This window comes from Rhizobium sp. BK379 (assembly GCF_014193955.1).
Lineage (GTDB): Bacteria > Pseudomonadota > Alphaproteobacteria > Rhizobiales > Rhizobiaceae > Rhizobium.
On record NZ_JACIAD010000006.1, the window covers coordinates 1 to 57,671 of the forward strand.

48 protein-coding genes and 1 pseudogene (1 of these 49 running past the window's edge) are annotated in these 57,671 nt (G+C 60.5%); 15 read left to right on the forward strand and 34 right to left on the reverse strand.

Features of this window, described 5'->3' with window-relative positions; translation table 11 throughout:
- Positions 1 to 345: 345 nt before the first annotated feature.
- The 5 genes from FHT93_RS24045 to FHT93_RS24065 form a co-directional block, all read right to left on the reverse strand.
- On the reverse strand, positions 346 to 1,158 hold the full coding sequence (locus FHT93_RS24045; protein WP_113015662.1) for an aldo/keto reductase: 813 nt from the start codon (positions 1,156 to 1,158) through the stop codon (positions 346 to 348).
- A 215-nt stretch (positions 1,159 to 1,373) separates the two neighbouring features.
- A complete protein-coding gene (gene nadC, locus FHT93_RS24050) occupies positions 1,374 to 2,273 on the reverse strand; it encodes a carboxylating nicotinate-nucleotide diphosphorylase (protein WP_113015661.1) in 900 nt (299 codons plus the stop codon).
- A gap of 1 nt (position 2,274) precedes the next feature.
- The gene (locus FHT93_RS24055) at positions 2,275 to 3,819 is read right to left on the reverse strand and encodes an L-aspartate oxidase (protein ID WP_113015660.1); all 1,545 of its coding nucleotides are present in this window, start codon (positions 3,817 to 3,819) and stop codon (positions 2,275 to 2,277) included.
- A complete protein-coding gene (gene nadA, locus FHT93_RS24060; protein WP_112971581.1) occupies positions 3,816 to 4,787 on the reverse strand; it encodes a quinolinate synthase NadA in 972 nt (323 codons plus the stop codon). Before nadA ends, FHT93_RS24055 begins: the two co-directional genes overlap by 4 nt.
- 71 nt (positions 4,788 to 4,858) lie before the next feature.
- Positions 4,859 to 5,749 carry a hypothetical protein gene (locus FHT93_RS24065; protein ID WP_183849763.1) on the reverse strand — a complete coding sequence of 297 codons (891 nt, stop codon included), beginning with the start codon at positions 5,747 to 5,749 and terminating at the stop codon, positions 4,859 to 4,861.
- A 154-nt stretch (positions 5,750 to 5,903) separates the two neighbouring features.
- On the opposite strand from FHT93_RS24065, the gene FHT93_RS24070 reads away from it, so the two are divergent.
- Positions 5,904 to 6,149 carry a type II toxin-antitoxin system ParD family antitoxin gene (locus FHT93_RS24070; protein WP_113015659.1) on the forward strand — a complete coding sequence of 82 codons (246 nt, stop codon included), beginning with the start codon at positions 5,904 to 5,906 and terminating at the stop codon, positions 6,147 to 6,149.
- Positions 6,146 to 6,457 carry a type II toxin-antitoxin system RelE/ParE family toxin gene (locus FHT93_RS24075; protein ID WP_113015658.1) on the forward strand — a complete coding sequence of 104 codons (312 nt, stop codon included), beginning with the start codon at positions 6,146 to 6,148 and terminating at the stop codon, positions 6,455 to 6,457. The genes FHT93_RS24070 and FHT93_RS24075 overlap by 4 nt, the downstream gene beginning before the upstream one ends.
- A 9-nt stretch (positions 6,458 to 6,466) precedes the next feature.
- Here FHT93_RS24075 and FHT93_RS24080 read toward each other — a convergent pair whose 3' ends face one another.
- The 4 genes from FHT93_RS24080 to FHT93_RS24095 are packed head-to-tail and all read right to left on the reverse strand — an operon-like array spanning position 6,467 to position 9,954.
- Positions 6,467 to 7,270, reverse strand: a complete 804-nt coding sequence (locus FHT93_RS24080) for a 3-methyl-2-oxobutanoate hydroxymethyltransferase (protein WP_113015657.1) — start codon at positions 7,268 to 7,270, stop codon at positions 6,467 to 6,469.
- A 21-nt stretch (positions 7,271 to 7,291) separates the two neighbouring features.
- Positions 7,292 to 8,518, reverse strand: a complete 1,227-nt coding sequence (locus FHT93_RS24085; RefSeq protein WP_113015656.1) for an FAD-dependent oxidoreductase — start codon at positions 8,516 to 8,518, stop codon at positions 7,292 to 7,294.
- An 8-nt stretch (positions 8,519 to 8,526) separates the two neighbouring features.
- Positions 8,527 to 8,841, reverse strand: a complete 315-nt coding sequence (locus FHT93_RS24090; RefSeq protein WP_113015655.1) for a MocE family 2Fe-2S type ferredoxin — start codon at positions 8,839 to 8,841, stop codon at positions 8,527 to 8,529.
- A gap of 24 nt (positions 8,842 to 8,865) precedes the next feature.
- Entirely contained in the window at positions 8,866 to 9,954 is a 1,089-nt protein-coding gene (locus FHT93_RS24095) for a fatty acid desaturase family protein (RefSeq protein ID WP_113015654.1), read from the reverse strand.
- A 133-nt stretch (positions 9,955 to 10,087) separates the two neighbouring features.
- On the opposite strand from FHT93_RS24095, the gene FHT93_RS24100 reads away from it, so the two are divergent.
- Both FHT93_RS24100 and FHT93_RS24105 read left to right on the forward strand, forming a co-directional pair.
- A complete protein-coding gene (locus tag FHT93_RS24100) occupies positions 10,088 to 11,116 on the forward strand; it encodes a LacI family DNA-binding transcriptional regulator (protein ID WP_113015653.1) in 1,029 nt (342 codons plus the stop codon).
- Between the two features lie 152 nt (positions 11,117 to 11,268).
- A complete protein-coding gene (locus FHT93_RS24105; RefSeq protein ID WP_113015652.1) occupies positions 11,269 to 12,081 on the forward strand; it encodes a TIM barrel protein in 813 nt (270 codons plus the stop codon).
- A gap of 2 nt (positions 12,082 to 12,083) precedes the next feature.
- Here the strand turns inward: FHT93_RS24105 and cobM are convergent, their stop codons facing one another.
- Together cobM and cbiE are read right to left on the reverse strand one after the other, a co-directional pair.
- Entirely contained in the window at positions 12,084 to 12,842 is a 759-nt protein-coding gene (cobM, locus tag FHT93_RS24110) for a precorrin-4 C(11)-methyltransferase (protein WP_113015651.1), read from the reverse strand.
- Positions 12,843 to 12,846: 4 nt separating this feature from the next.
- Positions 12,847 to 14,076, reverse strand: coding sequence for a precorrin-6y C5,15-methyltransferase (decarboxylating) subunit CbiE (gene cbiE, locus FHT93_RS24115; protein WP_183849765.1), 1,230 nt, complete (start codon positions 14,074 to 14,076; stop codon positions 12,847 to 12,849).
- On the opposite strand from cbiE, the gene FHT93_RS24120 reads away from it, so the two are divergent.
- Complete coding sequence (locus FHT93_RS24120) at positions 14,075 to 14,845, forward strand: cobalt-precorrin-6A reductase (protein WP_113015649.1); 771 nt, start codon at positions 14,075 to 14,077, stop codon at positions 14,843 to 14,845. The two genes, cbiE and FHT93_RS24120, sit on opposite strands and share 2 nt — an antisense overlap.
- On the opposite strand, the gene FHT93_RS24125 is transcribed toward FHT93_RS24120, so the two are convergent.
- The 5 genes from FHT93_RS24125 to cobF form a co-directional block, all read right to left on the reverse strand.
- On the reverse strand, positions 14,809 to 15,573 hold the full coding sequence (locus FHT93_RS24125) for a precorrin-3B C(17)-methyltransferase (protein WP_113015648.1): 765 nt from the start codon (positions 15,571 to 15,573) through the stop codon (positions 14,809 to 14,811). The genes FHT93_RS24120 and FHT93_RS24125 overlap by 37 nt on opposite strands.
- Positions 15,570 to 16,295: a precorrin-2 C(20)-methyltransferase gene (locus FHT93_RS24130; protein WP_113015647.1), complete on the reverse strand. Its 726-nt coding sequence runs from the start codon at positions 16,293 to 16,295 to the stop codon at positions 15,570 to 15,572. The genes FHT93_RS24125 and FHT93_RS24130 overlap by 4 nt, the downstream gene beginning before the upstream one ends.
- The gene (locus FHT93_RS24135; RefSeq protein WP_113015646.1) at positions 16,292 to 16,924 is read right to left on the reverse strand and encodes a precorrin-8X methylmutase; all 633 of its coding nucleotides are present in this window, start codon (positions 16,922 to 16,924) and stop codon (positions 16,292 to 16,294) included. Before FHT93_RS24135 ends, FHT93_RS24130 begins: the two co-directional genes overlap by 4 nt.
- 2 nt (positions 16,925 to 16,926) lie before the next feature.
- On the reverse strand, positions 16,927 to 18,288 hold the full coding sequence (cobG, locus tag FHT93_RS24140) for a precorrin-3B synthase (RefSeq protein ID WP_113015645.1): 1,362 nt from the start codon (positions 18,286 to 18,288) through the stop codon (positions 16,927 to 16,929).
- A gap of 77 nt (positions 18,289 to 18,365) precedes the next feature.
- Entirely contained in the window at positions 18,366 to 19,130 is a 765-nt protein-coding gene (cobF, locus tag FHT93_RS24145) for a precorrin-6A synthase (deacetylating) (protein WP_113015644.1), read from the reverse strand.
- Between the two features lie 200 nt (positions 19,131 to 19,330).
- Here cobF and repA point away from each other — a divergent pair, with 200 nt between their 5' ends.
- The 3 genes from repA (at position 19,331) to FHT93_RS24160 (ending at position 22,840) form a co-directional block, all read left to right on the forward strand.
- Positions 19,331 to 20,527 (forward strand): plasmid partitioning protein RepA, encoded by a 1,197-nt coding sequence (gene repA / locus FHT93_RS24150; protein WP_183849768.1) that lies wholly within the window; start codon positions 19,331 to 19,333, stop codon positions 20,525 to 20,527.
- Positions 20,524 to 21,513, forward strand: coding sequence for a plasmid partitioning protein RepB (gene repB / locus FHT93_RS24155; protein WP_113015667.1), 990 nt, complete (start codon positions 20,524 to 20,526; stop codon positions 21,511 to 21,513). The genes repA and repB overlap by 4 nt, the downstream gene beginning before the upstream one ends.
- A gap of 196 nt (positions 21,514 to 21,709) precedes the next feature.
- Positions 21,710 to 22,840 (forward strand): RHE_PE00001 family protein, encoded by a 1,131-nt coding sequence (locus tag FHT93_RS24160; protein ID WP_113015642.1) that lies wholly within the window; start codon positions 21,710 to 21,712, stop codon positions 22,838 to 22,840.
- 152 nt (positions 22,841 to 22,992) lie between these two features.
- Here the strand turns inward: FHT93_RS24160 and FHT93_RS24165 are convergent, their stop codons facing one another.
- From FHT93_RS24165 to FHT93_RS24210, 10 genes and pseudogenes are all read right to left on the reverse strand, one after another.
- Positions 22,993 to 23,709, reverse strand: coding sequence for a Bax inhibitor-1/YccA family protein (locus FHT93_RS24165; RefSeq protein WP_112541345.1), 717 nt, complete (start codon positions 23,707 to 23,709; stop codon positions 22,993 to 22,995).
- A gap of 20 nt (positions 23,710 to 23,729) precedes the next feature.
- Positions 23,730 to 24,497 (reverse strand): anti-sigma factor, encoded by a 768-nt coding sequence (locus FHT93_RS24170; protein ID WP_113212145.1) that lies wholly within the window; start codon positions 24,495 to 24,497, stop codon positions 23,730 to 23,732.
- Entirely contained in the window at positions 24,484 to 25,023 is a 540-nt protein-coding gene (locus FHT93_RS24175; protein WP_112541371.1) for a sigma-70 family RNA polymerase sigma factor, read from the reverse strand. The genes FHT93_RS24170 and FHT93_RS24175 overlap by 14 nt, the downstream gene beginning before the upstream one ends.
- A gap of 181 nt (positions 25,024 to 25,204) precedes the next feature.
- Positions 25,205 to 26,455 carry a cupin domain-containing protein gene (locus FHT93_RS24180; protein WP_183849770.1) on the reverse strand — a complete coding sequence of 417 codons (1,251 nt, stop codon included), beginning with the start codon at positions 26,453 to 26,455 and terminating at the stop codon, positions 25,205 to 25,207.
- Positions 26,456 to 26,485: 30 nt separating this feature from the next.
- Positions 26,486 to 29,602, reverse strand: a complete 3,117-nt coding sequence (locus FHT93_RS24185; protein ID WP_112541348.1) for an efflux RND transporter permease subunit — start codon at positions 29,600 to 29,602, stop codon at positions 26,486 to 26,488.
- Positions 29,603 to 29,605: 3 nt separating this feature from the next.
- Positions 29,606 to 30,793: an efflux RND transporter periplasmic adaptor subunit gene (locus tag FHT93_RS24190; protein ID WP_113209541.1), complete on the reverse strand. Its 1,188-nt coding sequence runs from the start codon at positions 30,791 to 30,793 to the stop codon at positions 29,606 to 29,608.
- 341 nt (positions 30,794 to 31,134) lie between these two features.
- On the reverse strand, positions 31,135 to 32,751 hold the full coding sequence (locus FHT93_RS24195; RefSeq protein ID WP_183849772.1) for an MFS transporter: 1,617 nt from the start codon (positions 32,749 to 32,751) through the stop codon (positions 31,135 to 31,137).
- Positions 32,751 to 33,899 (reverse strand): annotated as a pseudogene (locus tag FHT93_RS24200) (HlyD family secretion protein); the annotation flags it as partial. The pseudogene FHT93_RS24200 and the gene FHT93_RS24195, both read right to left, overlap by 1 nt.
- A gap of 8 nt (positions 33,900 to 33,907) precedes the next feature.
- Positions 33,908 to 34,741, reverse strand: coding sequence for a formate/nitrite transporter family protein (locus tag FHT93_RS24205; RefSeq protein WP_112971552.1), 834 nt, complete (start codon positions 34,739 to 34,741; stop codon positions 33,908 to 33,910).
- Between the two features lie 56 nt (positions 34,742 to 34,797).
- Complete coding sequence (locus tag FHT93_RS24210; RefSeq protein ID WP_162732812.1) at positions 34,798 to 34,953, reverse strand: hypothetical protein; 156 nt, start codon at positions 34,951 to 34,953, stop codon at positions 34,798 to 34,800.
- 307 nt (positions 34,954 to 35,260) lie between these two features.
- On the opposite strand from FHT93_RS24210, the gene FHT93_RS24215 reads away from it, so the two are divergent.
- The gene (locus FHT93_RS24215) at positions 35,261 to 35,734 is read left to right on the forward strand and encodes a DUF992 domain-containing protein (protein WP_183849775.1); all 474 of its coding nucleotides are present in this window, start codon (positions 35,261 to 35,263) and stop codon (positions 35,732 to 35,734) included.
- Between the two features lie 193 nt (positions 35,735 to 35,927).
- Entirely contained in the window at positions 35,928 to 36,233 is a 306-nt protein-coding gene (locus FHT93_RS24220) for a hypothetical protein (RefSeq protein WP_018114125.1), read from the forward strand.
- 47 nt (positions 36,234 to 36,280) lie between these two features.
- On the opposite strand, the gene cueR is transcribed toward FHT93_RS24220, so the two are convergent.
- The 5 genes from cueR to FHT93_RS24245 form a co-directional block, all read right to left on the reverse strand.
- The gene (gene cueR / locus FHT93_RS24225) at positions 36,281 to 36,673 is read right to left on the reverse strand and encodes a Cu(I)-responsive transcriptional regulator (RefSeq protein ID WP_112541353.1); all 393 of its coding nucleotides are present in this window, start codon (positions 36,671 to 36,673) and stop codon (positions 36,281 to 36,283) included.
- An 11-nt stretch (positions 36,674 to 36,684) separates the two neighbouring features.
- On the reverse strand, positions 36,685 to 39,231 hold the full coding sequence (locus FHT93_RS24230; protein ID WP_183849777.1) for a heavy metal translocating P-type ATPase: 2,547 nt from the start codon (positions 39,229 to 39,231) through the stop codon (positions 36,685 to 36,687).
- A 108-nt stretch (positions 39,232 to 39,339) separates the two neighbouring features.
- A complete protein-coding gene (gene treY, locus FHT93_RS24235; protein ID WP_183849779.1) occupies positions 39,340 to 41,949 on the reverse strand; it encodes a malto-oligosyltrehalose synthase in 2,610 nt (869 codons plus the stop codon).
- Between the two features lie 62 nt (positions 41,950 to 42,011).
- Positions 42,012 to 44,093 carry a penicillin-binding protein 1C gene (gene pbpC, locus FHT93_RS24240; protein ID WP_183849781.1) on the reverse strand — a complete coding sequence of 694 codons (2,082 nt, stop codon included), beginning with the start codon at positions 44,091 to 44,093 and terminating at the stop codon, positions 42,012 to 42,014.
- On the reverse strand, positions 44,090 to 49,570 hold the full coding sequence (locus FHT93_RS24245; protein WP_183849783.1) for an alpha-2-macroglobulin family protein: 5,481 nt from the start codon (positions 49,568 to 49,570) through the stop codon (positions 44,090 to 44,092). Before FHT93_RS24245 ends, pbpC begins: the two co-directional genes overlap by 4 nt.
- A gap of 202 nt (positions 49,571 to 49,772) precedes the next feature.
- On the opposite strand from FHT93_RS24245, the gene msrA reads away from it, so the two are divergent.
- The 5 genes from msrA (at position 49,773) to FHT93_RS24270 (ending at position 54,959) form a co-directional block, all read left to right on the forward strand.
- On the forward strand, positions 49,773 to 50,483 hold the full coding sequence (msrA, locus tag FHT93_RS24250) for a peptide-methionine (S)-S-oxide reductase MsrA (protein WP_183849785.1): 711 nt from the start codon (positions 49,773 to 49,775) through the stop codon (positions 50,481 to 50,483).
- Between the two features lie 226 nt (positions 50,484 to 50,709).
- Positions 50,710 to 51,153, forward strand: coding sequence for a response regulator (locus tag FHT93_RS24255; protein WP_183849787.1), 444 nt, complete (start codon positions 50,710 to 50,712; stop codon positions 51,151 to 51,153).
- Between the two features lie 280 nt (positions 51,154 to 51,433).
- Complete coding sequence (locus FHT93_RS24260) at positions 51,434 to 52,513, forward strand: nucleotidyltransferase family protein (RefSeq protein WP_113015630.1); 1,080 nt, start codon at positions 51,434 to 51,436, stop codon at positions 52,511 to 52,513.
- 20 nt (positions 52,514 to 52,533) lie between these two features.
- Positions 52,534 to 53,799 (forward strand): polysaccharide biosynthesis protein, encoded by a 1,266-nt coding sequence (locus tag FHT93_RS24265; RefSeq protein WP_113015629.1) that lies wholly within the window; start codon positions 52,534 to 52,536, stop codon positions 53,797 to 53,799.
- A 5-nt stretch (positions 53,800 to 53,804) separates the two neighbouring features.
- Entirely contained in the window at positions 53,805 to 54,959 is a 1,155-nt protein-coding gene (locus tag FHT93_RS24270) for an aminotransferase class I/II-fold pyridoxal phosphate-dependent enzyme (RefSeq protein WP_113015628.1), read from the forward strand.
- Positions 54,960 to 54,982: 23 nt separating this feature from the next.
- Here FHT93_RS24270 and FHT93_RS24275 read toward each other — a convergent pair whose 3' ends face one another.
- The 3 genes from FHT93_RS24275 to FHT93_RS24285 form a co-directional block, all read right to left on the reverse strand.
- Complete coding sequence (locus tag FHT93_RS24275) at positions 54,983 to 56,341, reverse strand: hypothetical protein (RefSeq protein WP_162728564.1); 1,359 nt, start codon at positions 56,339 to 56,341, stop codon at positions 54,983 to 54,985.
- Positions 56,342 to 56,520: 179 nt separating this feature from the next.
- On the reverse strand, positions 56,521 to 57,537 hold the full coding sequence (locus tag FHT93_RS24280; RefSeq protein ID WP_113015626.1) for a Gfo/Idh/MocA family oxidoreductase: 1,017 nt from the start codon (positions 57,535 to 57,537) through the stop codon (positions 56,521 to 56,523).
- Between the two features lie 85 nt (positions 57,538 to 57,622).
- Positions 57,623 to 57,671 carry the 3' portion of an acylneuraminate cytidylyltransferase family protein gene (locus FHT93_RS24285; protein WP_162728563.1) on the reverse strand. It continues 752 nt past the right edge of the window, so the window shows 49 of its 801 coding nt (coding positions 753-801); the start codon falls outside the window, past its right edge; its stop codon occupies positions 57,623 to 57,625.

Here is a 57,671-nt window from a genome sequence, read left to right on the forward strand (position 1 = left end):
TCCGCAAGCGCCACCGTATAACCACGACCCACGGCATCGCGCGCTATCCCGCAGCCGTTGATCCCGCCACCAATGACGAAAATATCGTGGATTCGATCGCTCACACCCAATCTCCAAACCGTCGCCCAATGAGGGCACTCTCGCGTTCCGGTACCGGGGAGGCACCGGGCGTTTTCATATCGCCCCCGAAGCCTCAAGCAATCGCAATTCCGCCGCTGCCGCAGCAGCGGTTCATTACTCTGTCAGACCGACTATCGTGCACGTTACCGCGCGCAAACTACGACGCGATTGAGACAATGATGTAACGGTCGAGATCCCGCCGCGCGCACCTCGATCCGGGCAAGATCAGTCCCACTTCGGACCCCAGTCCGGGTCGACGACGCGGTGATTGCGGTCGATCGTCTCGATGCGGGCGATTTCCTCGGGAGAAAGCCTGATCGAACTTGCATTGAAGTTCGAGCGAATGCGCTCCGGCCGACCCGATGTCGGGATGGTGCAATAGCCCTTGGCAAGTTCGAAGGCGATCGCCACCTGTTCCGGTGTGGCATCATATTGTTCACCGATTGCGCGCAGCACCGGTTCGTCGGATAGAAGGCCACGGGCGATCGGCAGATAGCATGTAACGAGGATTTCCTTTTCCCGGCAATAGTTTGCGAGCTTCTTGTTCTGCAGGATTGGGTTTAGCTCGAACTGGTTGTTGGCGACCTTTCCCTTGCCGAGCAGGGCTTCGGTTTCTTCGAGAAGGCCGATCGTGAAATTCGAGACGCCGATCAGCTTCGTCAGGCCCCGGGCCTCCGCCTCGGCGATCTGGGTTATGTAGACCTCGAGCGGAATGCGGCCGTTAGGCGATGGCCAGTGGATCAGCGTCAGGTCCACCTGATCGACCTTGAGCGCTTCAAGGCTCTTTTCAAGCGACGGGACGAGGGCGCCGGGGCCGAAATTATCGGTTGAAATCTTCGTCGTCAGGAAGACCTCGTCTCGATCAAGGCCCGAACGGCGCAGCGCTTCGCCGACTTCGAATTCGGTGTCATAGGTCTGCGCAGTATCCAAGTGCCGATAGCCGCTTTCGAGCGCACACAGGATTGCATCGATACCCTCCTTGCCGTTGCGCCCAAACGTGCCAAATCCCATCAACGGAATAACATCATGTTTTTGCAAATCTATTTCCTCCAATTCGCCTCACTCCTCCAGTGGGCACACGGAGCTTTGCAATAGCCCGGGGCTGTGTCCAGCGAAAAACACTGATGGATTTCGGGCAAGTCCTGATGATCGTTTGGAGACAATGCGAGCGTGAATTCGGACCTGATGGCAGCCGGCCGGAACCGGCTACCAGATCATCCTCGCGGTTTGAGATCCCGGAAAGTTGAGCGCTCCTAGAATGCCTGGGCAACACGGCGCAGTGGCGTCACGCTCTCTGCAGCGGCCTCGACAAAATCGAGACCGATGTCGAGAACCGGGGCGCTGTGCGTCAGCCAGCCGACCGAGATCAGGTCGACGCCAGAGGCGGCAATGGCCGGTGCCGTTGCCGGTGTGACGCGGCCGGAGGCCTCGGTGATCGCCCGACCGGCGACGATCCTGACGGCCTCGCGCAGCTGATCAGGCGTCATATTGTCGAGGAGGACGGCATCGACCCCCTGGCCCATTGCCTCGTGCAGCTGCTCGAGCGTATCGACCTCCACTTCGATCTTGACCATATGGCCGACGCCGGCCTTGGCGCGGCGAATGGCTTCCGAAACGCTGCCGGCAATGGCGACGTGATTGTCCTTGATCAGCACGGCGTCGTGGAGCGCAAAGCGATGGTTCATGCCGCCGCCGGCCCGCACGGCATATTTCTCGAGCGCTCTCAGACCTGGTGTCGTCTTGCGGGTGCAGACGACCGAGGCTTTCGTGTCGCGGATCGCTGTGACGATGCCGGCCGTCACCGAGGCGATGCCCGAGAGATGGCCGAGGAAATTCAGGGCAGTGCGTTCGCCCGTCAAAAGGCCGCGCGACGGCCCTTCAATGGTGGCAATCACACTGCCCGGTTCCACCGCTGCTCCATCTGGCAGATGCCGGCGAAGCATAATGGCGGGATCAACGAGCTGGAAGGCAAGCTCTGCGGCATCGAGGCCGGCGACCACACCCGGCTGGCGGGCGGCCATGACAACTGTCGAGCGATGATCCCAGGGGATGACGGCCGCAGAGGTGATATCGCCGGCAAGGCCGAGGTCTTCTGCGAGGGCTGCGCGCACGAGCGGCTCGACAATGACGCGCGGAAGGGAAGCGAGGTTCATCTCAGGCACTCCTTGCAAGGGGATGGGAGGCGGTCGCCCGGGCAATTTCCAGGGCATCAGCCAGTGTCATCTTGTGCCGCACGGCTTCCGCCCGTTTCAGCGGGAAATCCGTGCGGGCATGCGCCCCGCGCGATTCCGCCCGAAGGCTGGCGAAGACGGCAATCAGCAGTGCGACGACCGCCGGATCCGAGGCCGGCCCGTCGTTTTCTGCGAGCGGCAGCAGGCTTGCGACGGCGCCATGGATGGCGCCCGCATTGCGCAGTACGCCGAGATGGCGTGAGACGATTGGCCTGACACGCGAAGGGTCGGTTGCCGCAGGCAGCATCCCTGCAATCTCGGCTGTCGAGGATTTTGCAACCGGGGTCGCAAGAATGTCGCGCGCTGCCCGCATGCCCATAACCGCTGCTTCCAGCAGGGAATTGCTGGCGAGCCGGTTTGCCCCGTGCAGGCCGGTGGAGGCGGCTTCGCCCACAACCCAGAGCCCGGCGACTGAGCTGCGACCGACGGCATCGGTTGCTACTCCGCCCATGTGATAATGGACGGCAGGCCGCACCGGGATCGGCTGGGACGCGGCATCGATGCCAGCCTCCCGGCAGAGTGCGTCGATAACCGGAAAACGCGTGGCGAAACGATCGCCAAGGGCTCTACGCGCGTCGAGAAACACTTTGCCGCCACGGGCGAGTTCGGCACTGATGGCGCGGGCCACGACATCGCGCGGCGCAAGTTCCGCACCGGCAATGCCGGCCATGAAGCGTTCGCCATGCTCATTGACGAGTACCGCACCTTCGCCGCGGACTGCTTCGCTGACGAGCGCCAGCGGCCGGCGGCGGGAATCGAGCGCCGTCGGATGGAATTGCACGAATTCCATGTCGGCAAGCTCAGCCCCGGCGCGTGCTGCAAGCATGATGCCCTGCCCGAAATTGCCGATCGGATTGGTTGTCGCTTCATAGAGACCGCCAATGCCGCCGGTGGCGAGTACGATGCGCCGTGTCGGCAGAATAGTGGCGCCATTTTCGCCGACGCAGAGGAGGCCGATGACGCCGTCCTCATCCGTCAGGATGCGGCGCGCCTCCAACCCTTCGAGCACTGTGATGGAGGGTGTGGAGATGACGGCTTCGACCAGCGCACGAACAATCGCCGCACCCGAGCCGTCACCTTGTGCATGCACGATCCGGCGGCGGCTATGGGCAGCCTCCAGCCCGAGCGAAAAGCTGCCATCTGTCGTCTTGTCAAAACGGACCCCCGCCCGTTCCAGTGCGGTGATCGCAGCCGGCGCCTCAGCGACGATGCCGGCAGCAATGCTGGGGTCGCAGAGCCCGTCACCGGCAGCAAGCGTATCGGCCAGATGCAGTTCGGCATTGTCCTCGGCGCCGAGCGCGGCGGCTATGCCGCCCTGGGCCCAGGCGCTCGATGTCTCGGCCCCAAGGGTGGCGCGGGTGACGATGACAACAGGTTCGGGCGCGAGTGTCAGGGCCGTCATCAGCCCGGCAAGGCCGCTGCCGACGATGACGGGGCGGCCGGCAAGTTGGTCGGCAATATCGCTCATATCGACAGCATCCTCTCGACAGCGCGGCGAGCTGCGACGGCAATCGCCGGATCGACCGTCACTTCATGGCGGTTCTCTTCGAGAGCCGCGCGAATGTTGGAGAGCGTGATGCGCTTCATATGCGGGCAGAGATTGCAGGGCCGGATGAACTCGACATCAGGGTGATGCACGGCGACATTGTCGCTCATCGAGCATTCGGTCAGCAGCACGACGCGGGCGGGCTTCTTCTGGCCGACATAATCGGACATGACGGCGGTAGAACCGGCAAAATCGGCCTCCGCAACGACATCAGGCGGGCATTCGGGATGGGCAAGCACCGTCACGCCAGGGTGGTTTTCGCGAAGCTGGCGCACATCGTCGGCGGTGAAGAGCTCATGCACTTCGCAATGCCCGTGCCAGGCGATGATCTCGACATCGGTTTCCCTGGCGACATTGCGGGCAAGATATTCATCCGGGATCATCAGCACGCGCGGTACGCCAAGGGATTCGACTACCTGCTTGGCATTGCCCGAGGTGCAGCAGATATCCGAGGCGGCTTTGACAGCCGCCGAGGTGTTGACATAGGTAATGACAGGCACGCCCGGATGGGCCTGGCGCAACAGCGCGATATCCTCGGGCGTGATCGAATCCGCCAGCGAACAGCCGGCGCCGAGATCGGGGATCAGCACCGTCTTTTCCGGGTTCAGAAGCTTTGCCGTCTCGGCCATGAAATGCACGCCGGCAAGCACGATCACGTCGGCATCCACCTCGATCGCCTTGCGCGCCAGGGCCAGGCTGTCGCCGACAATATCGGCCACGCCATGGAAGATTTCCGGCGTCTGGTAGTTATGCGCGAGGATAACGGCATTGCGCCTGCGCTTCAGTTCCAGGATCGCGTCGACATCGTCCTGGAACATCATCCATTCGGCTTTGGGAATGACGCGGCTGACGCGATCATAGAGGGAAGACGCGGATACAAGATGGTTCATGGCCGGCTCCATTAATTATGCTCGATTTGAGCATATAATGTGCAAAGAGATATTCTCACTGTGAGCATATGTCAATTGCGGGAGAGCGGTAATTTCGTTCCGGCGAGCGCGCGCTCTTCGAGAATGGTCTGGCGGAAGCGGAAAAGCTTGGCCGGCCGGCCGCCGGTTTCGCTTGTCGCCCCGCCGGTTTCCTCCACCAGTTCCTGCTGTTCGATCAGGCGGCGGAAGTTCTGCTTGTGCAGGGTCAGGCCGGCGAGCGCCTCGACGGCGCGCTGCAATTGCAGAAGCGTGAAGCTTTCGGGCATGAGTTCGAAGACGACGGGGCGGTATTTGATCTTGGCGCGAAGTCTTGCAATGCCGGTCGCCAGAATCCGGCGATGATCGGCAAACATCGGCCGGCCGAGATTGTCGTCCTTGCTGGCGCCGGCTTCTGCGACGAGTCCGGCCTCATAGAGCAGTTCATAACGCTGCAGCGTCAGATCCTCGTTCCAGCCGCCGCCGTCGAGCCCGAACGTAAAGTCGGCGCGGCGATGCCGATATTCACGCCGGACAGGATCGGCATCGGCCCACAGGCGCAGGCGCGCGATCAGGTCATCGAGAATGTCTGGACGCCCGTCGCGATGGTCCTCCCAGGGGAAATATTCATACCAGCCGTGCCAGCCCGGACGTCCGGCGCCTGATTGCTCGTTGACGAGACCGAGATAGCTGATCGAGATGGTACGACCGCCCTGGATATCGTTGTTCCGGTCTCGATCGGCAAAGGTGTAAAGCTGCTCGAGGAAGCCGACGGGATGGGCAGTCTGTTCCTGGATCCATTCGCGCAGGCCCGATTGCAGCGTGCGATGGCCCATTTCGAAAGGGCCAGACGGCAGCGCATTGCGGATCGTCATGACGCGCGGCTCATCCCCCGTCACAGCGACGAGAACTGCGATCAGTTCCGCATGTGCAAAGCCTATCGTCACCAGCTACCGAGAATTTACTCCAATTGGAATATTCTCTGACACAGCGCACAAAAGATGCCAATGACGGGCCGGCACCCTCCCCAACAAAGAAACACGCGCAGAATTGGGCATTACCAAATTTTGGTATATATTGGTACCAACTCAGGAGGTTCTCATGTCCAAGAACACGTCCATCGCCTTGGGCGATCATTTTGCTGGCTTCGTCGAACGGCAAGTCGTCGAAGGCCGATACGGTTCGGCAAGCGAAGTCATCCGGGCAGGCCTGCGGCTTCTGGAAGAGCATGAGGCGAAAGTAAAAGCGCTGCGCGATGCGATCGGCGCCGGCATCGATAGCGGCGAGGCCGAAGATTTCGATTTCGATAGATTCCTTGACGGTAAGCGCCGGACCCGGACGAAATGAAAGGCTACCTCCTTTCCAGGGCCGCCGTCGCAGATCTCGACATGATTTGGGATTACACCTTCGAAAACTGGGGTCAGGAGCAGGCGGATCGCTATATCGACGATATCCGCAAGGCCTGTGAAGCGCTGGGGATAGGCGCGCGGAGCGGAAGGCCCGTCGATGATATCTGGCCGGGTATCTTCAAGCTCGCCGTCAACGCGCACTTCCTGTTCTATCGCAGGCTCGAGGATGGCCGGACAGGTATCGTCCGTATCCTGCACAAGCGCATGGATGTGGAAGCACGGCTTCGCGATACGCCTCTGAATTGAAAGCGGGCGCTAGCCCTCCGCCTCCAGCCGATGCAGGAAATTGCGCAACTCGGCTTCGTCGATGTCGACAAGATGGCGCTTTTCCGGATAGGCGCCGGAGCGGACATCCTCGGCAAATTCGTTGAAGGCGGCGATGCGTTCGCGTTGCAACCGGTCATGTTCGGCTGCGAAGTTGCGATAGACCTTGGCGTGGCGCGGCGTGTGGTCTCTGGTCGTGCCGAGCACATCATCTGCAAAGAGATATTGCGCGTCGCAGCCGCGCCCGGCGCCCATGGAGATCATTAGCATCGAGGTGCGGTTGGAAATCGCTGCCGCGACATCGCCGGGGACGACCTCGATCTCGGCTGCGAAGGCGCCGGCATCCTGAAGCGCCTTCGTCTGGCGCCAGACATCGAGAGCGCTGGCAGCCGTCTTGCCCACGGCGCGAAAACCGCCGGTCCAGGTCGCCTTTGAGGGGATGAGGCCGACATGGCCGCAGACGGGAATGCCTTCATCGCGCATACGGCGGATGGTCTGCAGGCTGGCGGCGCAATAGACGGCATCGCCGCCTGCCTTCAGCGCCTTGAAGGCCTCGCGCATGTATTCTTCAGCCGAGACATGATCGCCATATTCCAGACCGGGAACGGCAAAGGGCGTCGGTGCCGCCTCGCGAAAGACCGGCCCGAGCAGGAACGGTGGCACCGAGACCATGTCGATGCCGGCCTTTTCTGCTGCTTCCGCCTCCTCAAGCGTGGTGACGCGCAGCATTGTGAGCTGGCGTTTTCCCTTGAGCGCCAAGAGGTCGGCGACCGTGGCGCGATTATGTTTCTTCATCGCATTATCCTTTGAAAACTATCAGGCAGCGAGCAGCGACTTAAGCTTGACATTGGTGGCGGTCAGTGCGGCCGGGTCGGGATGTGCGCGTGCGGCAATCAGCATTTCCGCAAGCCTTATGTCGCGGGCGACCGCATTGCCCGGCCCGATGCCGCTTGCGGCGATCAGCCGGCCCTCGGCATCGAGATGAAAGAGGATGATTGCCCCTTCACCGATATCGCGGCGCAGATGGATGACCGCGCCATCGGCAAGTCCCGCGATCTGCAATGTCATGTCGTATTGATCCGACCAGAACCACGGCACAGCGGAGATCGACGCATTGGCGCCGAGCATATTGGCGGCGGCAAGCGTGCCCTGCTCCTGCGCATTGCGCCAGGATTCCAGCCGCACGCGCCGGCCGCCATAGAGGGCGAGCGGAAAGGAGCAGCAGTCGCCGGCCGCGAAAATGTCGGGGGCGGAGGTACGCAGTCGGTCATCGACTGCGATGCCGTTGTCGATCGCAAGTCCGGCAACCTCGGCAAGCTCGATATTCGGCCGGGCGCCGATGCCGACAAGCGCCAGATCGGCTTCGATCGTCTCGTCGTTGCAAAGCCGGATGACGGCTTTGCCGTTCTGCTCCGTCAGGGTTTCGATCGAGACACCGCAGCGCAGATCGACGCCTTCCGCGCGGTGACGCTCGGCAACGAGGTGGGCGATGTCTTCGGGAACGCCGCGCTTCAGCACCCGCTCCAGCCCTTCGACGAGGATGACATCGGCGCCGAGTTGGCGCGCGGTTGCCGCGACCTCCAGGCCGATGAAGCCGCCGCCGATGACTGCAAGCCGTTTGCCAGGCTGCAGCACCGCGCGCAGTGTCACCGCATCATGATGTGTGCGGAGCGACCGGATATAGCTGTTTTCACTGGGCGCATTGGGAAAGGCACGCGCACTGGCGCCTGTCGCAAGCAGCAGCCGGTCATAGGCAAGCAGACTGCTGTCGGACAGGGCGACGGTATGAGCTGCGGCATCGAGACCGGTTGCCGTCACACCGGTCAGGAGGCGAATAGTGCCAGCCTCATAGGTTTCCCGTGCGGCGATGAATTTCGGGTCGACAGTGCCGGCAAGGCCGGCCTTGGAGAGCGGCGGGCGCTCATAGGGCGTGTGCGGCTCGGAACCCACAAGCGTGATGTCGCCGTCAAATCCCTTGTCCCGGAGTGCGAAGGCGGCACGCGCCCCGCATTCCCCTGCGCCAATGATGACGAAATGGGCCATGGCGCACCTCAGATCGCAATGAAGACGGCGCCGTCTTCGATCTTGACGGGATAGGTCTTCAGGTCGACGCAGACAGGAGCCCCCTTGGCCTCGCCCGTCTTGTAGTTGAAACGGCCATTATGCTTGGGACATTCGATGATCTCTTCCATGACGAGGCCGTCGGCGAGATGGACCTGCTCATGGGTACAGAGCCCGTCGGTGGCAAAGAACTCATCGTCCGGGCTGCGATAGATAGCGAATGTGCGCCCGCCATGGTCGAAGCGGATGACATCCTCCTCGTCGATTTCGTCCTTGCCGCAAACTTCGATCCAGTTACCGCTCATCTCTATTCCTCCCTCGATCTTGTTCTATTGGGCTGCGGGTGCCAGTTCGGCGTGGAATTCCTCGCGATAGGGCCGCGCCGTTGCCGGCAGTTCCCGCTTCAGAAAATAGTCTTCGTTGCGAAGCTGGCGTAGGAAGGCCGGGATCATTTCCCGGTAGCCGGACCAGATCGATGGATTGGGCGCCGGCAGGTCGTGCTTGATCATCGCATGCAGCTTCGGCAGCGCGTGGTAGGGCACCATCGGGAACATGTGGTGTTCCACGTGATAGTTCATGTTCCAGTAGATGAAGCGGCTGATCGGGTTCATATAGACCGTGCGGCTGTTCAGCCGGTGGTCGATGACATTATCGGCAAGCCCGCCATGCTGCAGCAGGCCGGTCAGCACATGATGCCAGGCGCCATAGAGGCGCGGCAGGCCGACCAGCATCAGCGGCAGGATCGAACCCATATAGATGGCGAGCGCGATGGTGACGACGTAGATCGCAAGCCAGATACGGGCAATGCGGATCGCCTTCGGCTGCTCCATCTCGGGGATGAAGGTCTTTTCCGCCCCACTGATGACGCCGGCCGAATTTCTGATCATGTCGATCACGGCATGCCAGGCATCGAGGATGCCGAAGAAATTGAGAACCAGACGGAAGAGATCCGGCGGGCGCATGACGGCAATCTCGGGGTCGCGGCCGACAATGACGGTGTCGGTGTGGTGGCGGGCATGGCTCCAGCGCCAGGTCACCGGATTGCGCATGATCATGAAGCAGGCGATCTGGTAGACGGCATCGTTCATCCAGCGCGTCTTGAAGGCGGTGCCGTGGCCGCATTCGTGCCAGCGGCTGTCGGAGGCCGAGCCGTAGAGCACGCCATAGGCGAGGAAGAAGGGCACGGCGATCCACGAGCCCCAGAAATAAATGCCAAGAGTGGCAAAGATCGCCATGCTGCCGAGCCAGAGCGCCGTGTCGCGGATCGCCTGATTGTCGGAACGCTGCATCAGCGCCTTCATCTCCTTGCGGGCAACATCGGTATGATACCATTCCGCAGCCGCAAGACCGGTTTCGACCGCCGTCCTGCCGCTCGCCCCCAAGAGGCTGTAATCCCGCTTTGTTGCCTCGCCAGCCATGCTCTCCTCCTCACCAGCTCTTGGTCCGGAGAATAGGTTGACTTCGCGGAGCCCTCAATGCAGGCTTGATATATTCTCTCAAAAGCCATCAGAAACGGCTTTCATTCATGACTGAAAACTATCAGGACCAACCATGCGTCGCCCGACCATATCAGATCTCGCCCAAGCCTCCGGCGTCAGCGTTGCGACCGTCGATCGCGTTCTGAACGGCCGCCATCGGGTGCGGGAGGAAACAGCGCGGCGCGTCTATGATGCGGCCCAGTCGATCGGCTATCACGCCGTCGGCCTGATCCGGCAGCGCGTCTTCGAGGATCTGCCGCAATATCGGCTGGCCTTCTTGCTGCAAAAGCCGACCCAGCCCTTCTACCAGGCCTTCGCTCGCGAAATTGAAACGGCGGCGCGCAACGTGACCAACGCGCGCATCCAGACGCAGGTGGAACATCCGTCCGCCGCAACACCTGCCGCCATCATCGAAAAGATCAAGCTGCTCGGCGCAAGGAACCAGGCGGTCGCGCTTGTCGGCCCGGATTATCCGGCTGTCACAGCTGCTGTCGAGGAACTGAAGGGACGCGGTATTCCGGTGTTCTCGCTGCTTTCGGATCTCGCGACCGGCGTCAGGGACGCCTATGTCGGTGTCAACAACCGCAAGGTTGGGCGCACCGCAGCCTGGATGATCGCCAAGGCGGCCCGCCGGCCGGGCAAGGTGGCCTGCTTTGTCGGCAGCCATCGTTTTCATGGTCACGAGTTGCGCGAGATGGGATTCCGCTCCTATTTCCGCGAGGAAGCGCCTGACTTCGAAGTGGTCGAAACGCTGATCAATCTCGAAACGCCTGAGATCACGCATGAGGCGACGCTGACCCTTTTGCAGAAACACCCCGATCTCGTCGGCCTCTATGTCTGCGGTGGTGGCATGGAGGGGGCGATTTCGGCATTTCGCGAAGAGGGGATCGGCGGCCGCACCGTGCTTATCGTCAACGAGCTGACGGCAGACAGCAAGGCCGGTCTCGCCGACGGCATCGTCACCATGGCGATCGGCACGCCGCTGCCAGCACTCTGCAAGGAAGTGGTGTCACTGATGACGGGTGCGCTCGAACAGGGCGAGATTGCCGTTCCCGGCCAATCATTTCTGCCCTTCGAGATCTTCCTGCCGGAGAATATCTAGATGATGGAATTCTATCATTGTCCCGGAAAATCTATCAGCGATGATAGAGTCTGTGCCCGCCCGGCCTATGGCTTGAGCGTGAAATTCCAGTAGAGATTCGATCAGACAGTCATAATGCTTCTCATGCATGAGGAGCGAGGAGGAGATTTCGCATGGCATCCATCCGTTTCGCGCTGAACCATATGGCGGCACCTTCGCTTTCGATCGAGGATTTCTTTGCACTTGCCGCCTCGCTCGACATCGATGCGGTGGAGATCCGCAATGATCTCTCCGGCAATGCCATTCTCGACGGGACAAAGCCCGATGTCATCAAGCAGGCGGCCGCCCGCCATGGCGTCGCAATCATCTCGATCAACGCATTGCAGCGCTTCAACGAATGGAACGCGACACGCGAGCGGGAAGCCCGCGAGCTGATCGATTATGCAAGGGCGGTCGGCTCGCGGGCGCTGGTTCTGGTTCCGAAGAATGACGGCACGGGAACAGCCAATGGCGAGCGACAGGCCAATCTGCGTGAGGCTCTGACGGCACTCCGACCGATGCTCGATGCGGCCGGTATCGTCGGTCTCGTCGAGCCGCTCGGTTTTCAAATCTGCTCGCTGCGCTCAAAGGCGGAAGCAGCCGATGCGATCGAGACGCTGAATGCGCAGCCAACCTTCCGGCTGGTGCACGACACCTTCCATCATCACCTTGCCGGCGAAACTCCCTTCTTCCCCCATCTGACCGGGCTGGTGCATATTTCCGGCGTCAGCGATCCTGCGGTTTCCGTCTCCGATATGCGCGATCCTCACCGTGTTCTGGTCGATGCCGACGACCGGCTCGGCAATGCCGCCCAGATCCGCGCATTGCTGCAGGCAAGCTACAAAGGCCCCTTCTCCTTCGAGCCCTTCGCATCCGAAGTGCATGCACTGAAGGATCCCGGCGCAGCCGTGAAGGCAAGCATGGATTATCTCGTCGCGAAGGTCTGAACCTATTCGCGACCGCGGAAACGACGCTGATAGGCCGGGTCGTAGAGCGAGCTTTCGCGGAAATCTTCCGATCCGAGCGAGCGACCGACGAAGATGATGGCCGTGCGCTCGATCGGCTCGGCCGCCACCTTTGCTTCGATATCGGCGAGCGTGCCGCGCAGGATACGCTCGTCCGGCCAGGTGGCTTTCACCACGATGGCGACAGGGCAATCGGCGCCATAGAGCGGAGTCAACTCCGTCACGACCTCGGCCAGCGCATGGATGCCGAGATGGATTGCCAGTGTCGCTCCCGTCGCGCCGAATTTTTCTAGCGTTTCTTCATTCGGCATCGGCGAGGCGCGGCCCGATACGCGCGTCAGCACAAGGCTTTGCGCGACGGCCGGGATCGTCAGTTCACGCCCGAGCGTTGAGGCTGCAGCTGCAAAGGCTGGGACGCCCGGCGTCATCGTGTAGTCGATGCCGTGTTTCTCCAGCCGGCGGATTTGCTCGGCGACTGCGCTCCAGACGGAAAGATCGCCGGAATGCAGTCGGGCGACATCCTGACCGGCATTGGCGGCGCGGAGATATTCGGCCTCGATCTCGTCAAGCGACATCGGCGCGGTATCGATGATGCGCGCGCCTGGCGGACAATATTGCAGGAGCTCGGGCGAGACGATGGACCCGGCATAGAGGCAGACAGGGCATTTGCCGATCAGGTCGCGTCCGCGCACGGTAATGAGATCTGCTGCACCCGGTCCGGCGCCGATGAAATGAACGGTCATTCTTCTATTCCTTGATCCAGCACCACTGCGTGACGGGCATGGCCGGTCGCCAGCCGCTCATGCCGCCGACGGGAGCGGCGCGGGCAATTTCGATTTTCGTCAACGTGCCACCGCGCGCGCCGTATTCTTTGAGCAGCAATGCTTCCATTTCCAGCGTAACAGCATTGGCAACGAGCCGCCCTCCCCGCTTCAGTGCCGTGATCGCCGCGTCCATGACGCCGGCCTCGCTGCCACCGCCGCCGATGAAGACCGCATCCGGCACGGGCAAGCCGGCGAGTGCTGCGGGTGCCGTGCCTTCGACAAGGGCAAGCTGCGGCACGCCGAAGGCAGTGGCATTGCGGGCGATGCGGGCAGCGCGTTCCGGCGCCTGTTCGATCGCGATTGCTTGCAGCGACGGATCAGCCAGCATCCATTCGATACCGACAGATCCTGAGCCGGCGCCGATGTCCCAGAGGAGTTCACCGTGCCGTGGCGATAGCGCCGATAGCGTGACGGCGCGGATCTCCCGCTTGGTAATCTGTCCGTCATGCTCAAAGAGTTCGTCGTCGATACCGGGGGCATAGGGCAGGATACGCGCGCCCGCACCTGCCACAACCTCGAGGGCGCAGACGTTCAGAGTGTCGATCGCGTCGAAATCGAAGCCCGCGGCTATAGCGCTGCGGATGCGCTCTCGCCCGCCGCCGAGCGCTTCCAGCACCGTCAGCCGCGTCTCGGCAAAGCCATTGGCGACAAGCAGATCGGCGAGTGCCTGCGGGCCTTTTTCGTCCGAGGTCAGCGCCAGAATATGCCTGCCGGCATGCAGATGCGGGCGGATGAGATCAAGTGGGCGTCCGTGCAGCGAGACACAGGCTGTCTCCTGCAGCGGCCAGCCTAGCCGTGCTGCCGCCAGACTGAAGGCGGAGGGGGCCGGGATGGTATGCATTTCATCGACAGCGATGCGACGCGACAGCGTTGCGCCGACGCCGTAGAGGAAGGGATCGCCCGAGGCCAGAACGACGACGGGCGTACCACGCCGCGCGACGATCGCCTCGACCGATTTTTCGAAAGGGCTCTGCCAGGCGAAACGTTCGCCCGTGATCAGTGTGCCGGCAAGTTCATGATGACGTGCACCGCCGAAGACGGCCGGTGCGGTGGCGATCAGACGCTTTGCCTCCTCGCCAAGCCCGTCTGGACCATCTTCGCCGATGCCGATAAGAGTGAGCCAGCGCGGGACGGAGGGGGAGCTGTCAGACATGGAGAAGACCCGTATCCTGATCCTCGGCGGCACCAGCGAGGCGCGCAGGCTGGCCGCCGCGCTTGCCCCGCGGGAAGACCTCGACATTCTCCTGTCGCTGGCCGGCCGCACGGAGGCTCCTGCCCAGCAGCCGGTTCCCGTTCGCGTTGGGGGGTTCGGCGGGGCAGAGGGTCTTGCGACCTTCCTGACGGAAGGAGCTTGTGATCTCCTGATCGATGCCACCCATCCCTTCGCCGAGCGCATTTCGGCAAATGCCACGGCTGCCGCCGAACGCACCGGTATCCCTGCACTCGCGCTCGTCCGTCCTGAATGGGTCCCGGAACCTGGCGATCATTGGCATCTCGTGGCCGACATTCCAGCGGCGATTGCCGCACTTGGGCCGGCCCCGCGCCGCGTCTTCCTGGCGACCGGCCGGCAGGGCGCTCATCATGCCGAAATCGCTCCACAGCATTTCTATCTGGTCCGTAGCGTCGATCCCGTCGATCCGCCGCTTGCCCTTGCCAATGTCGAATATCTCCTCGACCGTGGCCCCTTCACACTCGAAGGCGAAATCGACCTGATGCGGCAGTATCGTATCGATGCCGTCGTTACAAAGAACAGCGGTGGTACGGCGGCCTATGCGAAGATCGAGGCGGCACGCCTGCTTGGGCTCAAGGTCGTCGTGATCGCGCGCGCGCCTGCTGCCATTATGATGTCGGTCGAAACGGTGGAAGCGGCGCTCGAAGCGATCGATCATCTCGTCTCCCCGGCCAAGAAGCGCGGCGTGTAGATCAGGTCCGGCTGGCCATCGCGGGGGATCACCCGCGTCTCCTTCGAACCGATGATGACGCAGGTCGCCATGTCGGCAACGGAAGCATCGGCCTCTTCTAGCAGCTGCACGGTGATCCGCTCGTCGGGCCGGCCGGCCGCACGGCCGAAGATGACGGGCGTCGTGGCCGGCAGATGCCGGCGCAAGAGCTCGAAGGCGGTGCCGAGCTGCCAGGGGCGAGCCTTGCTGATCGGATTATAGAGGGCGATGACGAAACCGGCTTGTGCCGCAAGAGCCAGGCGGTTTTCGATGACGGCCCAGGGCTTCAGATTGTCCGAGAGCGACAGGGCGCAGAAATCATGGCCGAGCGGTGCGCCGACACGGGCAGCAACCGCAAGCATTGCGGTGATGCCGGGCAGGACGGTGAGATCGACGCCACGCCATTCTGCCGGCCCGTTGTCGATCGCCTCGCAGACGGCAGCGGCCATGGCAAAGACACCGGGATCGCCACCTGAGACGACGCAGACATCCGCACCTCCAACAGCAAGCGTCAGGGCGGCCCCTGCCCGGTCGAGTTCCTCCCTGTTGTCGGAAGCATGGCGGCGCTGGTCGGCGCGCAGCGTCAGACGGTCGAGATAGGGACCGTAGCCGAAGAAATCGCTGGCGGCTTCGACGGCGGCCATCGCCTCCGGCGTCATCTGCTCCGGATTGCCGGGACCGGTGCCGATTACGAACAGGCGCCCGCTCATCGGCTGGCCTCCCAGCCGGGCACCAGCACCAGCGAGAAGTAGGGCGCATCGCCCTCACCCCGTTCGGCAAGCTTCACCATGGCCGCATTGGCCATGGTGCCGCGCTCGACATAGAGCGCGTCCTTGAGACGACCGGCTGCTTCCAATGCGCGCCGGATCTTCGGCAGGTTACGGCCGACCTTCATGATGACGGCAGCCTCGGTATCGGCAAGACGGCGCGTCAGCTCCTGCTCGCCCATCGTGCCCGGCAGCACGGAGAGCACGTCGTCGCCCTGGACGATCGGCATGCCTGCCAGCGACCAGCAGCCGGACATGGCGCTGATGCCGGGAATGACTTCGGTCGGATACCGCTGCGACAGGCGCACATGCAGATGCATATAGGAGCCGTAGAAAAGCGGATCGCCTTCGCTCAGCACCGCGACCGTGCGACCCGCTTCGAGATGACGGGCAACGGCATCGGCCGAGGTATTGTAGAATTCGGTAATGCGGCTCTGGTAGAGCGGGTCACCTTTGTCGAGTTCGGTCGTGACAGGATAGTAGAGCGGCAACAGTTCGATGCCCGGCTTGAAGAGATGCTCGACGATCGCCTTGCCGTTACCGCCTCTGCCCTGCTTGGCGAAATAGGCGATTACGTCGGCGCCCTCGACCGCACGCACCGCCTTGACGGTCAGAAGCTCGGGATCGCCGGGTCCGGTGCCGACGCCGATCAGACGGCCGCTCATAGGCCTGCCCTCGACAGTGCATTGATGGCGGCGGCCGTCATGGCGCTGCCGCCGAGCCGACCGCGCACGATCGCATAGGGAACGCCATGGGAATTTTCGGCAAGCGCATCCTTGGATTCGGCGGCGCCGACAAAGCCGACCGGCATGCCGATGATGGCTGCAGGCTTCGGCGCACCATCCCCCAACAGTTCGAGAAGGTGAAAGAGTGCCGTGGGCGCGTTGCCGATCGCCACGACGCTGCCTTCGAGCCGATCAAGCCACAGATGCAGGGCGGCGGCCGAGCGGGTATTGCCCGTCTGATGGGCGAGCTCGTGGGTGCGCGGATCATGTAGCGTACAGATCACGTCGTTCTTGGCCGGAAGGCGCGCACGGGTCACGCCATGCGCCACCATCTCGGCATCGCAGAAGATAGGTGCGCCGTCCTGTAAGGCGATGCGTGCAGCGTGAACGAAATCGGGCGAGAAGACGAAATTCTGCGCCGCCTCGACCAGGCCGCATGCATGGATCATGCGCACGGCGACGTCGGCTTCTTCAGGCGAAAAACGCGACAGATCGGCTTCGCTGCGAATGATCGCGAAGGAGCGCTCGTAGATCGCGTCTCCGCTGCGGATATAATCGTAGTCTGGCATTGCTATTCCTGTTGCAGCGCCTTGGCGAGACCAATAGGCCCAAGCCTTCTCAGGCAATTGGCACTCGACTCGCCGGCGCCTCTCTTGTCTTCGATCAGCCGGGCGAGCCTCTCTATAGCGAAATCGATCTGTCCGCCAGCAATCCTTGCGGCCGGTCCGTCTGAAGCGAGCCCGTTGATGACAAGGCCGTAGCCTTCGGCCGAACCGACAATCGCCAGATCGGCGCGCCGGTGCGCGCAGCCCTTGGCACAGCCGGAGAGGTGAAGCTTCAGCGAGCCGTCAAAGAGATCGGGAACCTGGTCGATCAACTGGCCGGCGAGAGCTCTGGTATCGTAGAAGCCCGAGGCACACGCCCCCGCCCCGGCGCAGGCAGCGATCTGCTCGGCCGGCTCGTTCGCCGTGACGCTCAAGCCATGATCGACGGCTGCATTTTGAATGTCCGGAATTGCCGTCTCGGCTAAACCAATCAGGAAGAAACCACGATCCGGGGCCAGCCGGATTTCCCTTGCGCCGGCGCTTTCGGCTGAAGTGAGAAAGGAAATAAGATCGGCGGCCTTTGCCTGGCCGAATTTCAGGCGCACACCGAGTACCGCGTCGCTGTTCCGCAGTCTCGTGATGCCAACGAAGGACGATTTCCTTGGCGCGGGACGGATGGATCGAATGCTATCGATCTGCGGAAAATGCGCGCGTAGCATTGCCGCATTGATGTCGCGGGCGCGAGCCCGCCTGCCGTGTGCAATCAGTATTTGGAGCAGATCGCTTACCGCGTCGACAGCGGCATTCGCGATGCCGAAGGCCAGTGGGATTGCGCCCTCTTCATCGCCGGCTATTGAAACCAGCCACTGCCCTTCGGGCTGTGCGACGATGCGGATATCGGCAACGAGGGCGGACAATGAAAACTGACCGCCCCCATCGATCAGGAGGGAGAGTTTCGGAGCAAGGTCTGGAGAGCGGAGAAGGTCGCTGAGCTTGCTCCGCAGCATCGCTTCCATGTCCGCCGCATCGGCGATCTCGCCAGCATCGATGCCGTGCAGTGGCGATATCTCGATCGCCACGCCATCAGGTAGGATGATGCCTGCTACATCGATCTCCGCAGCCAGCGGCCCGACGGACTCGCTGCGAAGACCCCGGATCTGCAGATTGCCGCGCGCAGTAATTTCAACAATGCCGTTTCCATGTCGCGCCGCTGCCGAAGTCAACTGACGGAATTGCAAGGTCGTGAGGGCGCCACCCGCTGGCCGCAGGCGGACGAGCAGGCCATCGCCCGTTTGCATGGGAGTTGCAAGCGCTGGGCAGGCGCCACGTTGCATGCCCACGACATCAGGCCTCTCTGTGTCCAAGATTTTGCCGGCGGCGCTGCGCATTCGTCCATCCTTTGGCCCATCTCTTACATGATCGCGCCGGACGCAGCAAAGCGAGATCGATTCGTCGACCGGAACAATCAGTCCTCGAAATCGCGTCCCTTGCGCAGCAGATAGATGTCCATGATCCAGCCATGTCGCTCTCGCTCTTCGGCCCGGAGCCGGAGGATGTCGTCGGCCATATCGCCAAGTCGGCCCGAACGGATCACTTCGTTCTCCGTGCCGAGATAGGCACCCCAGAAGATCTCGGCATCGGGATCGTCGATCTTCGCAAAGGCCTGCTCGCCATCGAGCATGACGACGGTGCTTTCATGTGTCAGCCCCGTTTCAGTCAGTCGCCGGCCTGTGGTGATTTCGACAGGCTTGCCGACGAGATTGAGAGGAATGCGATGGCTGGCTGCGAGCGCCTGGATGCTGGTGATGCCGGGAACGACGCTATAGTCGAAAGAGCAGGCGCCGCCGCCGCGCACTCTTTCGATAATACGGATGGTGCTGTCATAGAGACTCGGATCGCCCCAGACGAGGAAGGCACCGGCCCCGTGTTCCGACAGGTCGTCGATCAGCCCTTCATAGATATGGGCGACCGCGGCATGCCAGTCGTCCACGCTCTGGACATAAGTCCGGTCCTTTGTTGCGCGCTTCGGTACCTCGAATTCAACGATGCGGACGCCTTTGCCGGTCAAATACCGCTCACAGATGTCCCGGCGCACTGCGGCGAGATCGGACTTCACAGCTCCCTTCGTCGGGATGAACACGACATCGGCAGCGTTCATCGCGTTGATCGCCTGAATGGTAAGATGCTCGGGATTGCCTGTGCCGATGCCGATAATATGAATATGCCGCACGTTATCTCCTCTCGGATTCCAGAGGTTTCTGCCGTCAACGCGGATCTTTCGCAAGTGTGGCGAATGAGTTGGCCGCGGCCAACTTTCTATCCACATGGTTATCAGCGTCTTTATTGTCGGCTCGCCCCGAATCATGTCATCTTCGATACGCTTTTTGACGCTATGTTGATGAAAAAGCGCTTTAAGAAGGGGCAAGTGTTTTGGACCACATTAGCGTATCAACTACCGATATTCGCATCGAGCGGCATGCCACGCAGCTTTCGCGCCAGCTCAAACTGCTGCGTGACAAGCTTTTCCCGCCGCTTTCGCAAAAGACCCTCCGGACTTTCACGTCAGGAGAGGCAGCCCAGATGATCGGTGTCTCCGACGGCTATCTTCGCCAACTGTCGCTTGATGGCAAAGGTCCGCAACCCGATGTGTCGCAGAATGGTCGCCGTTCCTACACTCTCGGCCAGATCAATGAGCTGCGCCAGCACATGGCGAAGATCAAGCCGAAGGACGCACTTTCCTACCTGCCGTCGCGGCGCGATGGCGAGAAGCTGCAGACCATTGCCATTACCAATTTCAAGGGTGGCTCGGCCAAGACGACGACCACGCTTTATCTGGCTCAGCACCTGGCGCTGGAAGGCTACCGCGTCCTGGCGATCGATCTCGATCCGCAGGCTTCGCTTTCCTCCCTGCTCGGCGTCCAGCCGGAGTTCGACCTGGCCGATGGCGATACGCTCTATGGTGCGATCCGATACGATGCGCATCGTCGCCCGCTGAAGGATATCGTCCGCAAGACCTATTTCGATGGTCTTGATCTGGTGCCCGGCAATCTCGAACTCATGGAATTCGAGCACGAGACGCCGCGGGCACTGAACGATCGCCAGAAGCCGGAAGAGCTGTTTTTCCGTCGCGTCGGCAATGCGATTGCGGAGGTCGAGAAGGATTACGATATCGTCGTGATCGATTGCCCGCCGCAACTTGGCTACCTGACGCTCGGTGCCGTCTGTGCTGCCACCTCGCTCCTGATCACCATTCACCCGCAGATGGTCGATGTTGCCTCCATGTCGCAGTTCCTGCTGATGACCTCGGATCTTCTTTCGGTCGTGCGCAAGGCCGGCGGCGACCTGCAGCATGATTTCATCAAATATGTCGTCACCCGCCATGAGCCTTTCGACGGACCGCAGTCGCAGATCGTGGCGCTCTTGCGCAGCCTTTTCGGGGATGACGTATTGACCGCGACGATCCTGAAATCGACGGCGATTGCCGATGCGGGTCTGACCAAACAGACCCTCTACGAAATCGAAAAGGGGCAGGTTCGCCGCTCCACCTATGACCGGGCACTGGAATCGGTTAACGCCGCCAATGGCGAGATTCTTGCCAGCATCCATAAAGCATGGGGCCGCAGATGAGCAGACGAGATCGACTGAAGGGCTTGTTCACCGACACGGCGCAGGAGTTGGCCGCGGCCAACTTCGAGGAGACATCCGTGCGTGGTGCTGCCGGCCCGGTGCGTACCATGGCACTGACTCTCGGCCGCATGGAGGAAGAGAGCAGGGCGATGGAAGAGGCGCTGCTATCGGGCGAACACATCGTTGAACTCGATCCTGATCTGATCGATTCTTCCTTCATTCGTGATCGCCTCGCCGATGAGCCGCTCGACATGGAGGACGAGCTGGTTCAGTCGATTGCGGAAAACGGCCAGGAAGTGCCGATCCTTGTGCGGCGAAACCCGCATCATGACGGCCGCTACCAGGTCGCCTATGGTCATCGGCGTCTTCAGGCCGTCAAGCTGCTCGGCCGAAAAGTGCAGGCAGTCATCCGCAAGCTCGACGATACCGATCTGGTCATCGCCCAGGGCATCGAAAATTCTGCGCGGCGCAATCTCTCCTATATTGAGCGAGCCGTCTTCGCGCTCAATCTCGAATTCAAGAAGTTCGACCGTCCCGTCATCATGAAAGCGCTCTCGACCGACAAGACGGAATTGTCGAAGCTGATCTCCGTGGCAAAGGCCATTCCCGCCGATATCGTCCAGGCCGTGGGTGCTGCGCCCGGCATCGGTCGCAGACGCTGGATGGCACTGGCTCAGGACTGGACGGATGCAGCCGCCGCGCGTCTGACGAAGCTGATCGGCTCTTCCACCTTCAATGCCGTCGAGAGCGACCGGCGCTTCGAACTCGTTGTCGCGGAGCTTTCGAAGAAGGAGGAGGTCAAGGCCGAGAGCACTGAATACGAATGGCGGCCCGCTAATGGCGGCAGGATCGCCGGCCGTATCAAGAGTTCCGGGACATCCTTCACCATCGCGCTCAAGACCGGTGACGCGCCGGATTTCGGTGCCTATCTTTCCGGCCGTCTCGATGAACTCTACGAGGCCTATAAGGCGGGGAAAGCCGACTGAGGCAGAGCAATCGGAGCGTTCCGCGTGCTCCGATCTTGTTGGTGATCAGGATGTGGGCAGCAATTCGATCCGAAAAACCGGGTGAAAACTGCTGCAACTGTATCGGTGATGTTGTCCGTGTCTTCGCACAGTGAGATAACTGACGGAAGGAAATGCGGATTTCGCTTCCCTTTGTGAGAATCCATTAAGCCTAACAATGCGCTACGAAATTGATGCCGCAATGCTCCAGACGCTGCTTCCGGCCATTGCCGGGGCGGAAGATGCGCTGGCGCGGCTCGATGAGCGGGTGGCACGCTCCCCGGTGGGGCAGGGCTTTGCCGAGCGCAGTCATTTCTTCGATGCGGCCGGTGCCTTGTGGGTGGCGGGCGAGCTTGTGCATGTCGAAGATCTCGTTCTGCACGACGCCCGTATGGATAGCCGGGCACCGAGCCATGAGCTGACGATCGCCCATTCCGTGCTGCGGACCCGCCGCAGGATCGAGACCGCCGATCCCGGCTGGGCACTGAGCCCGGCGGGCCTCGGCGTGTTGACCGCCAGCATGCTGGAAGGGCAGGAGAGGGCGCCCAACGCGGATGGCGCAGAGCCCATCGAGAGCGAGCCGGAGGACGAGGACGACGAGGCGCCGCTTGCCGCCGAAATCGCCGAGCTCGACGCTCTGCTTGCTCGCTCGCAAAGACTTCTCGATCGCCACGCGGGCAAGAGCGTCGTGGATGAGCTGACGGAGGCCATCCCTTCGCCGCGCGATGAGGATCCGCTCGGCCTGTTCGGCGATGATGAATGGAATGAGGAAGAGCGGCTTCAGGAGTGGCGCGGTCTGATCCCGCTCGCCGACGAACTGCCGCCGAGCCTCACGGCCGCCATCCTCTTCGATGCCTGGGAGCGCATCGAGCCCCTGCGCCGCCAGCATTGGCTGGGTGGCCTGCTGATTGCGAGCAGCCTGCGTGCCAGAGGCAAGGTCACCTCGCATCTCTTTTCGTTCAACACGGGACTGAAACAGATCCGTCACGAACGCAGGCGTTCGCGCGATCGAATTACGCGCCTGCAGGCATTTCTCGATGCAATGCGGGAAAGTGCCGTCACCGGCCTCAAGGAGATCGATCGCCTGTCGCTGGCGCGCACGCAAATGGAGCTACGCTTCCGCGGCCGCCGCTCGAACAGCAGCCTGCCGCAGCTTGCCGATTTCATCCTGTCGCGGCCGATGGTGTCGGCCGCCATGGTTGCCCGTGAACTCAGTGTGACACAGCGCGGCGCACTGAACCTGATCAACGAGATCGGCACCCGCGAAATCACCGGTCGTGGCCGCTACCGGGCCTGGGGCATTCTCTGAGCCGACCATCCAAGATCTGGACAAATGAAAACGGCCGGGCATCAAGCCCGGCCGTTTCCTAAGAGTGAGCACCCGATCCGCCATCCTGTCACAGATTTCGAACCGGGCGCTCTGCGCTTCCATTGCCCCCAGAAGCGCGGTCCCTATTCCTGCTATTCCCGCTCACCGGTGAAGTTGAGCAGAAGCTGGAAGATGTTGACGAAGTTCAGGTAGAGCGAGAGAGCGCCGAAGACGGCCAGCTTCTGGTTCGATTCCTGATCGTAGTTTTCTGAATACTGTTCCTTGATGTTCTGCGTGTCGTAGGCGGTAAGGCCAACGAAGACGACGATACCGATCACCGAGATCGCAAACTGCAAGGCAGACGAACCGAGGAAGATATTGACGATCGAGGCGATGATGATGCCGAACAGGCCCATCATCAGGAACGAACCCATCTTCGAGAGGTCACGCTTCGTCGTATAGCCGTAGAGGCTGATCGTGCCGAACATGGCCGCAGTGATGAAGAAGGTCTGGGCGATGCTCGTCTTGGTGAAGACCAGGAAGACGGAGGCGAGCGACAGGCCCATCACGGCGCAGAAGGCCCAGAAGGTCATTTGAGCGGTGCTCGATGACATGGTCTGGATACGGAACGAGAAGAAGAAGACGAAGGCGAGCGGCGCCAGCATCACCACCCACTTGAGCGGCGACTGGAAGATTGGCACGTAGAGTGCCGGTGTAGAGCCGACAACGAAGGCGACGATACCGGTGATGACCAGGCCGAGCGCCATGTAGTTGTAGACGCGCAGCATGTGCTGGCGGAGGCCTTCATCGAAAAGGACCTGGGTATTGGCGGCGGAGCCGGTACCATAGCGGGGATTGATCGGATTCATGACTGATCTCCTCGGTTAAACTAGTAGAGCGATCGGGCAAGCCGTTCGGCCGCCTGATCGAGATTGGTGCCTTTGTTGTCGGCGATCAGCGCATAAGCGACCTCGCCGATCTGCCAGTAGGCGGCTTCTGTTTTTTCAAGCGCGATATGGCTGACCGGCTTCACCTCGAAGGCGCCTGGTCTGACGGCGAAGAGCGACAGGCGTTTACCGTCGGCTTCCTCGATTGCCATTTCGACGCTCGGCCCGAATTCCGACGGGAAGACCTGCACATCGGCAACCTTCCAGTCCTTGGGTAGCTCGGGCATGACGATTGCGGTCGCAGCACGGATATCCTCGGCGCTGTAAGCTCGAACTTTCTGCGACGGGATGGTTTCGCGAAGGGCGGCCGTGCGATAGGCGCGCACCGCATCCTCGACATAGGCCGGAGCCGGAACCGAAGCATTGACTTCCGTTGCCGTGAAGGCGCCGAAGGAATTATGAGCCACCCAGCCGGCGGCAAGCAGTACGCCGACGGCGGCGATGCGCTGCATGGAGTGCAGGATACGGCCATAAGAGAGGCCACGTTCCAGCCTGCGGGCCGCATCGCGTGTCTCGGCGCGTCCGAAAGCGCTTTCGCCTGCCAGCGCAAGACGCAATTCACCCTTCATGCTGAGATCGGCCATCACCTTGGCGGCAATCGCTGGGTTCTCGGATAGATAGGATTCCACCTGAATGCGCCGTGAGACATCGAGCTCGCCGTCTACATAGGCGTCGAGATCGGCATCGATGATTGGATCAATCGCTTTCATTGCCGTTCCCTCCAATTAACCTCAGATGCGAAACGCGCGGTGTCTTCTCCTCGAACTCGCGCAACTGGGCGCGGGCGCGGGAAATGCGCGACATCAGCGTGCCGACAGGAATGCCGAGTGCATTGGCTGCTTCCTGGTAGGACAGGTCCTCGATCGCCACGAGATGCAGCGCTTCGCGCTGTTCCTCCGGCAGATCGAAAAAGGCGTTGCGCACCTGCTGCAGGCGTACCGCATGTTCCTGTGCGGCCGGCAGCGACTGTTCCGCCTCCACCGCCGCCTCATCATGGCGGCGCGTCAGCGAGCGGGTCTGCCGCACGCGGTCGATATGCGCATTGTGCAGGATGGAAAGCAGCCAGGTGCGCAGGTTTCCGCCGCTGCGGAAGCTCTTGCGCTTCTCGAAAGCTCGGACCAGGGTATCATGCACCAGATCCTCCGCCTCGTCCGAGTTGCGCACCAGCGAGCGTGCGTAGCGCCGAAGCGCTGCGAGCTGACCAATGACATCGAAGGGGCGATCTTTCCGTTCCATGATTGAGTATACGAAAGCATCGCGGATTTTATTCCGCAGCGATGCAGAATTTTTTCGAATCTGCAGGAAAGGGCATGCCGCTATTCGGAAAACGCCAAAAACCTCCGCCATTTGTCATGGCGGAGGTGGTGTTTTCGTGCAGCCTCGATACGAGGGATTAGTTTGGGCATGACCCCTGGGGTCAGCCTTTGGGCATGATGCCCGGCTGGTCGGCAGGGAATTTCGCAATATCCTGCACGCTGATATTGAGGTGCTGGGCAACGAGGGCTGCCGGCGTATGGGTGAGCCACGAGGAGAGGCCGACTTCCTGATATTCAGCCACCTTGAACACGGCGACGAACTGAAGGTCAGTCTTGCCCGTATTTTCGATGATATGGCCCTGGCTCCTTTTGACATAGCCGATATCGCCGGGCCGGAAATCGGCAGTCTGGCTGCGCGGGCCGGCATCGAACACCGTCATGCGGCCTTCGCCCTTCATCCAGTACTGCCATTCATCGGCATTCGGATGCCAGTGCATTTCGCGTACGCCGCCCGGCTTGATCGTCTCGATCGCAGCGGCAATCGTCTTGGAGACCTTGAAGATGTTGCTGTCGGCAAGCTGGATCGTGCCCGAGACATTCTGCTTCAGCGGCGCCGACGCCGTCAGCCGATAGGTAAAGGGGTAGGGTGGCAGGCCGCCGGAAGCCACGGCCTCCTGGTCGGCCGAAAGCGGACCCGGCTCCTTGCCCTGGAAGATCCAGAGATCCTGCAACGGGATGTTCTTGAACGTGTCCTGCGGCACGCCGAAATTCTTGGCGAGCAGTTCCGGCGAGGTATGCGCCAGCCAGTCGGTCAGGAGCAGGGTGCCATATTCGGACTGCTCGCCCTCATCGAAGACGAGGACGAATTCGGCGCCTTCAGGCCCGAGACCCTGCAGCGAGTGCGGGTAACCTGCCGGAAAATACCAGAGATCGCCGGCCTCGACGTCCTGCACATAGGCCCGCCCCTGCGGATCAAGCACAGTCACCCGGCAGCGGCCGTTTGTCATGATCGCCCACTCGGCAGCCCGGTGCCAATGCATCTCACGGATGCCGCCGGGGCCAAGGCGCATGTTGACGCCGGAGACCGCTTCGGAAATTGCAAAATCGGATTGCGTCACTTGCCGTGCCCAGCCGCCGTTCTGAATGCGCTTCGGCGCATTGTTGAACGACCCCCAGAAGAGCTGCATATCGCCGACATCGGTTGCCGGCGGATTGCCGAATGAGGGGAACTGGTCATTAAGGGCGGGGTTCTTCGGACCGGGATCGGAGAGCCCGGCAGGATTGGCGTTGATCGCACCTTCTGCCGGCTGATCGGGATTGCCGAAGCTCGCTGCGTGCGCCGCGCCCGCCGCAAGTGCAGTTCCGCCCATCGCTCCGAGCGCTAGAACCGTGCGTCTAGAAAGAGGTTCCATGTTTTTTTCCTTTCGTGTCGATTGGGAGGGTTATTCCGCCGGGGCTTGGGTTGGGGCGTCGGTTGTGGCGTGCCGTCTGCGGCTGACGAATTCGCTCAGCTTTTCCAGGTAGAGATAGACGACCGGGGTGGTGTAGAGCGTCATCACCTGGCTGATGAGCAGGCCGCCGACCATGGCATAGCCGAGCGGCTGGCGCAGTTCCGAACCAGTGCCGTGGCCGAGCATCAGCGGCAGGCCGGCAAGAAGTGCCGCCGCTGTCGTCATGATGATCGGGCGGAAGCGCAGGAGACAGGCCTGACGGATCGCGTCTTCCGGCGACAGTCCCTGCTCGCGCTGGGCGGCGATGGCGAAGTCGATGATCATGATGCCGTTCTTCTTGACGATGCCGATCAGCAGGATCACGCCGATCAGCGCGATCACGGTAAAGTCGAAGCCGAAGGCCCAGAGCATGACGAGAGCACCGAGGCCTGCGGAGGGAAGCGTCGACAGGATCGTCAGCGGGTGGAAATAGCTCTCGTAGAGTACGCCGAGGATCAGATAGATCACGGCAATCGCTGCAAGCACCAGCAGCGGTTCGCTTGAGAGCGAGCTCTGATAGGCCTGAGCATTGCCCTGGAACGTGCCGATGACGGTTGCCGGCTTGCCGAGATCGGCCTCAGCCTTGTTGATCGCGGCAACCGCCTGGCTGAGTGCGGTCCCCTTTGCAAGGTTGAAGGAGAGTGTAACGGCCGGAAACTGGCTCTGGTGGTTGACGGCAAGCACGGCTGTCGGCTCCGTCGTCTGCTTGACGAGCTCGCTCAAGGGAACCTGCTCGCCGGTCAGCGGCGATTTGATATAGAGACCGTTGATCGCCAGCGGCGACTTCTGGAACTGCGGCGCAAGCTCGAGAACCACATGGTAGCTGTTCAGATCGGTGAAATACTGGGTGACCTGGCGCTGGCCGAAAGCATCGTTAAGCGTATCGTCGATCATTTGCGGCGCAATGCCGAAGCGCGATGCCTGGTCACGGTCGATCGTAAGCGTGACGGTAGCGCCGCTATTCTGCTGGTCGGTGGCGACATCGGTCAGTTCTGGCAGTGTCTTGAATGTGGCAAGCAGCTTGGCTGCCCAGTCGTCGAGCTCGTCGGCATTACCGTCCTGCAGCGTATACTGGAACTGCGTGGCCGAGGCCCGTCCGCCGACGTTGATATCCTGCGCCGGCTGCAGGAAGAGTTCTGCACCCTGCATCTGCGCGAGTTTAGGACGAAGCCGGTTGATGATTTCGCTTGCCGAGGCATCGCGCTGGTCTTCAGGCTTTAGCGTGATGAACATGCGGCCGTTATTGACGGTCTGGCCAGATCCGCTGCCGACGGCCATGCCGACGGTCGCAACCCCGGGATCGCTGGAAACGATATTGCCCGCCTCGATCTGGAGGCGCGACATTTCAGCGAAGGAAATATCCTGTGCGGCTTCGAGTGTGCCGGTGATCAGGCCGGTGTCCTGGATTGGGAAGAAGCCCTTGGGAATATTGACGAACAGGAAGCCGGTTGCCGCAAGCGAAGCGATGAAGACTGTCATGGTCAGCCGGTGATGGCGCAGCGCTATATCGAGCGTGTAGCGGTAGGCGGCAAGAAGCCCGTCGAACGCCTTCTCGCTCATTGCATAGAGCCTACCATGGTTGGCGTCTTTTTCCGGCTTCAGGAAGCGTGAGCTCATCATCGGTGTGATGGTCAGCGAGACGATTGCCGAGACGACGATCGTCATCGTCACGGTGATTGCGAACTCCCGGAATAGCCGGCCGACAATGCCGCCCATCAGGAGCAGCGGAATGAAAACGGCGACGAGCGAGATACTGATCGAAATGATGGTGAAGCCGATTTCGCGTGCACCGTCGATTGCCGCCTGTTTCGGCGTTTTGTCCATCTCCATATGGCGATGGATGTTCTCGACCATCACGATCGCATCGTCGACGACGAAACCGACGGCGATACTCAGGCCCATCAGCGAGAGATTATCGAGGCTGAAGCCAGCGACATACATCAGCGCCAATGTGGCCAGGAGCGCCAGCGGCACGGTGACACTCGGGATCACCGTCACCCAGACATTGCGCAGGAAGATGAAGATCACCATGACCACAAGGGCAATGGTAATGACAAGCGTCGTTTCGACATCCGCCACCGAGGCGCGGATGGTAGTCGTCCGATCGCTGAGGATGGAGAGGTGGAGGGCGGCCGGTGCGATCGCTTGAAGCTGCGGCAGGGCAGCGCGGATCGCACCAACCGTATCGATGATATTGGCGCCCGGGAGCTTGAAGATCGGCAGGAGGATCGCCCTCTTGCCATCGGCCCAGGCCGCCAGCTGATCGTTCTCCGGTCCGTCGATCGCCTGGCCGATATCGCTGATGCGGACCGGAGCGCCGTTGCGATAAGCGACGATCGAATCGTTCCAGGGGGCGGCCTTCAGGAGCTGGTCATTGTCATAGATCGTGTAAGTGTGTTCTCCACCCTGCACACTGCCTTTCGGTGAGTTGCTGGTGATGCCGATCACGGCGCTGCGGATATCCTCAAGGGAAAGTCCCATCTCGGCGATCTTGCCGGGATCGATCTGCAGCCGTACGGCCGGCTTCTGCTGTCCGAAGACCAGAACCTGCGAAACGCCGTCGATCTGGCTGACATGCTGCGCGAGCACGCTTTCGGCAAAATCGTCGACTTGCGTCAGCGGCAGCGTATCCGAAGTGAGCGCAAGAACCATGACCGGCGGATCGGCGGGATTGACCTTGCGATAGGTTGGGGGCGAAGGCAGGTCCGTCGGCAATTGCCCTCCGGCCGCGTTGATTGCGGTCTGCACGTCCTGGGCGGCGCTATCGACGTCGCGCGACAGATCGAATTGCAGAGTGATCGCGCTCGAGCCGAGCGTGCTCGTCGAGGTCATCTGGGTGACGCCGGGGATCTGGCCGAACTGCCGCTCCAGCGGCTGGGTTACCGCCGATGCCATCGTCTTCGGATCGGCGCCGGGGAGCTGTGTCGAGACCTGGATCGTCGGAAAATCGACTTGCGGCAGGGGTGCCACCGGCAGGAGAGGGTAGGCGACGATACCGATGCCGAAAAGGCCTGCCATCATTAGCGAGGCGGCGATCGGCCGCTCGATGAACCAGGAGGAGATCGACATGACCTATTCCTTGCTGGCGGCTTGCGTGGCGGCCGCCTGTTGAATGCTGACATGAGTGCCGACATCCAGCCGATACTGGCCCGACGTGACGACCTGTTCGTTGCCGGTAAGGCCCTTTTCGATGACGGCGTGGCCGCTCTCGATCGGCCCGGGGGTGACCTTGCGCACGGCAGCCGTGCCGGCAGCATCGATAACGTAGACGAAGAAGCCGTCCTCTCCCCGCTCAAGTGCTGCGGAAGGAATGGTCACGGCCTTCTGAAGCGTCTGCTGCTTGACCCTCAGCGTCACGAATTGACCGGGCCAGAGCGCATCATCCTTGTTCTCAAAAATCGATTTGATGCGGATCGTACCGGTTGTCTGATCGATTTCGTTGTCGATGAGCGCGAGCGTGCCTGACGCAAGCTGCTGCGACTGGTCCATCGACATCGCCGTCACCTCGACCGGTCCGGCCTTCAGCGCGTTGCGCACTGCGTCGAGATCGTCCTCACGCAGTGTGGAGATGACAGTGATCGGCTGCGTCTGGGTGATGGTGACGATCGGTGTCGTATCAGTCGTCTGGACTTCGTTGCCGGGATCGACCCGACGTATACCCGTGCGGCCGTCGATCGGTGATCGGATCTCGGTATAAGAGAGCGACACGTCAGCAGCTTCCTTGGCGGCCTGATCCTGCGCAAGCTGTGCCTGCGCACTTGCGACCATGCTTTGCTGCTGCTCGACGGTTTCCTGCGTAACGATCTGCGGGTGGGACAGTTGCTGGTCTTTGATTAGCAGATATTGGGCATTGGCGAGATCGGCCTGGTCCTGTTTGATCTTTGCGGCAGCCTGATCGTCGGCTGCCTGGAAAGGGCGAGGGTCGATGATGGCGAGCACGTCGCCCTTCTTGACGGCCTGTCCCTCGACAAACATCACGCTCTGGAGCTCTCCGTCGACACGCGTCGTGATGTTGACCGTATAGTTCGCCTGCACCGTGCCGAGACCGTCAAGATAGACAGGTACGTTGGTAACGGTAGGTGTGGCGACCTCGACCGGCACGGCCGGCGCGCCAGGCTCCGGGGCGGCAATGGTCGGCTCCGTTCCTGCAAACCAGAAGGCTGCGGCCGATCCACCCGCAACGGCGAGAACGGCGATGGCAGCGAGGATCGCCGGTTTCCGGCGACGACGGGGTTCACTCACGATGCGGATGGATGTCACTGCCGGCTCCATGGGCTAAAGGTCGAACGACGCTGCAACGGCCACCGGCATGGGCGGCCTCTCAATCTGTTTCCTGAATTGAAGGGCTGATGCCCAGGCAAGGTGTCAGGCTGCCGATTATCCGCAACCCCACCGGCGCTTCTGTGTCCTGCCGGATCAATTCAATGCGAGAAGGCTACGTCCGGGCGAGCATTGGCGCATCTATACGCAGGTCTAGTTGCCGTTCCCCTTAGGTATACGCTCCCGCATCCGCGTGGCCGCGGCACGCGGAAGAACCGGCGCGAAAAGGCATTCGAACCGGTTCTCTGCACCTCTTCAAAGCCAGATAGGGTGCTACCCGGTCAGCGGGCTGTGACCGGATTCGCGCCGGCCGCCGGCGGGTTCTTGCGGAAATCGGGATGCAGCGGTCCGAAGGGCAGGGCGCCCATGCAGGCCACAAGGGCAAGGCCGGCGAGCGCGGAACAGAAAGACAGGACGAACATATCGGCATAGGCAAGCACGTTTGCCTGCGCACGGATATCAGCCGCAACTGCCGAGAGGGCTTGGAGACTGCCGCGATGGCTCGTCCCGAACAGCGTCTCCAGCTTTGCCAGGACACCGTGAAGATTGATCGACGATCCCGAGATCGGCCCGGTCAGGATGTTGGAATGATACTGCTCGCGCTGTCGAAGCCAGGTGTTCAAAAGACTTAACGCCAGCTCGACACTACCGAGCCGGATCACCTGGATATAAGCGGATACCGCCGTCGAGCGTTTCGGGTCGGAATTGGCAATCAGGTAGACGACCGTCGCGAAGAAGGCAAAGGATTGCCCCGCCGTATGGAGGAGCACAACCGGCAGGAAGTTAAGGGGCGCCCATGCGGTGGAGAGGTTTGATCCCAGCAGCGAGCCGAGCGCCATCGTGCTCAATCCCATCATGATGCAGAGGCGCGCATCGATCCGGCGCAGCAGGAAGATCGCTAATGCAATGAATAGAAAGACCGGGATGACCGCGCCGAAAATGTAGAGTTCAGAGATGGCGATCGGCCGTAATCCGACGACCGTTTGCAGAAAGCCCGGAATGGCAATCGAAGCGCCGGAACTGGCAAAGGTGAAGGCGATGATGATCGCGTAGCCGATACCGATATTGCGCGACAGAATCACGCTCGCATGCGCCCAGGGATTGGCAACGACGCTCTCGTTGATGAGGAAGCCGATGAAGAGAATGGTACCGCCTGCCAGCAGCGATGTGACAACGCCGGAATTGAACCAGTCCAGCCGGTTACCCTGATCGAGACCGACATAAATCATCGTCATCGAGCATCCGAGCAGCATCATGCCGCCCCAGTCGGCGTCCTTGAGCAGGCTTAAATTGATCTCTTCCCTGGGGGCGCCGATGATGAGGAGAAGGGCGATGATCGGTGTGACGATCACATCCTGCCAATAGGCCCACTGCCAGCCGAGATAGTCGTCATAGATGCCGACGAGCACGAAGCCGAGATTCTGCGACAGCGGAACGCGAAGCGCGTAGATCGAAAGGCCGATCAGCCAGTACCTCATGTCGAGATTGCGAAAGATCACCATGATGGTGGCCGGGATGAAGACGCCGAGCAAAAGGGCTCTTGCCGCATGCAGCACAAAGAGCATCGCGCCGTCATGGACCATGGGAATAACGAGCGAAATGCAGGCGTAGACCAGGGTCGTCGGGATCATGACCCGTCGCACGCCGAATACGGTGACGAGCCAGGCGACGGCCGATGAAATGAGGATCTGCGGTGCGTTGGCGACGGTGCTGAGCCATGAGGCTTCGTCGAAGCCAAGCGAGTAGGCGCCGCGAAGATCGGGCAGGCCCACGGCAAAGACACGCGTGTCGAAGCCGACGACGAAAGAGGCGAGCAACAGGGCCGTGACGATTAGAAGCGGATGGCTGGTCGTCGTGCCGCTGGTCAGTGGACCAAAGGCGCGCGGAGCCGCACTCATTGTTCCAGGTCCGGCTTGGTGTCGACGGTCACGACGGCCGACATTCCGGGCTTCAGCTTATCAACCAGCGGCTGGCCGGGATCGAAGACGATCTTGACCGGGACGCGCTGGACGACCTTGGTGTAGTTTCCGGTCGCATTGTCGGGCGGCAGCAGTGCAAAGATCGAGCCGCTTGCTGGCGACAGGCCGATGACCTTGCCATGCAGCAACTGACCCGGGAACGTGTCGATGGTAACGTCTGCAGATCGGCCCGGTGTGATCCGTGAGAGCTGCGTCTCCTTGAAATTTGCGGTGATATAGACGCTTGGAAGCGGAACTTCAGACACGAGGCTGGTGCCGGCTGCGACGAAATCGCCTTCATGGACGAGTTTGCGGCCGATGACACCATCGAACGGCGCGTAGATGCGGGCATAGCCCTGGTGGATCAGGGCCGTGTCGAGCGAAGCCTGGGCGGCATCTACCTGAGCCTGCAGCAGCGGAGATTGCCCGTTCAGAACATTCAACTGTGCCTTTTGCTGCGCGATCGAGGCCGCCGTCGATCTGACCGAAGCCTGGGCCTGCAGATAGGCTGCCTGCGCCTGCTGCAGCAGCTGTTGCGAGGTCGCGCCGCCGAGGCTGGTCTGACGGTGGAACTCCTGTTCTGTCTGGGTCTGCTGGGCAAGAGCTGATGCGTTCTGCGCTTCAGCGACCTGCACGACGGCCTTCTGCAGTTCGATCTGGTTTGCGAGATTGGCAAGCGATGCATTGGCAGCTGCAAGATTGGCCTTCGAGACCGCGACCGCAGCATCAAATTCCCGCGGGTCGATTTCGGCGAGCAGCTGGCCCTTCGTCACCTTCTGATAGTCAGTGACCGGGGTGCTCTGGACGATGCCGCTGATCTGGGCGCTCAGCGTCGAGACGTCGGCGCTGACCACGGCATCGTCAGTCGATTGATGCGACGCACCTGCCACCCAGCGGTTCCAGTCGATGGTCACGATAGCCACTCCCCCACCCACGAGCGCGATGGCGAGGAGGGGGATGGCAAGCCGTCTTAAGGTTCCTCCGGCTACCGGGGAGGAGGCAGCCGGAGGAACGGGAGCTTCCGGTGGCGGAGGCGAGCGGGCGGGCTCGGACGGACTAAGACTGGTGATGGTGATCTGCTTGGCCATGGCAGCCTTCACTTTTTGCTACGGTCAGTGGAAGTCCTTGCCCGAACGCGAACCGGGGCCGGGATGAAGGAGACGTGACCCGTGCCATGGACCTGCAGCCAGTAGCCAAGGGCCATGAAAACGCCGCCGCCGATAAGGTTGCCGAGCGTGACCCAGACGAGATTGTGAATGGCGGCAGCAAGCGTGATGTTTGCGGGATGGTCGCCCATGAGCGCCATTGAGAAAGTGAACATATTGGCGACGCTGTGTTCGTAGCCGGCGGCCACGAAAATCGTGATTGGCCAGAAGATCAGCATGATCTTGGCAGCAGCGTTTTCCGTACGTCCCGCCATCCAGATGGCAAGGCAAACAAGCCAGTTGCAGAGAATGCCGCGTGCGAGAAGCTCTAGCGATCCGGCTGACATCTTGGCCGAGACAGTCGAAAAGAACGCCTGGCTCCCGTCGCCCAGAAGCACGCCGCCGCCAGCAAGATGAAAGAGACCCGCAAGCACCACGGCGCCGATCAGGTTGCCGATCCAGGCACCTATCCAAACCAGCAGCAAATCCGAGATGCGGCTGCGCCGCGTCAGCACCGCGAGCGGCATGTACATGGCCGTTCCGGTAAAGAGCTCGCTCCCGGCAAAGACGACAATAGTCAGGGCGGAGGAAAAGACGATGCCCATCACGAGATGCGCCCAGGCAGGATCGGCATGCGCGCCGGCGGTGAACATGATGATATCGCCGAAACCGATATAGGCGCCGGCCATGGCCGCCCCGATCAGAAAGGCAGGAAAGTGGTTGCGGACTTCTTCGGCTTTCTCTTCGCCCGACTGGGCAAAGTGATCAATCGAATCCTGATACATGACGGCACCTCGCGTCTTGATGATCGAACCGGCTTCGTTCCCGGATGGCCGAAAGGTTAGTCGCGCATGCGGCGTTGCTGAATCATACCTACGTCTAGGCTGCTTCCGGCCAAGCCCGGACTTGCATTTTCATTCTTACATGCTGCTTCAATCGCGATGGCAATCGCGCAATGCAAAAAAGAGGCCGCCTCCGGTTTGCGGAAGGCGGCCATTTGCGGATCCTCGGGCAATCCGTGGCTTCAGGCGGAGGGGAGGGACACCGGGAAGCCGTAACCGAGATTTCATCGCCTGTGGGGGGAGGAGGCTTCAGGCGATGAGAGAAAGATACGCCGATACCGGACGCTGCGGAACTAAACTTACGTATTGGCCCGCCTAGACCAGCGGGCAATTTTCCCCGGTCCGGCGACGCACTTAGTTTTGCGCTCGATCGGCGCGCTGTCGTCGACGGCATCGGCGGTAGCAGCTCCCATTCAAACTGCGCCGCAGATGACGAAGCTCAAACCTCGGACAGGACCTATCATGAAAATCACGCTTCTTTCCCTCCTGGCAGCCGGAATGCTGGCCGCCCCTGTCCTTGCAAACGCCGCCCAGGCCGATGTCGGCAAGCTGGATTGCGACGTTTCCAAGGGCATCGGTGTCATCGTCGGCTCCAAGCAGGATCTCGACTGCACTTTTACGCCAACCGCTTCCGATGACTCCAACCAGCATTATGTGGGCACGATCACCGATTTCGGTCTCGATGTAGGCACCGTCGAAAAGGGCCGGATGGTCTGGCTCGTCTTCAATGCGACGCGCGAACCCGTGGCCGGCCTGCAGGGCAATTATGCCGGTGTCACGGCCGATGCCAGTGTGGGTGTCGGCGGCGGCGCCAACGTGCTGGTCGGTGGAACGAGCAAGGCTGTATCGCTGCAGCCCGTTTCGCTTCAAGGCGATGTCGGGGTCAATCTGGCGGTCGGCGTCACGGCCCTGAAACTGCAGCTCGCGGCTGAATAGGCTGCCGGGCCGGCCTGGTGGAGTAATCCCGCCCAGCCGGCCCCCAAGCTTTCCCGGGTAAGAAGTACAAAGCGAAAAATAGCACTTATCCACGATTGCACAGCTGATCAATTGTCGACACATCATGTCGGCGGTTGTTTATGACAATTCCATGACAGACTATGTGCCCGCTGATTTGTACGGGACATGGAATATGAAAGAGAAGAAGCGGGTCTACGAGGCTCTCGTAGACGGCGCCATGGAAGGCCTAGTGGGTGATGCGCTTTATGATTTTGTCCGCAAGCGCTGCCCGAAGGCCTCCAGCAAGAAGATCGTTCGCGCCTCATTGCTGGCGCTGACCGATCCCCATCTGAAGGATCGCAATATCCTCGACGTCATCTATGCGCTGGCGATCAAGCACCGGCTGGACGACACCACCATCGAAGATGAGCAGGACGAGGAAGCGGAGGAGCAAGACCGGCGCCCCACGGCTGGCAAGGACCAGCCGCCGCTTTCCTGATATGGCGAAGACGAGAAATCCTAGCGGACCTAGGGCGCACCGCGCCGTCAGGCGGCGCTATCGGAGAGTTCTTCGAGGATCGGACAGTCCGGACGGTCATTGCCGTGGCAGGCATGAACGAGATGTTCGAGCGTGCGTCGCAATTCTGTCAGCTCGCGGATCTTCCGGTCGATTTCCGAAAGCTTTGCCTCTGCAATACCCTTGACGTCGGAACTCGCGCGGCCCTTATCCTCATAGAGCGCCAGGAGCTGGCGGCATTCTTCCACCGAGAAGCCGAGGCCGCGCGAACGCTGCAGGAAGCGCAGCTTGTGTACATCCGAGACATCGTAGTCGCGGTAGCCGTTTCCGCCCCGGTCGGGGCGGATCAGGCCGATATCCTCGTAATAGCGGATGGTCTTGGAAGGCAGGCCGGAGCGTTCCGAGGCTTCGCCAATATTCATCGATTGTCTCCTTACAGTTTTTCCACCCTCAGCCTCAGTGCATTGCCGATGACGGAGACCGAGGACAGGCTCATGGCGGCGGCGGCGATCATCGGCGAGAGCAGCAGGCCGAAAATCGGATAGAGAACGCCAGCCGCCACAGGAATGCCGAGCGCGTTATAGCCGAAGGCAAAGCCGAGGTTCTGGCGGATGTTGCGCATTGTCGCCTCAGCCAGCCGCCTTGCGCGCACGATCCCGTTGAGATCCCCCTTCACCAAGGTAATGCCTGCGCTTTCCATCGCAACGTCGGCACCGGTGCCCATGGCGATCCCGACATCGGCGGCTGCCAGCGCCGGCGCGTCATTGACCCCGTCTCCGGCCATGGCAATGACGGCGCCCCTTGCTCTCAGTTCGTCGACCAGCGCTTTCTTGTCCTCGGGCAGAACGTCGGCGCGAACCTCGTCGATCCCAAGGCTTTTCGCCACTGCAAGGGCAGTACGCCTGTTGTCGCCGGTCGCCATGATGATCTTCAGGCCACTGTCATGCAGCGCCTTGATTGCGGCTGCGGTCGTCGGTTTGATGCGGTCGGCGACTGCGACGAGGCCGGCCAAAGCACCGTCGAGGGTGACGAACATGACAGTCTTGCCTTCGCCGCGCAGCGCTTCGGTCTGGTTCGAAAGCGCTGCCGGATCGATGCCGAGATCAGCGAGCATGGCGGCATTGCCAAGTGCGACTGACCTGCCACCCACCGTACCATGCACGCCCTTTCCGGTCTTCGCCTCGAAGCCTGTGACATCGTTGAAAGTGAGACCGCGTTCCTCCGCGCCTGAAACAATTGCCTCGGCGAGCGGATGTTCGGAGCCACGCTCGAGGCTTGCTGCGAGCGCCAACAGACGATCTTCCTCGACACCTTCGGATACTACGACATCGGTCAGTCTAGGCTTGCCCTCGGTCAACGTGCCCGTCTTGTCGACGATCAACGTATCGACCTTGGAAAACCTCTCCAGCGCTTCGGCATCCTTGATCAGGACGCCTTCCTGCGCACCGCGCCCAGTGGCGATCATGATCGACATCGGTGTTGCGAGGCCAAGTGCGCAGGGGCAGGCGATGATCAGGACGGCAACGGCGGCGAGCAGCGCATTGGCCAGCCGCGGCTCCGGCCCGACAAAGGACCAGACGAGGAAGGCTGCGATCGCGGCGGCCACGACGGCCGGCACGAAGATCGCCGAAACGCGGTCAACGGCGCCCTGGATCGGCGCGCGCGAACGCTGCGCTTTCGCCACCATGTCGACGATGCGCGACAATGTCGTGTCGGCACCGACTTTCTCGGCCGTCATGATCAATGCGCCGTTCTTGTTCATCGTGCCGCCGGTCAGTGCGTCGCCCTTGGTCTTTTCGACCGGTAGCGGTTCGCCCGTGATCATCGATTCATCGACGGTTGATTGCCCCTCGGTGACGGAGCCATCGACCGGAACGCGTTCGCCGGGACGTACGCGCAGCCGGTCGCCGGTCCTGATTTCATCGACAGGCACGTCGCTCTCGCTGCCATCGGCATCGATGCGGCGCGCGGTTTTCGGCGCAAGATCGAGCAGGGCGCGGATCGCTGAGCCGGTGCGTTCTCGCGCCTTCAACTCCAGCACCTGGCCGACGAAGACGAGGGCCACGATGACCGCGGCCGCCTCGAAATAAACCGGGATGGAGCCGCCGTGACCGCTAAAACTGTGCGGGAAGAGCCCCGGCACCAATGTCGCCACGACGCTGTAGAGGTAGGCCGTGCCAACACCGAGGCCGATCAGCGTCCACATATTGGGGCTGCGGTTGACGATCGACGCCCATGCCCTGCGGAAGAATGGAAGGGCTGCCCAGAGGACAACGGGTGTTGCCAACAGCAGTTCGATATAGCTCGCCAGCGGCTCGCCAAGCGCTTCACGCGGCCACGAGAGGCCAAGCATCGGCCCCATGGCAAGGACCAGGAGAGGAACTGAAAGGACAGCACTGACCCATAGACGTCTGATAAAATCCAGGAGTTCCGGATTCGGACCTTCGTCTTCAGGTGGAATGCCCATCGGCTCCAGCGCCATGCCACATTTCGGGCAGTCGCCGGGACGGTCACTGACGACCTCGGGGTGCATCGGGCAGGTATAGAGCGTACCCTTCGGCATGGCGGCTGCCGCAGGCTTTTTGCCATGGCGATAGGTTTCGGGATCGGCCTCGAACTTCGCCTTGCAGCCGGCCGAGCAGAAATAGAACTTCTCGCCCTCATGCTTCAGGAAGTGTTTCGCGGTCGAACGGTCTACTGTCATGCCGCAGACCGGGTCCCTGGCGGTCAGATAATCCTGCGGTGCCGCCTCGAATTTCTTGCGGCAGCCATCGCTGCAGAAGTGATAGGTGTGACCTTTGTAATCGAGCGAAGGTTTCCCGGCTTTCGGATCGACCGTCATGCCGCAGACGGCATCGCGCACCACCACGTCTTCAGCCTTTTCATCGTGGCCGCAACTGCATTGCGCACCGTCGGCGTGATGGTCGTGACCATGCCCATGATGATCGTGGTCGTGATGATGATCGTGCTTGCTGTCCATAAAGCTGTACCTTTCGTGCCTGTGTGGCATCCGGACAGCCTTATGAACCTTCCAGCAACTGGAAGGTCAATCTTTTTTTTCGCCCGCTCAGATTTTTCAAGATTGCCGTCAGGCGGGAACGATCAATGCTGCCGGCTGGTCCCCGAGAAGCGCGGCAAGCGAGATCGTCGTCCCTGGCTCCAGCATCTTGCCGGTCAGGAGATCAGCCTTGAGGCCGTGGAGGGGCGAGGGCACAAGAATGGCCGTATCCTCCCAGAATTCGGGTCCGGCAAAGAGCACGCCGGGATCAAGCCAGCCGAACATCAGCCGCGGGACGACAGTGATGGCGAAATTCTCGTGATGTAGGCGGGCAAAGGCGACGACATGATCGCTCCTGATACCGTTGACTGTAAGAGGCAGGTAATCGCCTTCCGTGAAAAGCCGGGCGCGTTCCATCCGAAGCCCCAGGCCGATCTGGATGATGCGCTGTTTCAATGCCGCGGCCTGCAGCCGCGCGAGCGCACCACCCTCGGCAAGCCAGCCGCCCAATCTCTCGAAATCCGGCAGGCGCCTGTTATCGGGATCGACGAAACTGAAGTCGAAGCCTTCCGCCCCCTGATAGATATCCGGGATACCCGGCGCCGTCAGCTTGATCAGCGTCTGCGACAGGCTGTTCATATAGCCGGCTTCGATGAAGGGTTGCAGAACGCGAGCGAAATCCTCGGTGAAGACATCGTTGTCGGGTGAGAGGAGCCCGGCTGCATAGGTATGGACCGCCTCCTCATACTCTTTGTTCGGCGCAGTCCAGTCGGTGCGCAGCTTGGCTTCGCGAATGGCCTTTTCCGCAAAGGCGGTGAACCGTTCGCGCAGCGCATCGGCATGATGGCGGTCGAAATCCTCGGGCCAGGCGCCGGCAAGTGCCTGATAGAGCATCCACTCCAGATTGGGTTCGGGCGCTTCGCCATCCGGCAGCGCGATACGATGGCTTTCGTTCAGCCTGCGCCAATGTTCGACAGCGTTGGCAAAGACGCCGGCGCCTTCGCTCACAGCATAAAGCCGCGCCCGAGCATCCTCGCCGCGCTTTGTGTCATGCGTCGATGTCGCCGAAAGCCCTGCGGGCTGGGAGCGAGCGCGCTCGTGCATGAGTTGGTGAAACGCTTCGACACCGCCAGGCATATGATCCGGCTCGCCGCCAACCTCGTTTACCGCCAGCAGCCGGTTGTAGCGATAGAAAAGCGTATCCTCCATTGCCTTTGCCATGACGGGGCCGGAGAACTGCTGGAACCGGAGGCGGAATTCGCGGGCCGCCTCGTTGTCGACGGCGCCTCTAAGGATGGCTGCGACGCTTTGCAGCGGCTGCGCATAGTCCAGATGCCCGGCGGCCGCTATCTCGGCTTTTTTCAGGAGATCCGCATCCCTCGCATCGAGTGGTCCGTTAACCCCATAGGTGCGGTAGACGGAAAAGGCGATCAGAAGCGCGCGGATCGCCCCGGTTAATTCATCCCCAGACAGTTCGGGGAAGAGGCCGGCTGCAATGCGCGCAAGTCGGGCCGTCTCGCCGGCGAAATTCTGCTCGACCATCAGCCGCTTTGCTGTTTGCCGCCCGATCTCAAAATCGCCATGGCCATCCGCCAGGCGGCGATAGGCGTCGTCCAGCCTCTGTAAACCATTGCCGTCGACGAAAAGCCCGCTCAAGGCGGCAATGAACTCGTAGCCTGTCGTTCCCCGCACCGGCCAGTCTGCGGGCAATTCCTCACCTGGGCCCAGGATCTTTTCGACGACGATATAGGTGTCCACGCCGACTGCTTCCCGCAGGCGGTCGAGATAGGCTCTCGGTTCCGCCAGCCCGTCGATATGGTCGATGCGCAGGCCCTGCACCTGGCCCTGACGCACGAGATCGAGAACCAGCCGGTGGCTCTCTTCGAAGACATTCATGTCCTCCACCCGCAGGCCGACCAGTCCGGTCACCTCAAAAAACCGCCGATAACTCAGATGCTCCGAAGCCTCCTGCCAGGGCTGAAGGCGCCAGTGCTGTATTCCGTGCAGCCGCGTCATGAAGGCATGGTCTTTAGAAAGCTCTCCGAGCTTTCCGCTCAGGTTGGTGAGATTGCCGGCTTCGAAGATCGTATCGCGCAGGCTGCGATGAAGGTCATTGCCATCGACCGAGACCGTCAGTTCCGCCATCCGAGCGAGATCAGGATCATCCAGTTCTGCAGCGAGCAGCGGATAACTTCCCATGCTGAGGGGAAAGCAGGTGCCATAATAGCTGATCGCCAGATTGCCATAGGTCTCATCGACGGTGATCGCCAGTTCGCCCGCAGCGACGCTCTCATCGAAGCCATTGCCGAGTTGGGGCAAGGTCAGCCGCTCGCCCCAGTCTATGTCGAAATAGCCAGCAAACGGGCTATGGTTGCCGAATTCCAGGACGCTCCGCCACCAAGCATTCTCAAGGGAGGCGGCCATATGGTTCGGCACGATGTCGAGGATCAGACCCATGCCTGCCTCTGACAGCGTCTCCGTCAGGCGATCGAAGCCCGCCCTTCCGCCTAGGTCCGGATCGATTTCGTTGGTGTCGGTCACATCGTAGCCATGCGTCGATCTGCTGGTGGCTGTGAAGATCGGTGAGGCATAGAGATGGCTGATGCCGAGCGACTTCAGATAGGGGACAAGCCCGCAGGCGCGATCAAAGGTCATGCCGTTGCGGAACTGGACCCTGTAGGTCGCGGAGGGAAGCGTCATGGGGTCGTTTTTGCCGTTTGGAGAGGACCTCTTCCAACGGTTGCGAAGCGCTTTTGTTCCGATTAGTCCACAAAGACACCGACGCTTGCTGCCCGGCCCATGGAATCAATCACCGTCAGCTTGGAATAACCGCCGCCGTCAGGCATCCAACTCTGCGTGCGCCGACGCGAAAGATCGGGCAGCGGTTTGCCGTTGGCAAGCCAGCGAAAAGGCGCGCGGCCGCCCTGCAGTTTTAGCATCAGTGGCGTAAGATCGCCCGCCTTCGCCCCAAGATCGACATGAGCACCTTCCGGTGGATAGACGATCTGCGGTGACGGCTCGCGGCCGGACGTGACCAGCAGCCCATTGGCATTGACGGCAAAACGCCGCTGGCTGATCGGCAGATCGGTCTGGGCAATGCGCAAGGCGCCTGCCGGCGGGCGCGGCAGCGGTGTCGTGGCGATACCGGATTTAGCCAAAGCTTCGAAAAGGATGGGTGCGGCCGTACCATAACCCGTCAAACCGGGTACGGCGCTGTTATCGGGCCGTCCAACCCAGACGCCAAGCACGTAGCGCCCGTCGTAACCGACCGACCAGGCATCGCGATAGCCGTAGCTCGTGCCCGTCTTGTAAGCGATGCCGCGCTGGGGTGCGCCCGCCGGCGGGATGACTCCCGAAAGTATGTCGGCGACATTCCAGACAGCAACCGGCTCCAGCAGCGGCTCGCCGTCGATCTTGCTAGGCGCGTTCGTCACGCCGTCTCCGATCCTGACCGGCTGGCCGCGATTGGCAAGGGCCGTATAGAGCTGCACGAGATCCTTCAGTGTGATGCCAAGGCCGCCAAGGCCGATCGCCAGACCGGGCGTCTCGTTCGGCGGCAAGACCGGACGAACGTCGGCGCGTCGGAAACGCACCATGAGGCGAGACGGACCGACCGCATCGAGCAGCTTGACGGCCGGCACGTTAAGGGAGAGCTGCAGGGCCTCGCGCACGGTGACATCGCCCTGGTAGCTCATGTCGAAATTGCGCGGCCGGTAGCCGAAGAAATCGGCCGGCCGATCCTCGATGATGGTTTCCTGGCTCACCAGCCCCTGCTCGAACGCAAGGCCATAGATAAAGGGTTTGAGCGTCGAGCCGGGTGACCTGTTGACGCGCGTCATGTCGATCCAGCCGGAGCGGCTTGCATCGAAATAATCGGCCGACCCCACCTCTCCGACGATCTCACCGGTTTCGGCATCCGCCATCACCATGGCGAGCGACAGCTTCGGCCCAAGCTTCAGCGTTGCGGCACGGGCGACGGATTCAAGGCCGGTCTGGACCTGCTTCCTCAGCGTCGTCTGGTGCTGGATCGCTTTCGGATCCCTGCGCAGCGCCGCTTCCGCGACATGGGCAGCAAGCGTCGGAAGCTGCAGCCTGCGGGCAGGAATGGCAACACCCTCGGCGCGCTCGGCCTCGCCATCGCCGACCACTTCGGCCACGGCGACACGGTCGAGCACCCGCTTGCGCGCCGCTTCAGCCGCCTTCAGGTTTCTATCCGGCCGGCGCTTCTCCGGCAATTGCGGCAATGCGACCAGCAGCGCCGCTTCTGCGACGGTCAGCCGCTTCGGCTCCTTGCCGAAATAGGCAAGGCTTGCAGCGCGCACGCCTTCCAGATTGCCGCCATAGGGCGCATGAGTGAGATAGAGATCGAGGATCTGATCTTTCGAAAGCCGCCGCTCGATCTGCACTGCGCGCGCGATTTGCAGGAGCTTTGCCGAAAACGACCGGCTCTCGCGGGGCTCGATCAGCCTTGCCACCTGCATGGAGAGCGTAGAGGCGCCAGAAACGATGCGGCCATTGCTGGCGAATTGCAGCGCCGCACGCCCGAGTGCCCAGACATCGATGCCGGCATGCTCGTAGAAGCGCTGGTCCTCATAAGCTACCAGCATGCGGACGAATTGTGGATCGACGTCGGAAACGTCCGTCTTCAGCCGCCAGCGCCCCTCGACTGTCGCGAAGGCACGCAGCAATTGCCCGTCCGCATCCAGCACTTCGGGCGAGACCGCCTCTGCCTCATTGAGTGGCGGCGGATAGGCGCGGTCGGCGGCTTCGAGCGCAAAAAGGCCTGCACCGGCAATGATGATGCCGGCCGCAGTCCCGATTGCAAACTTTTGCCACCGCCTCATTGTTGAGCCGCAACGACCTCCATCTTGCCGGTCGCCGTGCGGGCGGACATATCGGGACGGTACATGTTCTCGACAGTCGCCGCCGGATGATCGTAGACGCCGGGTGTCACGGCGCGCACGACGTAGGCGACGTTGAAATCACGTGCTGAATTTTCGTCGCGGTTGAAGGCGGCGACGAAACGGTCGTAACGGAATTCCGTATGGGCGGGCGATATCTCGCCGACCCAGTCGAAATTCGTCATCTGGGCGCTGTCGACGAGGCTTGGATTGTCGATCTCGAAGCCGGCCGGCAGGAGATCGGTGATGACGATGCGCGAGGCCCAGTCGTTCTGCTCGGTCACATGCAGGACGACGACATAACGCTCGTTTTGCTGCGCTTCGCTGACATTGGCCTCCTCGCCATCCAGCGTGTAATAGGTCCGCTCGATGGTAAAGCCGGTGCCGCCCGCCGGCAGCGGCTTGACGGGGGCGGCAACCGTGGTGATGACGGCCGAGACCGTGTCGTTCGTCGCGCTCGTCAATGTCAGCGGATGGTCGATCAGAGCATCGCCGGTCATTTTCGCCATATAAGCGCCGGTCCGCTCGGCCCCGTTGACGTTGACCTTCAAATCGTCGTCGCCGTTCTGGAGGGCACGCGCTGCCAGAAGCATCCAGGCCTGTTCCTGGGTGCTCGTATATTTGCTGCGATCCCATTCCCGCGCGACCGCCTTGGCGAGTTCCGGAATGACCGGCGGAACGGGGCGGCTTTCGGCGGCGAGCGCCAGGATCGCCGCGCCATCGCGCAGGACCGAGCCATAATCGGTGCGCGAGAAATTCACGCGGGTCACCATCGACTGTTTCGACATCTGCAGCGCATCGACGAAGATATTCTTCGAGCGCGTTGCATCGCCGTAGAGCGCCAGCGCCGCAGCGATATGGGCCTTGGCAAGCGGCGTCGGGAAGTCGTTGATCATCGTGTCGGCATAGTAGCGAAGGTCGCTGACGGCGGCCTTCTTGTTGCGCGCGAGCACATAGAGAGCATAGGCGATCTCATCGCCCTTACCTTTCACGTCGGTCGTGTAGGAGAGCGAGTTCTGCAGGTTTTCGAGCGCCTGCACCAGGGCGCGATCCGGAACCTCGTATTTCTGTTCGCGGGCTCGCGTCAGGAAGTCCGTGACGTAGGAATCGAGCCAGAGATCGCCGGAATCCGGCCCCCACAGGCCGAAACTTCCAGCATAGGCCTGATAGGAAAGCACGCGGTAGATCGCATCCTGCACCCGCTTGTGGATGTCGTCATCGGTTTGCTCCATGCCCGCCTGCTTGGCGACCTCGGCCAGATAGAGCAGCGGCAGTGCGCGGCTCGTCGTCTGCTCGGCGCAGCCGAAGGGATAGCGGTCGAGCGTCATCAGCAGTGCCGGGATGTCGAAGGCGGCCGAACGCGTGACGTTGACTGCGATAGAAGCGCCCGGAAGCACGCTGTCAGCCAGCAGGTTCTTGTCGATGGTCAGGCTCTTGCCGGGTGCAAGCGCAATGACGCGTCGTTCGGTCACCGGCAGCGAGGATGGCCGCACCGGCACATCCACCACCTGGTCGAGCGACAGGCCCTGATCATTGGACAGGTTGATCGCAACTTGGCCGTCGCCTGGCTCGCCGCCGACCAGTGTCAGCGTCAGGTCGGACTTGGCGCCGGCGCCAAGCTTCAGGGTCTGCTCGGCAGGTCCGTCGATACTAAGCGCCTTGTTGCCGGTCAGCGTCAGCTTGTAATCACCTGCCGGTGCATCGGTATTGGCGATATCGAGGCGCAGATTGGCCTTGTCCCCTGGTGCCAGGAATTTCGGCAGGCTTGCCGTGACGACGACAGGATCGCGGATGATGACGTCGCTGGCGCTATGGCCGACACCGGTCTTCGTCCAGGCGACTGCCATGACACGCGCCGTGCCGTTGAACTGGGGAATATCGAAACTGACCTTCGCCTTGCCTTCGGCATCGAGCCTGACCGGACCTGAGAAGAAGGCGACGAGCTTCTGTGTGGGCGGGCTTGCCTGCAGCGCGATGGCACCGCCATCACCACCGGTGCGCAGCTTGCCGGTCGCGCCCAGCGATCCGTCGATCAGCCGGCCGTAGAGGTCGCGGATTTCGAGGCCGAGCTGGCGCTGGCCAAAATACCAGTCCTCAGGGTTCGGCGGTTCATAGCGCGTCAGATTGAGGATGCCGACATCGACGGCGGCAACCGTGACATAGGCCTCCTCGTTCGCGCCGGCACCTGTCACCTGCAGGCCGATATCGAGCGGTCCGCGCGGCAGCATCTTTTCCGGCGTGTCGATCTTGACCTGCAGCGCGCGATCGGCCGGATCGACCTTCAGCCATTTGATGCCGATCGAGCGTGCCGGCATATGCGTGTCGAGGGAATCGCCCGGGCGAAAGAGGGTGGCGGTCACATAGGCGCCGGCCCCCCAGTCTGCGGTAACGGGAATATCGACCTCGCCACCGGTTTCGCTCATCGTGGCGTTTTCAACGGCAATAAGCTTTTCCGTGCCGGCCGTGATCATAAGCTCGCCGCCATAACGCGACGTGACTTTCAGCTTGGCCGTCTCGCCGACCTTATAACTGTCCTTGTCGAGAGCGATCTCGAGGCCATCGGGCGTTTCCGTCGATGTCGAGGCGACGAACCAGCCGGCATCGAACTCGACGCTGGAGGTCGGGCCGTCAGCGTTCGGGCTTTCCACCTCGAGCCGGTAGCGACCCCAGTTGACAGGTGCCTGGATCTTGCCGCCATTGGCAGCCGTTGCATCCACCGAGCCCGAGGCGACCTCTTCGGGCGTATAGGTGGGTTCATATTTCCAGGCTGTGCCTTCGCGGTACCACTGATAATCGCGCCTAAGCTTGTAGAATTTCCAGCGCAGCCCTTTCATTTCCTGCTTCTGGCCCTGCGTATCAAGGCCGATCACAGTGAAATTCGCCAGCGCATTCTCCGGCAGGTCGCCATCGAATTCCGGCTTGATGCCGATCGCTGCCTGATCCGTCTTGACCGGAATCTCGAGCGAACGCTCGATTGCCCGCCCACCCGGCTCCTGCATGCGCAGGTAGACGGTGGCATTGAGGAGCTGCGTCGTGGCCGGCAGCTCGCCAATCGTCAGATCCGTCGAGGCCTCGCCATTCTCGTCGAGCTCCGGCAGGCCGTCGATCGTCTGGCGCGAATCCTCGCTCGCTTCCTCGTCGGCCAAGCCGAACTGGTAGCCGGGATAGGCAGCGTTCTCGCGCGTCGGCTTGACGACGACGTCACCTTCGATGGTCAGGCCGGCGGCCGGTGCGCCGTAAAGATATTTGCCCGACATCGTGATCGTGGCTGCCGTATCCGTTCCGATCTCCCTGGACTCGGTCTTGATCTCCAGATCGGTGCGATCGGGCACGAAATCGTCGACTAGGAAGGTCTTGGTGGCGATCGGCGAGCCCTTCGGATCGGTATAGACATTCATCGTCCAGGTACCGCGCATGGCGTTTTCCTGCGTTTGCAGGTCGACCACATAGCCGCCGAGATTGCTCGTCTGGCTGACGATGCGCCGGTCTTCCACGCCATCCGGCCGCGAGAAGATGAAGGTGAGCGGAAGGTTCTCGATCGCATTGCCGTCCGTATCGCGGGCAAGGGCGGCCGCATGCACTGTCTCGCCGGCGCGGTAGATGCCGCGCTCGGTAAAGGGCAATACGTCGATTGCACCCGGCGATGCGCGGCCGGTGACGCCACGATCGGAAAGATCGAAACCCGCGCGTGTCATGTCGAGGAAGACATAATCGGACGTGCCGTTCTTGGCGCTGATGACGGCAGGCGTGAGTGCGGCAGTGCCGCGGATCAGACCTGCCGTGAAGGTGGCGCGGCCGTTCTGATCGGTCGTAGCGGTGCCGAGCACTTCATTGTTCTTGGCGAGCAGCTGCAATTCGACGCCGGCCATTGGCTTGGCGGAGGCGAGCGAGCGGGCAAAGACGTTCAGCCCGTCGGTGCCGGCATAGGTGGTAATGCCGATATCGGAGACGAGGAACCATTGCGTTGCCTGCGAATCCCAGTCCTGAACCGGACCGGTCGGCGGGGTCGCGACCATCACATAGATGCCGGGCTTGCGCTCCGGCAGCGCCTCATCGACCGGGAAGGAGGTGACGACGTCCTTGTTGAGTTCGTTGGCGATCTCGATCGATCCCTGCCAGACGAGCTCGCCGCTCTGGTCGGCAATATTCTGGGCGCTGTAACCGTCGAGCTGCGTCAGGAATTGCGAGGTGGTCAGGAGCGGTGCGATGCCGCGATCACCGATGCGGTAGAGCTTCAGGTTGGCAGAGGCCATATTGACGGAGACGATCGGGATGCCGCGGCGCGCCGTCGACGGCAGCACAAAGCTGTCACCGGTAAAGCGCACCATCTGGCTGCGATCCTTGATATAGACGTCGATTGTCACAGGCGCCTCAAGAACCTCGTCGACGGAGGAGGGCAGGCCGGTGCGGAAGCCGATCTTGTAGGTCTCGCCATGGGTCAGGCCCTCGACACAGATCTGCTTGTCCTTGGCCTCCAGCGCCTTGGGCGCTTCGCCGTTCAGGGTTACGAAAGGCGTATAGTCGACAGTCTTGACCAGCGCTTCGGAGAAGGTGACGCAGGCGCGCGGCGTGGCGCTGTCGGCATCGACGGTATGTTCGGTGATGCGGAAGCCCTGTGTCTGCTTGAGCTGCAGGTAGTCCGCCTGCACGTCCCTGGCGCTGGCGAGCGCAAGGCTCGCCTTGTAGCTATTCAACGCATCGCGGTAATTGGCGTTTTTTTCCAGCGCCTTGGCAAGCACGGCCAATGCATCCGCGCGCTTGCCGGTGGTGCGCGTCAACTGGTAGCCGTTCAGCGCGTCTATCACCGCTTGACCGAAGATGCCGCTGTCCGGCGCGCCGAGCGAGGTCGCCGCGCGGGCCGTCTCGATCCAGAGATCACCGTCGTCGGGGGTGATCGACAGGGCACCATGGAAGGCCTTCAGCGCATCGGAGAGATTGCCGCCGGTGAGATCCAGGCGGGCGCCCGCCGTCAGGCTGTCGACGCCCTGGCCCTGTTGATCGTCGGCGAGCGCAAGATCGTTGCGGAAATTGCGCGCTTGCTGGACAAGGTCATCGGAAAGGAAGGGCAGGCGAGGGGCCGCACCAATGTCCGGTTCCTGCGGCGCGGCCGCAGCGGTCGTCTCCACGATCCGGCCGGCAATCGCGCCGGGGGCCGCGTTCATCGTCTTGAAGTCGGATTTCAGGAAGCACCACTTCACCTTCGGATTATAGGTGAAGGCCTTGCAGCTCTTGTCGCCGATACAGGCGGCCTTACACTGATCGAGCGAGAGGTTCTGTTCCGTGCGCAGGTCAAAGCCGAAATAATCCGCGTCCTTGACGGTAACGATGTCGCGCTTGGCGTCGGCTGCAGAAGCCGACAGGCCCGCAAAAATCATAGATACAACGATGACGGAAAAAGCGAAGAACGAGCGCACAGACATTGGTTTCCCCCGGATGCTGGCTCTGAGCCGGGCGGCACTGTCCCCACTCCCCAGGGAATTGTCAACTCACCTTCCGGCCTGTTCAGGTTTCGCACATTGGCTTTCGTGCAATCGTCACATCGGCGTGAGTGAACAGCTTGTGATTTGCGGCTTTTTCGTCGATCGGCAAGGATTTCTCCGGTTTGTTCCCGGAGGTAGCCCCATGTCCATTTCCACATCAGGCAAGGTCCTTGCCGCGCTTTTCGCAACGGCAGCCCTTTCGCTCGGCCTCGGTTCCGTCGCCACCCAGGCGGCGGAGGATGCCGTCGTCATTCCAGCGCCTGCCGTCGACGAGGCGGGCAAGTCCGGCACTGAAACGGCCGTCTTCGCCGGCGGCTGCTTCTGGGGTGTCCAGGGCGTTTTCCAGCACGTGAAGGGCGTCAAAAGCGCCGTGTCCGGCTATGCCGGCGGCGAAGCCGCAACCGCCCAGTACGAAACGGTCAGCACCGGTACGACGGGCCACGCCGAATCCGTCAAAGTAACCTTCGATCCGAAAGAGGTGAGCTACGGCAAGCTCCTGCAGGTCTTCTTCTCGGTCGCGCACAACCCGACGCAGCTCAATTTCCAAGGACCGGACCAGGGCACCCAATACCGCTCGGCGCTGTTCATCTCTGACCCGCAACAGCGCAAGGTCGCCGAAGCCTATATCGCCCAGCTCGAAAAGGCGCATGTCTTCAAACAGCCAATCGTCACCAGGATCACCGACTATACTGGCTTCTATCCGGCCGAGCAGTATCACCAGGATTTCCTGACGCTGAACCCGACCTACCCCTATATCGTCTATAACGACCTGCCGAAGATCGAGAACCTGAAGCAGATCTTCCCGGCTGATTACAGCCAGGACCCGGTTCTGGTGCTGAAGGCCAAGGGTTGAGAAGTCCCTCAAACCGAAATTTCAAAAGGCGGCTAAAGTCGCCGCCTTTACTATAACTTCTCGGCATTTTAAGAATTTATCAATATTAACAAAAGTTTAATTGAGAAATACTGCGTTTCATGCCGGAACATATCGTCGCATCGCCCGTTTAAGCTGCGAGCCTCGTGGAAGCAATCTGCCTTTCACGAAGCGGAGTCTCCTCGGTAAAGCGTAAAGGGGATCTGTCATGGCCACGAATGTCAAGCGTAGCTGGCAACGGGAACATCTCATGGAACAGCGAGTGCTGATTGTCGAAGACGAACTGCTGATAGCCCTCGATCTCGAAACAACGATCGAGGACATGGGCGTGCATGTCGCGGGCCTGGCATCGGATCGCGAAGGAGCTCTCAGGCTGGCACCGCTCGCCGATATCGCCTTTGTCGACGTCAACCTCTCGGATGGCGCAACCGGCCCTGAGATCGGCCGGCAGCTCGCGCAAGACCACGGGATCTCCGTCGTCTTCATGACCGCCAATCCCGAGGCCGTTGTAGATGGTGTGCACGGCGCGCTCGGTGTCGTGCAAAAACCCGTCATGCCGACAGTGGTGGAACAGCTTCTTAGATATGTCGCTGCCCGCCGTGCGGGCATGCTGGCAGTGGTGCCGCAGCAGATGATGGTGTTTGCGTCATAGAGTGAGGCCGCTGGCTCCTTTCCAGCTGGTATTGAGTTCGGCAGTCCAAGCGTGGGCGTGGGGCAGGTGTAAAATCACTAGAATTCTAGCTGGAACGCAAAGAGTATCAGTGAAATCGGTCGCTACATCCATTCATACCCGGACACATTCTCACGCGTTGCCCACGTCCTATGACGCTTTTGAAGGCTATGAATCGCCAGATTACTGAGCTAGAGAGTACCGCCAACAAAACCGTGGCGCGATTTTGCCGTCTGCGATTTCGTCGGAGTAGTGGATTGGAATGACTTACATTGACATTTCCAGGGTCGTGATAGCGCAGGATGCGGTGATGCGCCTCGCAATCGAAGTCATCGACAGCAATGGCCTGAAGATCGCGGTCGTTGTCACAGATGAGGGAAAGCTGAGTGGAATCATTACCGACGGAGATATCCGACGGGCGCTGCTTTCAGGACATGGATTGGATACGCCAGTTCAAGAATTTATGAGACAAAATCCTCGTTCGGCAATGCTGGGTACTGAAAAAAGCATTTTGCTCGGCCGCCTCCGCCACGAGCAAATTCTTCACCTTCCTATCGTCGACGAGGCTGGCATACTGCGGGACTTGGCGTATCTTCCCGCGTTTGAACAGCTTTCGTATCAAGAGAACCAGGTGATAATAATGGCGGGAGGGCTGGGGACACGACTTCGGCCGCTTACCGAAAATGTGCCCAAACCGTTAATATCGGTCGGCGGCAGGCCACTTATCGACATTATTGTTGATAATCTGGTGGCACAGGGCCTCTCCGATATTACGCTGTGTGTGAATTATCTTGGGCATATGCTTGAGGACCATCTCGGTGACGGTTCCAAGTTTGGCGCCCGGTTCACTTTCGTGCGCGAAAAGGAGCGGATGGGGACCGCGGGAGCATTGTCTCTTCTGCCGCAAGCTCCGTCAAAGTCCTTTTTTGTGATGAACGGTGACATACTCACGACAGTTGATTTTCAGGCTATGCTGGATTTCCACAAGTCTTCGTCTGTGGTGGCGACAATGGCGGTCAACAATCACAGCTATGAAGTGCCATTCGGTGTCGTTGAAGTTTCCGGTCGCTATCTGACCAAGTTGACGGAAAAACCCAAATGCAACTTTCTGGTCAATGCTGGGATCTACCTGCTCGAGCCCCAAGTTCTGGAATATGTTCCGAACCGACAGTTTTTCGATATGACAAACCTCTTTGAATATCTGATCGAGCGTCAGTTGCCGGCCGCTGTTTTTCCAGTCCGAGAACCTTGGCTCGATGTTGGGCGACATGAGGATTTGATTAGGGCGAATGACAGTTTCGGGGATGGTGATCCCAGCAAACAAGCGCCGAAATGGCCGTGATCTTAAAGCAGGAAATTTAGATGCCCATTGAAGCTCATAAAAGCGGCAAGAACAGCCAGCTCGCGTTTATCGCGACCGGAAGAGAGAATTCTATCTTCTCTCAGGATATGAGGCGTTTTGAAGGGCAATTGCGGGATAAGCTCGAAGGCAAACGAGTACTTGCTATCGGAGCTGCCGGATCAATCGGTTCCGCTACAATATCGGTCATTTCGGGGTTCGAGCCATGTGCTCTTCACGTGATCGATCAGAATGAGAACGAGTTGGCAGAGTTGGTTCGGACACTCCGCTCCAGCCCAGGAGGCTTTGCCGTTCCGGATTTTCGAACCTTGCCGCTAGATTTTGGCTCGCCTGCGATGAGGCTTTTTATTCATGACCAAGCACCCTATGATTTTGTTTTGAATTTTGCGGCAATTAAACACGTGAGGTCGGAGAAGGATTCCTTTTCAATGCTGCAGATGTTTGACACGAACTTGCTCAAACAGGCTCGCCTGTTGCGGTGGTTGAGCGAAGTGCAGTTCAAAGGCCGATATTTCTCTGTTTCTACCGACAAGGCAGCCAATCCGAGCTCCTTCATGGGCGCCAGCAAACGCCTCATGGAGCACGTGATGTTCAGTGGCGAGGCCGTAAAAGATCTTGACGCGGAAATTGTCTCTGCGCGCTTTGCTAATGTTGCGTTCTCAAACGGTTCGCTTCTTCAAAGCTTCCAGCGTCGCGTCGAACAGGAGCAGCCACTGGCTGCGCCGATCGATACTCGGCGCTATTTTGTCTCAATGGAGGAGGCTGGTCATCTCTGCACATTGGCCGCAGTGTGCGCTCCCGGCCAACACATTGTCGTTCCTAAGCTTAGTCCCGATGAACATCTCGTTTTGCTCGAAGACGTCGCAAAGGCTTTTCTTGAGCATTTGAAGCTAAAACCTGTGATTTTCAGCAATGAAGCAACGGCGGTGCAGGCGACAAGCTTGCTTCGTGGCTCCGGTTCCTGGCCACTTCTGCTGACGCCGCTCGATACCGCCGGTGAGAAGGCCTTCGAGGAATTCGTTGCGAACGATGAAAGCGCCGTGGACGGCGGATTTGAAGGACTTTCCATCGTCAAGTACAAAGGTGCCGCGAGCGGATCGATTGGAAGGTTGATCAGTAGTCTTGAGGGTCTTTTCGCCGCAGCCAATATGCCGACTTCGCCACAGCAGATCGACAAGGATCAGTTGAAGGAGCTTGTGGCTACAATCGAACCGTCCTTCCTGCAGACTCACAAGGTGAGTGAAAAAACTCTGGATTCACGGATTTAGGCTCAATGATACCGCTCGCAGTACCAAATCTCGCCGGCCGTGAGGCCGAATATCTGCAGGAATGCATAACTTCTACATTTGTTTCGACGGTGGGGCCATTCGTCACCCGTTTCGAAGAAATGGTAGCTGCTGCGTCCGGTGCCAAATACGCAGTTGCGACGTCCGCGGGTACCACTGCGCTTCATGCTGCCTTGCTATCCGCCGGCGTAGGGCGCGATGATTTGGTCATTGCACCATCATTCACGTTCATCGCTTCGGTCGCTGCAATTGCCCATTGCGGAGCGCTTCCGTGGCTTTTCGATGTCTCTCCCGAAAACTGGTCGATAGACGTAACGTTGTTGGCTAGCAAACTGGAGAAAGAGACGCATCGTCGCGTGGACGGTGCGTTACTTCACACGGAAACGGGGCGCAGAGTTTCGGCAATATTGCCGGTTTTTACGCTGGGCATTCCCGCCCAGATGGATGAGATTAACGAGTTAGCGAAGGCTTACTATTTGCCGGTTGTCGTTGATGCGGCCGCCGCACTGGGTACCACCTATAAAGACCGTCCTTCGGGAAGCTTGAGCGCAGAATTCACGATGTTCTCCTTCAATGGGAACAAGACTGTTACCGCCGGCGGTGGCGGAATTATCGTTACGGATGATCCGGAAAAAGCACGCCTCTTTCGTCATGTGACGACCACCGCCAGAGTCGGGGCCGATTACGATCACGACATGGTCGGTTATAATTACCGAATGACAAACCTCCAGGCGGCGGTTGGTTGTGCCCAGATGGAAAATCTGGGCCGATTTGTCGAGTTGAAACGGAATATAGCACGAAATTATAGGGAGGCTTTCTCGGATCTTGCCGGAATAGCGCCTTTTCCGGATCCGGAATATGCGCGAAGCGGTTATTGGTTTTCCGGGATCGTCGTGAACAACAGAGACCCACGGCAGTTGACCGATATCCGCGTTCGTTTGCGGGAGGCCGGCATAGACGCCCGCCCCTTCTGGAAACCAGCCCATCTCCAGGCACCCTATGTAGGGGCGCCGAGGACGGAAATGACGGTCTGCGACAACCTCTGGCAACGGATCGTGACGCTGCCATGCTCAACCGGCCTGACGGTCGCCGATCAGGACTTCGTTGTCGACAAGGTCAGACGGCAGTTCGCCAACAACTGAAGAAGTGGCAAATTTTTTCGGATTTATTTCTGCTTAGGGTCCTCATGGAAGGCGTTTCCTCCGCGGCCTATGATCAGTAGTGCAAGCACGAATATCGCGTTTGTCGGATGAAATATGCTACCCCATGTCATCATAAGCCAGATAAGTAGCGACAGCATCGATACTCCCCAGATGTCGTTTTCCTTTGCATGAGTGTAACAGCGTTCGCCGAGGAAATAGAAGAATCCCAGAGCCGGTAGACCATATGTAGCGAGCAGACGTGTCGGTAGGGACACAGAGTCAGATCTTATTTGATTTGCGTTTAGAAGTTTTTCCGTTGCGCTCTGAGCCAAGCTACTTCCGTATCCCATCAGGTAGTCGCTTTGCCAAAAGATCTGGAGATGTTGAAGCCACAACCAGGGCCGGTAAGCTTGTCGGTAGATCGCTTCCAGCGAAAGCCCGCTCTGATTGCGCAGGAGCAACCGGGATATGAGGGGAATATCTTGTAGGTGATAAAGGGCGAACGGGGATAGACCGACGATGAGGATAAGTCCCAACGTCATAGCGAACGCCACCGTAACACGAAGCCTCGCATTATCAGGAAGTAGCGTCAAAACAACGGTGGTGGCGCTGCAAAGCACGAGGCCGATCAGTGCTGAACGCACGAAAGATAAGATAGTGAAATAAGCGGCGGCAACAACGGTTGTGATGTTGAGCCATCGAAAACCCAGATGCTTCAATGCAATCAGGAAAACGAAAAGTGAGATGATGCCGGAAGTCGCAATGTTGGGGACCATCGAAATGCGCCATGGCCCGTAAGCGGGCGCAGTTTGGCCAGGCAAAATGCCCCAGGCATTGATATCAATTCCTTCCCGGTCTTGTGGTGGTAACGCAATGTTGCCAGAATCTGCAGCGTCAGCCCCAAGGGGATCCCCCTGGTACTCTTGCATCAACCAGCTGTACTTTTCGAACGGTGGCTGCAGAACAAAGCTCAAGCTGCCAATCCCGTAAAATACCAGGATGATCGCGAATAGCCATCTAACGTTGATGCGCACCTCGGAGCGGCTCGCCCATGCGCTGACCCAAGCGATCAAGATAATTGGGGGAACGGCACCTGTATCCCCTCTCAGGCCGAACCATAAAGACGCCGTTACACCCATGACGGCGATAGGTCTCGCACAACCAAATATGAGATTTTCTACTGTCTGTCTGAGTCTTGGCAATGGTGCTGCAACTGCTGGCAGTGTAAGCAGCCAATAAAGCGGTTCTCCTCGCGAGACGATCCTTTCCTGCCCCATGTAAACTGTGAGTAGCAGCGAATAAGCCAGGAACAGAAGGATGTCGCCGCCGTTCTTGTACCATACGCAAACCGATTGGACCTTAGGATGCATCAAGATATCCATGAGGGCGTTCGGTTTTCTGATGCCTGTATCTTTTACTAGCCTGTCGTCCATATCTCATCGCTAATGCAGGAATTGCGTCTCTTACGCCGATTGACCGGGGTGCGTTTCTAATCCTCCCCCCGAGGCCACTCCGAGCCCGAGAAACTGGAGCGCTATATGGCGATGACAACCCTCGACGCTCATGCAATCGGTAGGGTGTAATCTCCCGAAATAGGCTCACGGCGCAGATCGATCGTCGCGCCCCCACGTTCGTTGGAAAGGTGGGCAGCGACAAGTAATTTCATGGCAAGCAGCCCGTGCTCTCCTGTCGGGTAGTCAGTGCCGGCAAGAAGGGCTTCGAGAACGGAACGAGTTGGCGTGACAGCATCGGCCGGAGTAATTGTTATAGAGTCGGAATCGTAAGGCATGCCATAGCGTGTTGTTGGTTCATTTCTGTATTCCTCTCTACGAACGACGAAGGAGAGAGTGCCGGCCAATTCATCAACTGAGATGCGTCCATGGCGGCAATTGTAAGTCACATTCATGCCGTGCCCCTGGTCGTGGGAGCAATCCATATAGAAGCGTTTCCCTGACGGTGTTTCCAGGCGGATGCTTCCGGAGGCATCCCTAAATTGGGGGCCGCGAGGATTGGCGAGTTCGTCCTTCGAAAACCAAGCCGACACTTTTACCGGATCTTCGCCGCACAGATAGCGGAACATTTCAAAATAATGCGTGCCGTTCATCGCCATGCCAAAGTTTCCGGCACTTACGATAACGCTCGCAAGGCCGCCGAAAGCCTCAGACTCGATCATGGATTTCGGGAACGTGTATTGTTCCATGAAGCGCATCTGATGGTTGATTGCCAATTTCACACCTGCGGAATTGCAGGCGGAGATCATCGCTTCACAATCACGCAAGTTGGTCGCCATAGGCTTCTCGCACAGGATCATTTTGGCGCCATTTTGCGCCGCCCTGACGACAAGCTCGCAATGCCCGGGAGCCGTCGTTGCAATGATCAGAAATTCCGGCCGGATTTGGTCGATGAGTTCAATTGCCGATATGAAGCGGCGCTCTTCCGGGATCCCATACTTGTTTCCGGCGACATCGCAAGCTTCACGATTTATGTCGCTTACTGCCACGATCGGAAGTTGGCATTGTTCCAAGACGCCGGCATGGCGCATTCCCATTCGTCCAAGGCCAATGAGGGCTGTAATCATGGTTTTCTTCTCAGTCTGCTTTGGTGTTTGTCAGCGATCTTCACTTCACTCGATAGATACCGAAATCGAGATCTAGGCGAAAGACCTAGCGTGTTTCAGGCCATCCGAAATGATGTGAGGCAACGAAGGCAGCG

What these genes read in the sequence shown, in the direction of transcription:
- FHT93_RS24170 (WP_113212145.1), bottom strand. Translation starts at nt 24,497, where the DNA reads ATGAAAGCGATTGATCCAATCATCGATGCCGATCTCGACGCCTATGTA.
- FHT93_RS24265 (WP_113015629.1), top strand. Translation starts at nt 52,534, where the DNA reads ATGCCCATTGAAGCTCATAAAAGCGGCAAGAACAGCCAGCTCGCGTTT.
- FHT93_RS24205 (WP_112971552.1), bottom strand. Translation starts at nt 34,741, where the DNA reads ATGTATCAGGATTCGATTGATCACTTTGCCCAGTCGGGCGAAGAGAAA.
- FHT93_RS24270 (WP_113015628.1), top strand. Translation starts at nt 53,805, where the DNA reads ATGATACCGCTCGCAGTACCAAATCTCGCCGGCCGTGAGGCCGAATAT.
- FHT93_RS24135 (WP_113015646.1), bottom strand. Translation starts at nt 16,924, where the DNA reads ATGCCAGACTACGATTATATCCGCAGCGGAGACGCGATCTACGAGCGC.
- FHT93_RS24275 (WP_162728564.1), bottom strand. Translation starts at nt 56,341, where the DNA reads ATGGATATCTTGATGCATCCTAAGGTCCAATCGGTTTGCGTATGGTAC.
- cobG (WP_113015645.1), bottom strand. Translation starts at nt 18,288, where the DNA reads ATGCGCAGCGCCGCCGGCAAAATCTTGGACACAGAGAGGCCTGATGTC.
- FHT93_RS24245 (WP_183849783.1), bottom strand. Translation starts at nt 49,570, where the DNA reads ATGTCTGTGCGCTCGTTCTTCGCTTTTTCCGTCATCGTTGTATCTATG.
- nadC (WP_113015661.1), bottom strand. Translation starts at nt 2,273, where the DNA reads ATGAACCTCGCTTCCCTTCCGCGCGTCATTGTCGAGCCGCTCGTGCGC.
- repB (WP_113015667.1), top strand. Translation starts at nt 20,524, where the DNA reads ATGAGCAGACGAGATCGACTGAAGGGCTTGTTCACCGACACGGCGCAG.
- FHT93_RS24210 (WP_162732812.1), bottom strand. Translation starts at nt 34,953, where the DNA reads ATGGCCGCCTTCCGCAAACCGGAGGCGGCCTCTTTTTTGCATTGCGCG.
- FHT93_RS24230 (WP_183849777.1), bottom strand. Translation starts at nt 39,231, where the DNA reads ATGGACAGCAAGCACGATCATCATCACGACCACGATCATCATGGGCAT.
- FHT93_RS24130 (WP_113015647.1), bottom strand. Translation starts at nt 16,295, where the DNA reads ATGAGCGGCCGTCTGATCGGCGTCGGCACCGGACCCGGCGATCCCGAG.
- FHT93_RS24100 (WP_113015653.1), top strand. Translation starts at nt 10,088, where the DNA reads ATGCGTCGCCCGACCATATCAGATCTCGCCCAAGCCTCCGGCGTCAGC.
- FHT93_RS24075 (WP_113015658.1), top strand. Translation starts at nt 6,146, where the DNA reads ATGAAAGGCTACCTCCTTTCCAGGGCCGCCGTCGCAGATCTCGACATG.
- FHT93_RS24055 (WP_113015660.1), bottom strand. Translation starts at nt 3,819, where the DNA reads ATGAGCGATATTGCCGACCAACTTGCCGGCCGCCCCGTCATCGTCGGC.
- FHT93_RS24085 (WP_113015656.1), bottom strand. Translation starts at nt 8,518, where the DNA reads ATGGCCCATTTCGTCATCATTGGCGCAGGGGAATGCGGGGCGCGTGCC.
- FHT93_RS24175 (WP_112541371.1), bottom strand. Translation starts at nt 25,023, where the DNA reads ATGGAACGGAAAGATCGCCCCTTCGATGTCATTGGTCAGCTCGCAGCG.
- FHT93_RS24125 (WP_113015648.1), bottom strand. Translation starts at nt 15,573, where the DNA reads ATGAGCGGGCGCCTGTTCGTAATCGGCACCGGTCCCGGCAATCCGGAG.
- FHT93_RS24120 (WP_113015649.1), top strand. Translation starts at nt 14,075, where the DNA reads ATGGAGAAGACCCGTATCCTGATCCTCGGCGGCACCAGCGAGGCGCGC.
- FHT93_RS24095 (WP_113015654.1), bottom strand. Translation starts at nt 9,954, where the DNA reads ATGGCTGGCGAGGCAACAAAGCGGGATTACAGCCTCTTGGGGGCGAGC.
- FHT93_RS24160 (WP_113015642.1), top strand. Translation starts at nt 21,710, where the DNA reads ATGCGCTACGAAATTGATGCCGCAATGCTCCAGACGCTGCTTCCGGCC.
- FHT93_RS24280 (WP_113015626.1), bottom strand. Translation starts at nt 57,537, where the DNA reads ATGATTACAGCCCTCATTGGCCTTGGACGAATGGGAATGCGCCATGCC.
- msrA (WP_183849785.1), top strand. Translation starts at nt 49,773, where the DNA reads ATGTCCATTTCCACATCAGGCAAGGTCCTTGCCGCGCTTTTCGCAACG.
- FHT93_RS24180 (WP_183849770.1), bottom strand. Translation starts at nt 26,455, where the DNA reads ATGGAACCTCTTTCTAGACGCACGGTTCTAGCGCTCGGAGCGATGGGC.
- cueR (WP_112541353.1), bottom strand. Translation starts at nt 36,673, where the DNA reads ATGAATATTGGCGAAGCCTCGGAACGCTCCGGCCTGCCTTCCAAGACC.
- FHT93_RS24090 (WP_113015655.1), bottom strand. Translation starts at nt 8,841, where the DNA reads ATGAGCGGTAACTGGATCGAAGTTTGCGGCAAGGACGAAATCGACGAG.
- FHT93_RS24105 (WP_113015652.1), top strand. Translation starts at nt 11,269, where the DNA reads ATGGCATCCATCCGTTTCGCGCTGAACCATATGGCGGCACCTTCGCTT.
- cbiE (WP_183849765.1), bottom strand. Translation starts at nt 14,076, where the DNA reads ATGTCTGACAGCTCCCCCTCCGTCCCGCGCTGGCTCACTCTTATCGGC.
- nadA (WP_112971581.1), bottom strand. Translation starts at nt 4,787, where the DNA reads ATGAACCATCTTGTATCCGCGTCTTCCCTCTATGATCGCGTCAGCCGC.
- pbpC (WP_183849781.1), bottom strand. Translation starts at nt 44,093, where the DNA reads ATGAGGCGGTGGCAAAAGTTTGCAATCGGGACTGCGGCCGGCATCATC.
- FHT93_RS24255 (WP_183849787.1), top strand. Translation starts at nt 50,710, where the DNA reads ATGGCCACGAATGTCAAGCGTAGCTGGCAACGGGAACATCTCATGGAA.
- FHT93_RS24165 (WP_112541345.1), bottom strand. Translation starts at nt 23,709, where the DNA reads ATGAATCCGATCAATCCCCGCTATGGTACCGGCTCCGCCGCCAATACC.
- treY (WP_183849779.1), bottom strand. Translation starts at nt 41,949, where the DNA reads ATGACGCTTCCCTCCGCGACCTACAGGGTCCAGTTCCGCAACGGCATG.
- cobM (WP_113015651.1), bottom strand. Translation starts at nt 12,842, where the DNA reads ATGACCGTTCATTTCATCGGCGCCGGACCGGGTGCAGCAGATCTCATT.
- FHT93_RS24220 (WP_018114125.1), top strand. Translation starts at nt 35,928, where the DNA reads ATGAAAGAGAAGAAGCGGGTCTACGAGGCTCTCGTAGACGGCGCCATG.
- FHT93_RS24080 (WP_113015657.1), bottom strand. Translation starts at nt 7,270, where the DNA reads ATGAAGAAACATAATCGCGCCACGGTCGCCGACCTCTTGGCGCTCAAG.
- FHT93_RS24260 (WP_113015630.1), top strand. Translation starts at nt 51,434, where the DNA reads ATGACTTACATTGACATTTCCAGGGTCGTGATAGCGCAGGATGCGGTG.
- FHT93_RS24185 (WP_112541348.1), bottom strand. Translation starts at nt 29,602, where the DNA reads ATGTCGATCTCCTCCTGGTTCATCGAGCGGCCGATCGCCGCCTCGCTA.
- FHT93_RS24195 (WP_183849772.1), bottom strand. Translation starts at nt 32,751, where the DNA reads ATGAGTGCGGCTCCGCGCGCCTTTGGTCCACTGACCAGCGGCACGACG.
- FHT93_RS24215 (WP_183849775.1), top strand. Translation starts at nt 35,261, where the DNA reads ATGAAAATCACGCTTCTTTCCCTCCTGGCAGCCGGAATGCTGGCCGCC.
- FHT93_RS24070 (WP_113015659.1), top strand. Translation starts at nt 5,904, where the DNA reads ATGTCCAAGAACACGTCCATCGCCTTGGGCGATCATTTTGCTGGCTTC.